Source organism: Streptomyces sp. NPDC000134, from assembly GCF_042899225.1.
GTDB lineage: Bacteria > Actinomycetota > Actinomycetes > Streptomycetales > Streptomycetaceae > Streptomyces.
The window spans coordinates 226,799-269,951 of sequence record NZ_JBIAZN010000004.1 but is presented as its reverse complement, the minus strand read 5'-3'; the positions used below and the strand labels follow the sequence as shown (position 1 = coordinate 269,951).

Below are 43,153 nucleotides of genomic sequence, written 5' to 3'. Positions count from 1 at the left end.
TGCCCGGCCCCGGCGAAACCCCCCCCCGGCCCCTTTGGGCCCACTTTTTGGTGCGGCGGGGCCGGGGGGGGGGGGGGGTGGGGGGGGGGGGGGTTGGGGGGGGGGGGGGGCCCCGCCCCGGCCCCCCCCCCACAGCCGCGTACCCGGGCCGCAACGGCCCCCGGCACGCGGATCAGTTGTGGCCGAAGCGCTTGTGCCGCTTGCCGCGGGGTGCGTCGCCGGTCGCCGCCAGCGGCGGGGCGAGCTGCTCCTCGCGGTCCAGTACGGACGCCTGCGCGCCCTGCCCGGCGCGCTGGGCCCGGGGCTGCTTGCGGTCACGGTTGTTCTTGTTCTTGGCCATGGTGCCGCCTCCGGTGGGAATGTAGGGGTCAGGACCGCGTTCAGATTCACATAGGCCGATAAAGAACGCATGTTGGACAATTACCGTCCGTGACACGGGCTGTCGGGTACGTTCCCTCCGCAAACGCCACGCCGAAGATCGAGTTCCGACCGTTAACCCCCGTGCGGTCGGGCAGACTCGAAGCAAGCCCGAAGCAAACCTCCCGGAAAGAGGGTGGATCGCGTGGACCGCTGCATCGTCCTGGTGGACGCCGGGTATCTGCTGGGGGCCGCCGCCAGTCTCCTCGCCGGGGAGCCCTCCCGGTCCCGGATCACCGTGGACCACACCGCCCTCATCCACGGCCTGCGCGAACGCGCGGAGGCCGACACCCAGCAGCCGCTGCTGCGGATCTACTGGTTCGACGGCGCCCCCGACCGCGTCCCGCAGCCCGAGCACCGCAGGCTGCGCGTGATGCCCCGGGTCACCGTCCGGCTCGGCGCGCTGACCCGCAGCGACGGCCGCTGGGCGCAGAAGGGCGTGGACGCGGCCATGCACGCCGAGCTGACCGAGCTGGCCCGCAACCGCGCCTGCTCCGACATCGTCCTGGTCACCGGCGACGGCGACCTGCTGCCGGGCATGATGGCCGCCAAGGAGCACGGCGTCGCCGTCCACCTGTGGGCCGTGCAGGCCGCCGACAACAACTACAACCAGTCCGAGGACCTGGTCGCGGAGGCCGACGAGCGCCGCGTCCTGGACCGGGCCTGGATCACCCAGGCCGTCCGCGCCAAGGAGCTGACCGGGGTGTGCGCCCAGCCGCCCGCGCCCCGGCCCGAGATCGCCGCGATCCTCTCCGCCCCGCTGCCCGAGTCGGCGCTGGCCGCCGCCGAGCGGTCCGCCGAGGAGCAGTCCCACTCCCACCCCGCCCCCGGTCCCGGGCGCAACGGCAGCGAGGAGCGGGGCGCCGCCGGCAAGGGCGTCCCCACCCCCAAGGACCTCGCCGCGCTGCGCGCCCCCGGCCCCCAGCCCGCCCAGCACCCCGCCTCCGCGACCCTGCGCTGGTCCTCCGACAAGGGCTGGGTCGACCGGCCGGCCGCCGAGCCCCCCGAGGCCGCCTCGATGCCGACCCTCGCCCAGTTGACCACCGCCGAGCAGCGCTGGGCGGACCGGGAGGAGGACATCACCACCGTCGGCGGCGACCCCTACGAGGTCGGACAGGTGTTCGCCCGCCGGTGGGTGGAGCGGCTCGGCGACCAGAGCCATCTGCAGAAGCTGTCCACGATGTACCCCCGCGTCCCGCACCGCGTCGACGGCGAGCTGCTGCGCTACGCGGCCCGCTTCGGGCTGCTGGCCCACAAGGACGACCAGATCGACGAGCACGACCGGTACGCGATCCGGGCCGGGTTCTGGCGCGAGATCGGGGTGCGCACCGCGACCGAACCCACCGCCGCGGGCGGGTGAGCCCCGGCACCGCGGCGACACGCGAATCGGCCCTTATGGGCCGACCCGGGCGCGGTGCGCGAGGACCGACCCCGTACCCTCGTCCCTTGTGAGTACGCACGCGGCACAGGCACTTCGACCCGGTGGCGATGCCGTGTGCGTGGTGCGGGGGCTGACCAAGACCTATCCAGCCGTACGCGGCCGCCGCGGCGCCCCCGCGGCCCCCGAGGTCCGCGCCACCGACGACGTGACGCTGCACATCCGGCGCGGTGAGATCTTCGGCCTGCTCGGACCCAACGGCGCCGGCAAGTCCACCCTGGTCCGGCAGATGACCGGGCTGATGCGGCCCGACTCCGGCACCGTGGAGATCCTCGGCCACGACATCGTCCGCCACCCCGAGCGGGCCGCCCGCATCCTCGCCTACCTCGGGCAGGAGTCCACCGCCCTGGACGAACTGACCGTCTCGCTCGCCGCCGAGACCACCGGACGGCTGCGCGGCCTGGACACCCGCCGGGCCCGCGCCGAACGGGACGCCGTCCTCGACGAACTGGGCCTGGCCCCGCTCGCCGCCCGCCCGCTGAAGAAGCTCTCCGGCGGCCAGCGCCGCCTGGCCTGCTTCGCCGCCGCGCTGGTGGGGGAGCGCCCGCTGCTGGTCCTGGACGAGCCGACCACCGGCATGGACCCGGTGGCGCGGCGCGCGGTCTGGGCCGCCGTCGACCGGCGCCGGGCCGAGCACGGCGCCACCGTCCTGCTGGTCACCCACAACGTCATCGAGGCCGAGACCGTCCTGGACCGGGTCGCCGTCCTGGACCGGGGCCGCGTCATCGCCTGCGACAGCCCCTCCGGGCTGAAGGAGAAGGTCGCCGGCGAGGTCCGGGTCGACCTGGTGTGGCGCGAGGCCGCGCCGCTGCACGTCCCCGAGGTCGCCGCGCTGCGCGACCGGACCGTGGAGGCGGGCCGCCGCTGGACGCTGCGGCTCGCGCCCGAGGAGGCCCGCGCGGTCGTCGCCACCGTCACCGGCGGTGCCGCCTTCGCCGCCCTGGACGACTTCACCCTGGCCACGCCCAGCCTGGAGGACGTGTACCTGGCGCTGGGCGGCGCCGCGCGGCAGGGGCTGGTGAAGGCGTGAACGCCAGGGCCCTGAGCACACCGGCCCCCGCATCCGTACGTACCCCGCAGGACGACCGCCGGAGCGAAGAGGAGCACCGCGACGTGAGTGTCGTACCCGCCGATGTCCTGCCGGACGGCGTCCTGGCCGACGGGGACTCAGCTTCCGGCGCGGCCGAGCTGGGTCCGCGGGCGCGGCTCTGGCCCGCGCTGGGGGCCGTCTACCGGGCGCAGTTGTCCCGGGCCCGGGTCGCGCGGATACCGCTGCTGTTCGTCGCCACCTTCCAGTCCGTCGGCATCATGATCCTGATGCGCGGGGTGGTGGACGACGGCGGCGAGGCGCGGGCCGTGGTCGCCGGGTCGGCGGTGCTCGTGGTGGCGTTCGTCGCGCTCAACCTGCTCGCCCAGTACTTCGGCCAGTTGCGGGGCAGCGGCGGCCTCGACCACTACGCCACCCTGCCGGTGCCGCCGGCCGCGGTGGTGCTGGGCGCGGCCGGGGCGTACGCCTCCTTCACCGTGCCGGGGACGGTGGTGACGGCCGTGTCCGGCTGTCTGCTGTTCGGGCTGCCTCTCGCCCACCTGTGGGTCCTCGTCGCGGTGATCCCGCTGGCCGGTGCCGCGCTGGCCGGACTCGGCGCCGCCCTGGGCCTGCTCGCGCCCCGGCCCGAACTGGCCACGCTGCTCGGGCAGCTCGGCATGTCGGCGGCGCTGCTGCTCGGCGTGCTGCCCGCCGACCGGATGCCCCGGGTGGTGCAACTGGCCCGGGACCTGCTGCCCTCGACGTACGGCGTGGAAGCCTTCGCCCGGACCTTCGGCGACCACCCCGACTGGGCGTTCGTCCTGGGCGACCTCGCGGTCTGCGCGGCGGTCGGCGTGGTCTCGCTCGCCGTCGCGACCTGGGCCTACCGGCGGGCCGCCGTCCGGTGACGCGGCACACAGGCGGGCCTGGCACGATGGCAGGGTGACCGCACCGCTGACGCCGCCTCCGCCACCGAACGAACACTCGTCCGCGCACACGTCGTACCAGGGCCCGCCGGTGCCGCCGCCCGTCGGCGCGCACGCCCTGGGCGGCGGACCGGGCGACGGGCCGGACGGCCCCGGGCTGAGGACCGAACTGCGCGAGGCCGTCGTGACCACCGTGGCGGTCACGGTCCTCGGTGTGCTGCTCGGGGTGCTGTGGTGGCGACTGGCGCCCAGCGTGCCGCTCGTCGGCGACGTGGTCGACAAGAGCTGGGTGGTCTACCTCAAGGACTCCGAGGGCGAACAGGCGATCGGCGTCGACAGCACGTTCACGCTGCTCGCCCTGGCCCTCGGGCTGCTCAGCGGCCTGGCCGTCTTCCTGCTGCGGCGGCGCGGCGGCGTCCCGAGCGTCGTGGCGCTCGGCGTCGGCGGACTGCTCGGCTCCCTGCTGGCCTGGCGGCTCGGGGTCTGGCTCGGCCCCGCCGAGGACGTCATCGCCCACGCCCGGGAGGTGGGCCGGGGCACGACCTTCCCCGCGCCCCTGAAGCTCGGCGCGAAGGGCGCGCTGCTGGCCTGGCCGATCGCGGCGCTGCTCGTCCACCTCGGGCTGACGTCCCTGTTCGGCCCGCGCGACCCGGAGCCGTACCCCCACTCCTACGAGCCGCCGGAGCGGTTCTGACGGGCAGTTCTCAGGCGGGCCGGCGGCCGTGGTTGGCGCGGCCCTTGCGGACGCGCCACCTGCGTTTGCGGGTTCTCTTCGACATGCCCCTTCTGCTTAACCGAGGACGGGGCGTCCGTCGAGGGGTCAGGCACGTCCGATCGGGGCGAGCACCGCGTCCGTGAGCCGGGCCAGGTCGGCGGGGGACAGCTCGACCTCCAGGCCCCGGCGGCCCGCCGAGACACAGATCGTGGCGTGCTCCGAGGCGGAGGCGTCCAGCACGGTGGGCAGCCTCTTGCGCTGGCCCAGCGGGGAGATGCCGCCCCGGACGTAGCCCGTGGTGCGCTCGGCGAGCGCCGGGTCGGCCATCGCCGCCCGCTTGCCGCCGACCGCCGCCGCCAGCGCCTTCAGGTCCAGTTGGCCCGCGACCGGCACCACCGCGACCGTCAGCGCCCCGTCGACGTCGGCGACCAGCGTCTTGAAGACCCGCTCCGGAGCGACGCCCATCGCCTCGGCCGCCTCCTCGCCGTAGGACGGATGGGCGGGGTCGTGGTCGTAGGAGTGGACCGTGTACGCCACCTCGGCCGCGGTCAGGGCCACCGTCGCGGGGGTGCCCCCCGCCTGCTGCTTCTTCGCCTTCTTCGCCATCGTGGGCCGCTTCTTCCGGGTACGTCAGTTCAGGCTGGTCGGGCCGCGCGTCAGATCGGACGCGGGCAGCGACGGCAGGGTACGGATGACGGCCGTCTCGGTGCGCAGCAGGGTCAGCTCGTCGCGCAGCCGGGAGGCGGTGTCCGGGGCCTGGAGCAGCCGCTGCTTGGTCGGGGTGTCCAGCATCATCGCGGCGGCCACCAGGTACGAGACCACGCCGGGCTCGTCCGGCAGCTCGGCGCCGGGGGCCAGCGACCGCTCCCGCGCCCCCGCCAGCCGCTTCTGGTACTGGCGGAACGCCCGCAGCACGCCCTCGGCCAGCGGGCCCGCCTCGTCGCCGGGTTCCTCGGGCAGATGCTCCAGCTCGGCCGTCAGGAACGGCCCGGAGGCGTCGACCGACAGCAGCCTGACGCGGGTGGTGCCGGTCGCCAGCACCTCGAAGGTGCCGTCGGCCCGCTCCCGGATCGTCGCCGCGTCCGCCACACAGCCCACCTTGTGGAACGCCTTGGCCGGGTCGGGCCCGAACCCGGCACCGGCCCCGCGCTCGGGCACCGCCGTGGGGTCGGGCAGCCCGGGGGCGCTGGGCGCCACCTCGTGGCCGTCCCGGATCGCCACGACGGCGAACCGGCGCGGCTCGTCCTCGGGCGTCTTCAACAACTCGCGCATCATGGCGCGATAGCGCTCCTCGAACACGTTGAGCGGGAGCACCAGCCCCGGGAACAGAACGGAGTTCAGGGGGAAGAGCGGGAGCCGGACGATGGTCACGACGCAGAAGCCTAATGGTCGCGCGGACCGGCGTGAGCGCCGCGCCCGCTTCCCGGGGGGTCCGCCACCGCCGACCGGATCTCGTCGCGCACCTGGAGGAACCGGCCGAGCGGGTCCTCCGCCTCCCGCTCCCAGGGGAAGGAGGTGGCGTACGGGCCGGTCAGCCGGAGCTGTTCCGCCGCGTCCGCCGGGCGGCCGAGCCGCACGAGCACGTACAGGAGCAGGTTGCGCAGCGGGGCCGGCCAGGGGTCGGCGGGCGGCAGCCCGGCGGACAGCGCTATCGCCAGGTCGGCCGCCGCGTGCAGCCGGTCCCGCCCCACCGCGTCCGCGCCGGCCTCGGTCAGACAGCGGAAGGCCGCCCGCAGCGGCAGCGACCGCACCAGCGCCCCCTCGGGCGCGTCCTGCGCGGCCGTCTCGGCGAAGTCCAGGCACTCGCGGTGCGCGCCGGGCGAGGCGGCGGCCAGGTACTGCAGGGCCGCGAGATGGCAGCCGTAGTGGTGCGGGGCGCGGCGGACCGCCTCGGCCCACAGGTGCTCGAACTCGGCGTGCCCGGCCCGCCGGCCCCGCGCGCAGTCCAGCGCGACCCGCCAGGGCACCGGGTCGGGCCCGCCGTCCCGGGCGGCGGCCAGGACGGCCGGTTCGGCCTGGCGCAGCAGTTCGGCGCGGGCCGGGGACGCCCAGTGCCGGTCCACCGCGAGCCGGGCGCCGACCAGGGCCGCGTCCGGGTCGCCGGGATCGGCGGCGCGCCAGGCGTCCAGCCAGTCGGGGCGCGAGCGGGCGAACGCCGCGAGCCGGGTCGCGTACCGGTCCCGGCGGTCCCACTCGGCGTCCCGGCGGGTGCCGGCGAGCAGCCCGGCCGCGGACCGGTGGGTGCCCTGCGCGGCCCCGACCAGCGCGGGGGCCAGCCGGTCGTCGGGCGCGTCGAGGAATGCCTCGTCGTCGCCCGGGAGCCCGGCGGCCGGGCGCGACGAGCCGCCCCGCAGCCGGACCGTGCGGAAGAACGCGGGAAGCCGAGCCATGGTGTCGACCATTGAAAGTCCGCAGGTCGGGGCCGCGCCAGAGGCTCAACGGAACCTTCGGAAAGTTGTATGCCCGGCGGTAAAGGCGCGGTAAAACGTGAACGGGTCTCATCTGATCGGCGGTCTCAGCTCCGCCGCAGCAGCCGGGTCGCGCCCGCCGCGACCGTCGTGGCCAGCACCCAGCCGATCAGCACCATCGCCGCCGCCAGCCACTGCCACCAGCCCCGCAACTGCCAGGACCCGATCTGCCCCAGGTCGATGACGGGCAGCAGCAGGTCCAGGGCGAACAGGGCCGGGTCCCAGGCAAGCTGCCGCCCGCCGCCGCCGAGCGGCGGGTGGCCGGCCCGCGCGAAGGCGACCGAGCCGCCCGCCCACAGCAGCGCCATCCACACCGCCGCGCGCCCCGGCCGGTACCCGTAGGCCACCGTCCAGTCCTGGACGTACCCCCAGAGCCGGGCGGCGGGCGGCAGTCCCGTGCGGCGCCGGCGCTGCTTGGCGAGCAGCACCTCCCGGGCCTCCTCGTCCTCGCCGCCCGCCCGCAGCACCGCCGCGAGCAGCTCGTACGGCTCCGGCCGGTACTCGGCGGACGCGGCGGCCACCCAGGCCAGTCGCAGGCTCAGCGGGAACGGGCCCCGGGGCACCAGGTTCTCGTAGGTGAAGCCGCCCATGTGCAGACGGCCCGGACCCGGCCAACTGTCCGCCCGGTCCATCAGATTGACCACCCGCGCCCCCGACAGCACCACCCGCCCGGCGGCCGGCCGCTCGCCGAGGAAGCGCAGCTCGGGCGTCTGCACCCGGCGCAGCGACAGCTCCTGCTCCTCGGTGAGGACGAACCGCGCCTGCTCCAGGTCGACCGCGTCGCCGAACCGCCCGTCGTCCAGCCGTATCCCGCCCTGGCAGGCGAACCGCTGGACGCGGGTGCCCTCGGCGGGGGTCAGGCCGCCGAGCAGCGGGCTGTTGACGCCCGCCGGGGTCAGGTACAGCGTGCGCTCGACCGTCAACTGCGGGGCGTTCAGCGCGAGCCGAGCGCGGGGGTTGCGCAGGTGCGCGCCGCGCAGGCTCAGCGAGACGCCGATCTGGACGCCGCGCAGGCTCAGCTCGCCGTACGACTCCAGCAGCTCCGCCTGGAGGTCCTGGCCGACGGTCATGCCGTCGGCCGCTATGGAACGCCCGCCGCGGTTGTGGTGCACCACCGCCTGGTTGAGCAGCAGGTCGGTGCCTATCTGCGCGTCGGTCAGCCTTATCCCGCCGGGGAAGCGGCAGCGCGGCAGATGGAGATCGCCCTCGGTGTGCAGCCGGGCCGCCTCCAGCCGGGGCACCGCGCAGTCCACCAGCCGCAGGGTGGTGAAGCGGGTCTCCGGCAGCAGCACCTCCCGGTCGAAGCGGCAGGCCCGCAGCTCCACGTACGGCACCACCGTGCCGCCCGCGAGGTCCATCGTGTCGGTGATCCGCACGCCCACCAGCTTCAGCGACGAGACCCGGCCGGCCAGCGCGGGCGGACCGTCCAGCAGCAGCCAGCACACGATCCGGGCCCGCACGGTCCGCTCCGGGCCCCACATGTGCGGGCCGTGCGGATCGTCGACGGCCGGGTCGCCGCTGCTCAGGTCGTACACGCTGCCGTTGCGGAAGGCCTCCCACATGCCGGCCTCGACGGCCGTCAGGCCGTCCGGCGCGCTCCCCGCTCGGAGGCGGAGCAGCCCCTCGGTCACGGCTGTTCACTCCTTCCTCCGCTCGTCACCCGTCATTACCCTCGTACATCTGTTCATGCCCGCTGAGTGACAACTTGAACACTCTGCGTAAGGGAATTCTGCGGGAGTGCCGGACCGGTCTGTATCAGCCATTGATACGCGCGGACGGTGCCCGACGAGGGTCTGAGAGAATTGGTCGTGTGATCTCCCGAATCGATCTGCGCGGCGACGCCCTCCCCGAGGGCCCCGCCCTGCGCGACCTGCTGCCCCGAGCCGACTTCGACGTCGCGGCCGCCCTGGACAAGGTGCGCCCGATCTGCGAGGACGTGCATCATCGGGGCGACGCGGCGCTGATCGACTTCGCCGAGAGGTTCGACGGCGTCCGGCTGGACCGGGTCCGGGTGCCCGCCCAGGCCCTGGAGCAGGCCCTCGACGCGCTGGACCCGGCGGTCCGGGCGGCCCTGGAGGAGTCCGTCCGGCGCGCCCGCATCGTCCACCGCGAGCAGCGCCGCACCACCCGCACCACCCAGGTCGTGCCCGGCGGCACGGTCACCGAGAAGTGGGTCCCGGTCGACCGCGTGGGGCTGTACGCGCCCGGCGGCCGCTCGGTCTACCCGTCCTCCGTGATCATGAACGTGGTGCCCGCGCAGGAGGCCGGCGTCCCCTCGATCGCCCTCGCCTCACCCGCCCAGGCCGAGTTCGGCGGACTGCCGCACCCGACCGTCCTCGCCGCCTGCGCCCTGCTCGGCGTGGACGAGGTGTACGCCGCGGGCGGCGCCACCGCCGTCGCGATGTTCGCCTACGGCACCGAGTCCTGCCCCCCGGCGAACATGGTCACCGGCCCCGGCAACATCTGGGTCGCCGCCGCCAAGCGCTACTTCACCGGGAAGATCGGCATCGACGCCGAGGCCGGCCCCACCGAGATCGCCGTCCTCGCCGACGCCACCGCCGACCCGGCGCACGTCGCCGCCGACCTGATCAGCCAGGCCGAGCACGACCCGCTGGCCGCCGCCGTCCTGGTCACCGACTCCGCGGAACTGGCCGACGCGGTCGAGCGGGAACTGGAGCCGCAGGTCGCCGCCACCAAGCACGTCGAGGACCGGATCGTCCCCGCGCTCAAGGGCGAGCAGTCCGCGATCGTCCTGGTCGACGACATCGACGCCGGACTCAGGGTGGTCGACGCGTACGGCGCCGAGCACCTGGAGATCCAGACCGCCGACGCCGCCGCCGTCGCCGACCGGGTGCGCAACGCGGGCGCGATCTTCATCGGCCCCTGGGCGCCGGTCTCCCTCGGCGACTACGCCGCCGGGTCCAACCACGTGCTGCCCACCGGCGGCTGCGCCTGCCACTCCTCCGGCCTGTCCGTCCAGTCCTTCCTGCGCGGCATCCACGTCGTGGACTACACGCGCGACGCGCTCGCCGAGGTCGCCCACCACGTGGTGACGCTGGCGGAGGCGGAGGACCTGCCCGCGCACGGGGCGGCCGTCAAGGCGAGGTTCGACTGGAAGGTTCCCGAGGGCAAGTGAGCGACATCCGCATCGAAGACCTCCCCGTCCGGGACGAACTGCGCGGCAAGTCCCCCTACGGCGCACCCCAGATGGACGTCCCCGTACGGCTGAACACCAACGAGAACCCCTACCCGCTCCCCGAGGAGCTGGTCGACCGCATCACCGAGCGGGTCCGCGAGGCCGCCCGGAACCTCAACCGCTACCCCGACCGGGACGCGGTCGAGCTGCGCACCCGGCTCGCCGAGTACCTCACCGACACCACCGGCCACCGCGTCGGTCTGGCGAACGTCTGGGCGGCCAACGGCTCCAACGAGGTCATCCAGCAACTCCTCCAGACCTTCGGCGGTCCCGGCCGCACCGCCATCGGCTTCGAGCCGTCGTACTCCATGCACGGCCTGATCTCCCGGGGCACCGGCACCGGATGGATCTCCGGCCCGCGCAACGACGACTTCACCATCGACCTCGCGGCGGCCGAGCGGGCCATCGCCGAGCACCGGCCCGACGTCGTCTTCATCACCACCCCCAACAACCCCACCGGCACCGCCGTCCCGCCCGGGACCGTCCGCGCGCTCTACGACGCGGCCCAGGCGGCGAAGGACTCGATGGTGGTCCTGGACGAGGCGTACATCGAGTTCAGCCACCGCGAGTCGCTGCTGGGGCTGCTCGACGGCCGCCCCCGGCTGGTGGTCTCCCGCACCATGTCCAAGGCGTTCGGCGCGGCCGGCCTGCGCCTGGGCTACCTCGCCGCCCACCCGGCGGTCGTGGACGCCGTCCAGTTGGTGCGGCTGCCGTACCACCTCTCCGCCGTCACCCAGGCGACCGCGCTGGCCGCCCTGGAGCACACCGGCACCCTGCTCGGTTACGTCGAGCAGCTCAAGGCCGAACGCGACCGGCTCGTCACCGAGCTGCTCGGACTCGGCTACGAGGTGACCGAGTCGGACGCCAACTTCGTCCAGTTCGGACGGTTCGAGGACTCCCACGAGGTCTGGCGGAAGATCCTCGACCGGGGCGTCCTGGTCCGGGACAACGGCGTGCCGGGCTGGCTGCGGGTCACCGCCGGCACCCCCCAGGAGAACGACGCGTTCCTCGACGCGGTACGTGAACTCAAGAAGGAGCAGACGGCATGAGCCGCGCAGGACGCGTGGAGCGCGTCACCAAGGAGACCTCGGTCCTCGTCGAGATCGACCTCGACGGCACCGGCAAGACCGACATCGCCACCGGCGTCGGCTTCTACGACCACATGCTCGACCAGTTGGGCCGGCACGGCCTGTTCGACCTCACCGTGAAGACCGAGGGCGACCTGCACATCGACTCCCACCACACCATCGAGGACACCGCCCTCGCGCTGGGCGCCGCCTTCAAGCAGGCGCTCGGCGACAAGGTGGGCATCTACCGCTTCGGCAACTGCACGGTCCCGCTGGACGAGTCCCTCGCCCAGGTCACCGTCGACCTCTCCGGCCGCCCCTACCTCGTGCACACCGAGCCCGAGACCATGGCGCCGATGATCGGCGAGTACGACGTGACGATGACCCGGCACATCCTGGAGTCCTTCGTCGCCCAGGCCCAGATCGCCCTGCACGTCCACGTGCCCTACGGGCGCAACGCCCACCACATCGTGGAGTGCCAGTTCAAGGCGCTGGCCCGCGCCCTGCGCTACGCCAGTGAGCGCGACCCGCGCGCCGCCGGCATCCTCCCCTCCACGAAGGGCGCGCTGTGACCGGCACCTCGACCGTCCTGATCATCGTCGGCCTGTTCCTGGTCGGCGGGATCATCTCCTTCGCCAAGCAGCAGATGCCCAGGAGCCTCATCGTGCTGCTCTCCGTCGGCGCCGCGATGTGCCTGGTCGCGGGCATCCTGAGGCTGGAGGTGTGGAATTGAGCACGTCCGCGAAGAAGGTCGTCGTCTTCGACTACGGCTTCGGCAACGTCCGCTCCGCCGAGCGCGCCCTCGCCCGCGCGGGAGCCGACGTCGAGATCACCCGTGACTTCGACACCGCGATGAACGCCGACGGCCTGCTCGTCCCCGGCGTCGGCGCCTTCGCCGCCTGCATGAAGGGCCTCAAGGAGGCGCGCGGCGACTGGATCGTCGACCGCCGGCTCTCCGGCGGCCGCCCGGTGATGGGCATCTGCGTCGGCATGCAGATCCTCTTCGCCCGCGGCATCGAGCACGGCGTCCCGGCCGAGGGCCTGGACGAGTGGCCCGGCACGGTCGAGCCGCTCCAGGCCGACGTCGTCCCCCACATGGGCTGGAACACCGTCGAGGCACCGCGGGGCTCCGAGCTGTTCGCCGGCCTGGACACCGACGCCCGCTTCTACTTCGTCCACTCCTACGCCGTCCACGACTGGACCCTGGAGTCCCACAACCCGGCGCTGGCCGCACCCAAGGTGACCTGGTCCACGCACGGCAGGCCCTTCGTGGCCGCCGTGGAGAACGGCGCCCTGTCGGCCACCCAGTTCCACCCCGAGAAGTCCGGCGACGCCGGAGCCCAGCTCCTCACCAACTGGATCGGAACCCTGTAGCGACATGGCCACCCTCGAACTCCTCCCCGCCGTCGACGTCCGCGACGGCCAGGCCGTCCGCCTCGTGCACGGCGAGTCCGGCACCGAGACGTCCTACGGCTCCCCCCTGGAAGCCGCCCTCGCCTGGCAGCGGGCGGGCGCCGAGTGGCTGCACCTGGTCGACCTGGACGCGGCCTTCGGCACCGGCGACAACCGGGAGCTGATCGCCGAGGTCGCGGGCGCCATGGACATCAAGGTGGAGCTGTCCGGCGGCATCCGCGACGACGCCACCCTCGCCGCCGCCCTCGCCACCGGCTGCACCCGCGTCAACCTCGGCACGGCCGCGCTGGAGACCCCCGAGTGGGTCGCCGGGGTCATCGCCGAGCACGGCGACCGGATCGCCGTCGGCCTCGACGTCCGCGGCACCACGCTGCGCGGCCGCGGCTGGACCCGCGACGGCGGCGACCTCTACGAGACGCTGGACCGCCTGGACAAGGAGGGCTGCGCCCGGTACGTGGTCACCGACATCGCCAAGGACGGCACCCTCCAGGGCCCCAACCTGGAGCTGCTGAGGAACGTCTGCGCGGCCACCGACCGCCCGGTCGTCGCCTCCGGCGGCGTCTCCTCCCTGGACGACCTGCGCGCCATCGCCGACCTGGTCCCGGTCGGTGTCGAGGGCGCCATCGTCGGGAAGGCGCTGTACGCGAAGGCGTTCACCCTGGAAGAGGCCTTGGAGGCTGTGTCGTCATGACGTCTGAAGCCGTACGGCGCGTGCAGAGCGGAAGTTCCTGGGAGGAGTCCTTCGGTTTCTCCCGTGCCGTCGCGGCGGGCGACCGCGTGCTGGTCGCGGGGACCACCGCCTTCAAGGGCGACGTGGTCTACGGCGAGGGCGACCCCTACGAACAGGCCAAGGTCGCCTTCACCAGCGCCCTGGAGGCGATCGCCGCCTACGGACTGGGCGTCGACTCCGTCATCCGCACCCGCGTGTACCTCGCGCACGCGCGGGACGTCGACGCGGTGGGCCGCGCCCACAAGGAACTCTTCGACGCGGTACGCCCGGTCACGACCCTCCTGGTCGTGCAGGGCTTCATCGACTCCCGGGTCCTGGTGTCGGTGGAAGTGGAAGCATTCAGAGGCACACCGGAGGAACTGCGGTCATGACCCTGGCGGTCCGAGTCATCCCCTGCCTGGACGTGGACAACGGCCGGGTCGTCAAGGGCGTCAACTTCCAGAACCTGCGCGACGCGGGCGACCCCGTCGAGATGGCCAAGGTCTACGACGCCGAGGGCGCCGACGAACTGACCTTCCTGGACATCACCGCCTCGTCCGGCGACCGCGAGACGACGTACGACGTGGTCCGCCGTACCGCCGAACAGGTGTTCATCCCGCTCACCGTCGGCGGCGGCGTCCGCACCGCCGGGGACGTCGACAAGCTGCTGCGCGCCGGCGCGGACAAGGTCGGCGTCAACACGGCGGCGATCGCCCGCCCCGACCTGATCCGGGAGATCGCCGAGCGCTTCGGCCGCCAGGTCCTGGTGCTGTCGGTCGACGCCCGCCGCACCGAGTCCGGCTCCTTCGAGGTCACCACGCACGGCGGGCGGCGCGGCACCGGCATCGACGCGGTGGAGTGGGCGCACCGCGCGGCCGAACTGGGCGCCGGCGAGATCCTGCTCAACTCCATGGACGCCGACGGCACCAAGGACGGCTACGACCTCGACATGATCGCGGCCGTCCGCAAGCACGTCACGGTCCCGGTGATCGCCTCCGGCGGCGCCGGGCGGCTCGCCGACTTCCCGCCGGCCGTCACCGCCGGGGCCGACGCGGTGCTGGCCGCGTCCGTCTTCCACTTCGGCGACCTGCGCATCGGTCAGGTCAAGGAGGCGTTGCGGGAGGCGGGACACCCCGTGCGGTGACGTCGCCGGGTGCGCGACCGGCCACCCGCCACCCGCGCCTTCCTCAGAGACCGAGCTGCTTCGTCTCGTGCAGGCGCGCGATCGCGTCCTTCTCGCCCGCCAGGTCCACCGTCGCCGCGCTCTGCCGGCCGAAGGCGAACAGCAGCAGCTCCGACGGCTCGCCCGTCGCCGTCACCACCGGCGTGCCGCGGTGGGCGACCGCCGTCCGGCCGTCCGGGCGGCGCAGCACCAGACCGGTCGGGATGCCGCGGCCCAGCAGCCGGGCGGTGCGCTCCAGGCGCGACCACAGCGCGTCCTGGAAGACGCCGTCCAGCTCACGCGGCGCCCAGTCGTGCTGGGCGCGCCGCACGTCCTCGGCGTGCACATAGAACTCGACCGTGTTCGCCGCCTCGTCGACCTGCTTGAGCGAGAACGGCGAGAACCTCGGCGGCCCGGTCCGGATGAGCCGGATCAGCTCCTCGTACGGCTTGGCGGCGTACTCCTCCAGCACCCGGTCCAGCCGGGACGCCAGCGGCTTGATCACCGTGCCCCCGGCGGCGTCCGGCCGGCGCTCGCGCACCACCACGTGGGCGGCGAGCTGCCGGGTGAGCCAGCCCTCGCACAGTGTCGGGGCGTCCGGACCGGCCGTCTCCAACAGGTCGGCGAGCAGAAGTCGTTCACGCTTGGCGAAAGTCGACATGACAGCCAGCCTACGGCCGCGCCCCGGGTCCGCACAGTGGACGGCGCCGGACCGTGCTCTTCGCACCCGGCACAATGGTCGTCATGACCAGCACGTCCAGCCCCCTCGACGCGGATCTCGCCGCGCGCCTCAAGCGCAGCCCCGACGGCCTCCTGCCCGCCATCGCCCAGCAGTACGACACCGGCGAGGTGCTGATGCTCGGCTGGATGGACGACGAGGCGCTGCACCGCACGCTGACCACCGGCCGCTGCACCTACTGGTCGCGCAGCCGCCAGGAGTACTGGGTCAAGGGCGAGACCTCCGGCCACGTCCAGCGCGTCAGGTCCGTCGCGCTGGACTGCGACGCCGACACCGTGCTGGTCAAGGTCGACCAGGTCGGCGCCGCCTGCCACACCGGCGCCCGGACCTGCTTCGACGCCGACGTGCTGATCGAGGGCGGCTCGGGCTCTGGCGCGTCCGCCGTGGATCAGTAAGGTCTGCGGCCATGGACCTCGACACGTTCCGCAAGCTGGCCACCGACACCCGGGTCATCCCCGTCACCCGCAAGCTCCTCGCGGACGGCGACACCCCGGTCGCGCTCTACCGCAAGCTCGCCGCCGAGCGCCCCGGCACCTTCCTGCTGGAGTCCGCGGAGAACGGACGGTCCTGGTCCCGCTACTCCTTCGTCGGCGTCCGCAGCGCCGGCACCCTCACCGAGCGCGACGGCCGCGCCCACTGGCTGGGCACCCCGCCCGTCGGCGTCCCCGTCGACGGCGACCCGCTCGCCGCGCTGCGCGCCACCGTCGAGACGCTGCACACCCCCCGCCAGGACGGCCTGCCGCCGTTCACCGGCGGCATGGTCGGCTACCTCGGCTACGACATCGTCCGCCGCCTGGAGAAGGTCGGCCCCGGCGAGCGCGACGACCTGAGGCTGCCCGAGCTGACCATGCTGCTCACCAGCGACCTCGCCGTGATGGACCACTGGGAGGGCACGGTCGTGCTGATCGCCAACGCGATCAACCACAACGACCGGGAGACCGGCGTCGACGAGGCGTACGCCGACGCCGTCGCCCGCCTCGACGCCATGGAGGCCGACCTCTCCCGCGCGGTGGCCCAGCCCCCGGCCGCGCTGCCGCCCTCCGAGCTGCCCGAGTACACCGCCCGCTGGGGCGGCCCCGACTTCCGGGAGGCCGTCGAGGACATCAAGGAGCGCATCCGCGCGGGCGAGGCGTTCCAGGTCGTGCCCTCCCAGCGGTTCGAGACGCCGTGCGCCGCGAGCGCCCTCGACGTGTACCGGGTGCTGCGGGCCACCAACCCCTCCCCGTACATGTACCTGCTCCGTTTCGAGGGCTTCGACGTGGTCGGCTCGTCCCCCGAGGCCCTGGTCAAGGTCGAGGACGGCCGGGCCATGCTGCACCCCATCGCCGGCACCCGGCCCCGCGGCGCCACCCCGCGCGAGGACCAGGCCCTCGCCGAGGAACTGCTCGCCGACCCCAAGGAGCGCGCCGAGCACCTGATGCTCGTCGACCTCGGCCGCAACGACCTCGGGCGGGTCTGCGAACCCGGCTCCGTCGAGGTCGTCGACTTCATGTCCGTCGAGCGCTACTCCCACGTCATGCACATCGTCTCCACGGTCACCGGACGCGTCGCGCCCGAGCGCACCGCCTTCGACGTCCTCACCGCCTGCTTCCCGGCGGGCACCCTCTCCGGCGCCCCCAAGCCGCGCGCCCTGCAGATCATCGACGAACTCGAACCCTCCCGCCGCGGCCTGTACGGCGGCTGCGTCGGCTACCTCGACTTCGCGGGCGACTCCGACACCGCCATCGCCATCCGCACCGCCCTGCTGCGCGACGGCACCGCGTACGTGCAGGCGGGCGCCGGGATCGTCGCCGACTCCGACCCGGTCGCCGAGGACACCGAGTGCCGCAACAAGGCCGCGGCGGTGCTCCGCGCGGTGCACACCGCGAACCGGCTCGCCCGGTAGGGCGCTTCTCACGTGAACCCCGGGTGACGCTTCACCCGGGGTTCAGGCGATAGTGGAGTACGTGACAGCCGTACCGCACCCCCGTTCCGAAGCCGCGCGCCCCTCCCGGGCCGGCCGCCGCAGTCTCGCCGTCGCGCTGCTCAGCGGAGCCCTGGGCGCGGCCGTCGCCCTGCTGGCCACCCGCCAGCGGTGGTCCGAGGGCACCGCGACGGTGGCCGGCGGCGACTTCCCGCTGACCGCCCAGGGCAGTGACGTCACCGGCGTCCCCGCGGCGCTCGCCATAGTGGGCCTCGCCGCGCTCGTCGCCGTGTTCGCCGTCCGCCGGGCCGGCCGGTTCGCCGTCGCCGCCCTGCTCGCCCTGTGCGGCGTCGGCATCGTCGTCGCCGCCCTGCTCGGCGCCTCCGACGGCTCCGCGCTGGACGAGAAGGCCGCCCGCGCGGCCGGCGACACCTCGGCCACCGTGCACGCCCTCTCCCACACCGCCTGGCCGTACGTCGCCGCCGCGGGCGGCGCCCTGATCCTGCTGGCCGGCCTCCTCGCCCTGCGCTACGGCAGGCTCTGGCCCGCGATGTCCGGCCGCTACGAGCGCTCCGGCGCCCCCCGCCCCCGCCGCGCCGCCCGCCCCGCCGACCCCGACCGCCCCGAGGACCTCTGGAAGGCCCTCGACCGCGGCGAGGACCCCACCGGCGCCTGACGGCCCGCGCGCACGTGGTTCGATCACGCGTGCGTGGGCACCCGGGTCGGCGTGTCGCCCGCCCGCGCGGGACCCCGGGCCGGGGCCGCGTTGCGCACCCCGAACTCACGGCACGCACGCGTGTGCGGGAGAATAAGCGCGAGCGTCCTGCTCAGACACGTACACAGCAACGAGGAGCATGCAATGGCGGACAGCAGCCACGGCCACACCCCGGCCGCCTGGACCGGTGTCATCATCGCCTTCATCGGTTTCTGCATCGCGGGCGTCTTCATGGTGGCGGCCCAGCCGGTGGGCTTCTGGGTCGGCATCGCGATCACCCTCCTCGGCGCGGTCGTCGGCGGCATCATGCGCATGATGGGCATGGGCCAGCCGAAGGACGCCCACCCCGTGCACAAGACCACCGACCCGGGCCAGCGCCGGCCCGCCGGCATCAAGGCCTGACCGGCGGCGCGCGCAGCCCCGGACGACCCGGACGAGGGGCGGCCGGCACCAGGAGTGCCGGGACCGCCCCTCGCGTGCGTCCGGGGGCACAATGCTGGGCATGGACGCCGACCTCCGGGACCCGACGCACCCGCCCTCGCGCGCACCCGCCCTCGCGGCCCGGCTGGCCGTCCCGGCCGGGGTGCTCGCCGCCGTCGCCGGAGCCTTCGCGTACGTCGGCGCGGTCGACCCGAACCAGCCCGGCCACTACCCCGTCTGCCCGCTGCTGCGCCTGACCGGCGTCTACTGCCCCGGCTGCGGCGGCCTGCGCAGCGCCCACGCCTTCGTCCACGGCGACCTGCCGGCCGCGCTCCAGGCCAACGCCCTGGCCGTCGCCGGCTACCTGGGCTTCGCCCTGCTGTGGACCGGCTGGGCGGTCCGCGCCGCCCGGGGCCGGCCGTCCCGGTTCAGCCCCGGACCGGTGCACCTGTGGACGCTCGGCACGCTGCTGCTGGTCTTCACCGTTGTCCGGAACCTGCCGTTCGGTGGCTGGCTACACCCTTGATCATCTGATGAATGTCCAGGTAGTGGGCTCGGCGTCAACCGGATGCGAGGCCCCCGCCCTCCTGCGGATACCATCGGATGAGGCCTGAAGAAGCAAACCGTCTGAAAGGGGGCCGCTCGCGTGAGTGTGCTCGACGAGATCATCGACGGAGTCCGTGCCGACCTCGCGGAGCGGCAGGCGCGCGTCAGCCTCGACGAGCTCAAGGAGCGCGCGGCCAAGGCACCCGCCGTCCGGGACGGGCTCGCCGCGCTCAAGGGCGACGGCGTCAAGGTCATCTGCGAGGTCAAGCGCTCCAGCCCGTCCAAGGGCGCGCTGGCCGCCATCGCCGACCCGGCCGCGCTCGCCGCGGACTACGAGGCGGGCGGTGCCGCCGTCATCTCGGTCCTCACCGAGCAGCGCCGCTTCGGCGGCTCGCTGGCCGACCTGGAGGCCGTCCGCGCCCGCGTGGACATCCCCGTGCTGCGCAAGGACTTCATCGTCACCTCGTACCAGCTCTGGGAGGCCCGCGCGTACGGCGCCGACCTGGCGCTGCTGATCGTCGCCGCCCTGGAGCAGTCGGCCCTGGAGTCGCTCATCGAGCGCGCCGAGTCCATCGGCCTGACCCCGCTGGTCGAGGTGCACGACGAGGACGAGGTGGACCGCGCGGTCGAGGCCGGCGCCAAGGTCATCGGGGTCAACGCGCGCAACCTCAGGACGCTGGAGGTCGACCGCGGCACCTTCGAGCGGGTCGCCCCGGAGATCCCCGAGGGCCTGGTGAAGGTCGCCGAGTCCGGCGTCCGCGGCCCCCACGACCTCATCGCCTACGCCAACGAGGGCGCCGACGCCGTCCTGGTCGGCGAGTCCCTGGTGACCGGCAAGGACCCCAAGACCGCCGTCGCCGACCTGGTCGCGGCCGGCACCCACCCCGCACTGCGGCACGGCCGGAGCTGACCTCCCGCTAGGCTTGGCCCGATGCCCCTCCCGATGACCTCGACGACGCCCCGGGACCCGTACGCCCGCCTCGCGCGGGGCTGCCGCCCCCGGGGCTGCCGCGCGCCCGCGCGCCGGGTCCACGGCCGCCGGGTCCGCTACGTCATCGGCGACGAGCCAGGGCAAGTGAACGGGATGCGATGGCCTCGGCGCCCCCTTGGGGGCGCGGGGCTGTGATGAATATGCGACTCCGTCGCGTGGGCGCGACAAGCCACAACGGACCCGCAGTCGCCTGACCACCCTGCCCCCACGGCGATCCGTGTCTCTCTCCGCACTCACCGTGAGGTACACCCATGCCCAGCCAGTTCTTCATCCCCGACCCGGAGGGCCGGAACCCCAGCCCCGAAGGCTACTTCGGGGCGTACGGCGGCAAGTTCATCCCGGAGGCCCTCGTCGCCGCCGTGGACGAGGTCGCCGTCGAGTACGACAAGGCCAAGTCGGACCCGGAGTTCGCCCGCGAACTCGACGACCTGCTGGTCCACTACACCGGCCGCCCGTCCGCGCTCACCGAGGTCCCCCGGTTCGCCGGACACGCCGGCGGCGCCCGCGTCTTCCTCAAGCGCGAGGACCTCAACCACACCGGCTCCCACAAGATCAACAACGTGCTGGGCCAGGCCCTGCTCACCAAGCGCATGGGCAAGACCCGCGTGATCGCCGAGACCGGCGCCGGCCAGCACGGCGTGGCCACGGCCACCGCCTGCGCCCTGTTCGGCCTGGACTGCACGATCTACATGGGCGAGGTCGACACCGAGCGGCAGGCCCTCAACGTGGCCCGGATGCGGATGCTCGGCGCCGAGGTCATCGCCGTGAAGTCCGGCAGCCGCACCCTCAAGGACGCCATCAACGAGGCGTTCCGCGACTGGGTCGCCAACGTCGACCACACCCACTACCTGTTCGGTACCGTCGCGGGCCCGCACCCCTTCCCCGCGATGGTCCGCGACTTCCACCGGGTCATCGGCGTCGAGGCCCGCCGCCAGTTGCTGGAGCAGGCCGGACGGCTCCCCGACGCGGCGATCGCCTGCGTCGGCGGCGGCTCCAACGCCATCGGCCTCTTCCACGCCTTCATCCCCGACGAGTCCGTCCGCCTCATCGGCTGCGAGCCCGCCGGGCACGGCATCGAGACCGGCGAGCACGCGGCCACCCTGTCCGCGGGCGAGCCCGGCATCCTGCACGGCTCCCGCTCCTACGTCCTCCAGGACGACGAGGGCCAGATCACCGAGCCGTACTCCATCTCGGCCGGCCTGGACTACCCGGGCATCGGCCCCGAGCACTCCTACCTCAAGGACTCCGGCCGCGGCGAGTACCGAGCGGTCACCGACGCCGCCGCGATGGAGGCGCTGCGCCTGCTGTCGCGCACCGAGGGCATCATCCCGGCCATCGAGTCCGCGCACGCCCTCGCGGGCGCCCTGGAGGTCGGCCGGGAGCTGGGCCCGGACGGGCTGATCGTCGTCAACCTGTCCGGCCGCGGCGACAAGGACATGGACACCGCCGCCCGCTGGTTCGGGCTGTACGACACCGACGCCGAGGTCGCCGAGAACGCCTCCGGCAGCGCCGAGATCGAGGGGGACGCCAAGTGAGCGGCACCGTACGACTGCTGGACGACACCCTCGCCGCCGCGAAGGCCGAGGGCCGCGCCGCCCTCATCGCCTACCTCCCGGCCGGTTTCCCGACCGTCGACGGCGGCATCGAGGCCGTCAAGGCCGCCCTGGACGGCGGCGCCGACATCGTCGAGGTCGGCCTGCCGCACAGCGACCCCGTCCTGGACGGCCCGGTCATCCAGACCGCCGACGACATCGCCCTGCGCGGCGGCGTGAAGATCGCCGACGTGATGCGCACGGTCCGCGAGGCGCACGCGGCCACCGGCAAGCCGGTGCTGGTGATGACGTACTGGAACCCCATCGACCGCTACGGCGTCGAGCGGTTCACCGCCGAGCTGGCCGAGGCGGGCGGCGCGGGCTGCATCCTGCCCGACCTGCCCGTCCAGGAGTCGGCGCTGTGGCGCGAGCACGCCGAGAAGCACGGGCTGGCGACCGTCTTCGTGGTCGCGCCCAGCAGCAAGGACGGGCGGCTGGCCGAGATCACCGCGGCCGGCAGCGGCTTCGTCTACGCCGCCTCCCTGATGGGCGTCACCGGCACCCGCGAGACGGTCAGCTCGCAGGCCGAGGACCTGGTCCGGCGCACCCGCGCCAGTACCGACCTGCCGGTCTGCGTCGGGCTCGGCGTCTCCAACCCCCGGCAGGCCGCCGAGGTCGCCGCCTTCGCCGACGGTGTGATCGTCGGCTCGGCGTTCGTCAAGCGGATGCTGGACGCCCCCGACCACGCCGCCGCCATCGAGGGCGTCCGCGCGCTCGCCGGGGAGCTGGCGAAGGGCGTGCGCGGGCACGCGTAACCCGAACGGGTGGACCTGGGACCGGGGAGGCGCGGTGCGCCTCCCCGGTTCGTTCTGCGGGGTGTGAGCGAGAAGAACCGTGAGGAAAAGCGCACCGCCCGCGAGAAGCTGGCGGTCGAGCGTGAGAAGCACAAGCGCGCGGAGAAGCGGCGGCGCGCACTGATCGTCGGCTCCGCCGTCGTCGGCGTCCTGGCACTCGCCGCGGTGGTCGGCGTGATCGCTGCGAGCGCGGGCAAGGACGACGGGAGCGAGGCATCGGGCCCGGCCGTCGCGCCCTCGGGCGCCCAGGGCAAGGACGCGCTGGCGATCCCGGTCGGCAAGGAGGGCGCCAAGTCCACGCTCACCGTCTGGGAGGACTTCCGCTGCCCGGCCTGCAAGGGCTTCGAGCAGGCGTACCGCTCGACCATTCACGAGCTGACCGGGGCCGGACAGCTCAAGGTCGAGTACCACCTGGCCACGATCATCGACGGCAACATGGGCGGCAGCGGCTCCCGCACCGCCGCCAACGCGGCGGCCTGCGCCCAGGACGCCGGGAAGTTCACCGCCTACCACGACGTGCTCTACGACAACCAGCCCGCCGAGACCGACGACGCCTTCGCCGAGAACGACAAGCTGATCGAGCTGGCCGGCAAGGTCGAGGGCCTCGACACCCCGGAGTTCCGCCGCTGTGTCACCGAGGGCACCCACGACTCCTGGGTGGACAAGTCCGACTCCGCCTTCCAGAAGGGCGACTTCCAGGGCACCCCGACCGTCCTCCTGGACGGCAAGAGCATCTACGGGGACCGCACGATGACCCCCGAGAAGCTGAAGCAGATGGTGCGGGAGGCCAACGCGTAGCGCCCCGGGGCCCGCCTGTTATGGACCCGTAGCCGGGCTGCCCGGCGCGGGCCCGGCCGGGCACGGTAGCGTCGACCCTGCCATGGAACTTGCCTACATCCCCAGCCCGTCGCGCGGAGTGCTGCACCTCGGCCCCATTCCGCTGCGCGGCTACGCCCTCTGCATCATCATCGGCGTCTTTGTCGCCGTCTGGTACGGCAACAAGCGCTGGATCGCACGCGGCGGCCGGACCGGCACGGTGGCCGACATCGCGGTCTGGGCCGTCCCCTTCGGCCTGATCGGCGGCCGGCTCTACCACGTGGTCACCGACTACGAGCTGTACTTCGGGGACGGCCGGGACTGGGTGGACGCCTTCAAGATCTGGGAGGGCGGCCTCGGCATCTGGGGCGCGATCGCGCTCGGCGCGCTGGGCGCCTGGATCGGCGCCCGGCGCCGGGGCATCCCGATGCCCGCGTACGCCGACGCCGTCGCCCCCGGCATCGCCTTCGCCCAGGCCATCGGCCGCTGGGGCAACTGGTTCAACCAGGAGCTGTACGGCCGGGCCACCGACCTGCCCTGGGCGCTGAAGATCACCTCGTCGGACGGCGGCCGGGTCCCGGGCACGTACCACCCGACGTTCCTGTACGAGTCCCTGTGGTGCGTCGGCGTCGCGCTGCTGGTGATCTGGGCCGACCGGCGCTTCAGGCTCGGGCACGGCAGGGCGTTCGCGCTGTACGTCGCCGCGTACTGCGCGGGCCGCTTCTGGATCGAGTACATGCGGGTGGACGACGCCCACCACATTTTCGGCCTGCGGCTGAACAACTGGACCGCGCTGGTGGTGTTCCTGCTGGCGGTGACGTACATCGTGCTGTCGGCGAGGAAGCGGCCGGGCCGTGAGGCCGTGGTCGAGCCGGGCACTGCGGACGCGGGCTCCGCGACCGGGGAGCCCACGGCCGGGGAGCCCGCCGGGGACGGGTCCGCCGCGGGTGAGAACGCCGAGAGCGAGTCCGCCGCGAGCGGGGCCACGGAGCCCGAGGACGGCGCCGCCACCGAGGGGGACGCCAAGGACGCCGCCGAGGGGGACGTCAAGGACTCCGAGGGGGACGTCAAGGACGGGGCCGGGTCGGCGAAGAAGGGCTGACCGGCACCGCGTACAGGTGTCGGCGAGGGCGTCCGGAGCGGTGTTCCGGGCGCCCTCGCCGTGTGATTCAGGGCCGCCGGGACAGGGACAGGGTGTGCGCGGCCATGCGCGCAGGAGGCGGCGAGGCCCTCCAGGGCGCGGCGGTGTCGGTCATGGGCGGGTGGCCTCCCGGTGGGTGAGGTGGGCGAGGGTGTCGAAGCCGGTGCCGTCGAGGCCGGCGACGGAGGTGGCGAGGCGGTTCTTGAGCGGGGCCGTCCAGTGCTCGGGCAGCGCGGCGGGGTCGCCGGTGAGCAGGGCGGCGACGCTGCCGGCCGTCGCCCCGGCGGAGTCGGTGTCCCAGCCGCCGCAGACCGCGCGGCTGATGGAGCCGGTGAAGTCGCCGTCGGCGTGGGTGAGGGCGGCGGCGATCAGGGCGGTGTTGGGGATGGCGTGCACCCAGTGGTGGGTGGCGGAGTACGTGGCGTGCAGGGTGTCCACGACGGTGTCGAAGTCGTCGTGGGCGGCGGCCAGCGCGACGGCGTCCCGGACGGCGCGGGCGAGCCGGGAGCCGGGCGGGACGACGGCGAGCCCGGTGCGCAGACAGGCGTGGACGTCGTGGGTGCCGGTGGCGGCGGTGGCGATGACGGCGGCGGTGAACATCGCCGCGTAGACGCCGTTGGCGGTGTGGGTGAGGGCCGCGTCCCGGTGGGCCTGCGCCGCGGCGGCGCCCGGGTCGCCGGGGTTGGTCCAGCCGTGGACGTCGGCGCGGATCAGGGCGCCGATCCACTCGCGGAAGGGGTTGCGGTGCCGGGCGGTGTCCGGGGGGTCGAGGCCGGACAGGAGGTTGCGGTAGGCGACGCGTTCGGCGGTGAAGGTGCGGCCCGCCGGAAGCTCCTCCAGCCAGAGGCGGGCCACGTCCGCGGTGCTGAAGGCGCGGCCGTGCCGCTGCAGGAGCAGCAGGTTGAGCAGGGGGTAGTTCAGGTCGTCGTCCTCGGGCATCCCGTCGATGTTCTCGGCGAGGGAGGTGCCCGCCGAGCGACGGTTCCAGGGGTGGGCCGCCGCCAGCTCCGGGGGCAGGCCGCGGGCGGTGAAGTACGTGGCCGGGGGCCAGTTCCCGGTGGCGCGGGCGAGGCCGCGGATGCCGTCCAGGGTGAGTTTCTCCACGGGTTTGCCGAGCAGGCAGCCGACGGCCCGGCCGAGCCAGGCGGCCTCCAGGCGGCGCGGGGTGAGCGGCTCGCCGGGCGGCAGCGGGGCGGGCCAGTCCGGGCAGCGGGCCCGGATGTCCGCGAGGCCGGTGGGCTCGGCCGCCGCCGACGGGCCGGGCAGCTCGGCGAGTTCGTCGAGCAGCTCCTCCGCGAGCAGCCGCAGGTGACGGGAGGCCGGCTCGGGGGAGGCGCCCGCGCGGGCGGGTGCCGGACAGCCGCCGGCGGCCCGCCAGCGCCGGGCGACCGCCGCCGCGTCCCGCCCGTCCTGCGCGGCCTGCCGCAACTCGTGCCCGACGAGATCCTCGGGCTGCACCCAGGTCAGGCGGAGCACGAGCGCCCTCCTCCGGTTCGGGTGAAGGGGCGTCGGTGCGCGGGGCGGGCCCGGGGCGGGTGGAACACGGGGTGCCCTCCGCTTCCGGTGCGCGGGTGGTCGTGTGCGGGGCGGGGCCGGGTCAGGTGGGGCATCGGTCGTCTCCCAGTTCGGCGAACGCCCGCTCGTGGGCCCGGTGCCGTCGTACGTCCCGGGTGAAGATCTCCCGGGTCACCTCGGTGAGCGTGGCCGCGGGCTGCCACAGGTCCAGGCGGCTGGCCTCCGCGACCGTCTTCGCCCACTCCTCGGGGACCGGCGAGCCCAGCGCCCCCGCCAGCGCGCCCGCCATGGTGGCGATGGAGTCGCAGTCGCGGCCGTAGTTCACCGCGCCGAGGACGGCATGGCGGTGGTCGCCGCGGGCGACGACCAGCATGCCGAGCGCGATGGGCAGTTCCTCGATCGCGTGCAGCCGCGACGGGCGGCGGGCGCCCAGCGAAGGGGCCCGGTAGTCCGGGCCCACCGTGTCGTAGGGGGCGACCGCCGCGCGCAGCGGCGCGAGCGCCGACTCGAAGTCCAAGTGGCGCGCGGCGACTTCGCAGACCCGCTCGATGGCCTCACGGGTGCCGTCCTTGGCCAGCGCCAGACAGGCCGTGACCACCGACTCCGCCGTCGCGCCGGGCGCGCAGGCCGCCGCGACCGCCGCCGCGAAGACCCCGGCCGCCTCCCGGCCGTACGACCACTGGTGCGCGCCCGCGACGTCCAGGGCCTCGGCGTACGCGCCCGCCGGGTGGGCCGCGTTGACCAGGCCGACCGGGGCCAGGTACATCGCCGCGCCGCAGTTGACGATGTTGCCGACGCCGGCCTCGCGCGGGTCGGCGTGGCCGTAGTGCAGCCTGGTCACGAGCCACTTCTCGGCGAGGAAGATCCGCTGGAGGGGGAGCGCCTCGGCCTCCAGCTCCGGAATCCAGCGCGGGTTCGTCATCAGGTCCGGCACCAGGTGCTCCGCGACCGCGTACGCGTCGAGGTGGTCGCGGACGGTGGCGTACACCCTGATCAGCGCGTGCGTCATGAGGGTGTCGTCGGTGACGTGGCCGTCGCCCTTGTGGTACGGGGCGAGCGGGCGGGCGGTGCGCCAGGCGTCGCCGTGCCAGGGGCCGACGACGCCGTGCACCCGGCCGCCGTGCCGTTCCAGGATCTGTTCGGGGGAGTAGCCCTCGACCGGGCCGCCGAGGGCGTCGCCGACCGCGGCGCCGACCAGGGCGCCGGTGATCCGTTCCGCCAGGGTGGCCGCTGGTGCTGGGGTCATGGTCCGCTGGGTCCTTCCGGTCGGGACGGCTGCGTGGCGGCGAGCAGCGCGGCGAGTTCCACCAGGTCGGTGCCGGTGAGGCGGGGCAGTACGCAGCCGGAGAGGGTGCGGCAGGCGTCCCGCCAGGGCGCGGGGACGGCGGCGGCGCCGCCGAGCGCGCCGGTCAGCGCGCCCGCCAGGGCCGGGGCGGAGTCCGCGACCCGGGACAGACAGGCCGCCGCCGGGACCGCCTCCGCGATCCGGCCGCCCGCGGCGGCGGCGACCTCGGCGGCGACGGCGTTCCACGTCAGGTCGATGGCCGCGCGCATCCGGCGCTCCCGGCCCAGGTCGCCGAGCGCCTCGTCGTCCCCGGCCCGCAGCACCGCCTCCGCGGCGAACACCGCCCACTCCGCGTCGTCGGAGGGTCCCAGGCGCAGCGGCTCCGGCGGCTGGTTGAGGGCGATGGGCACGGGCAGCGTGGTCGTCGCGTTCTGCTCCGCGAAGGTGTCCAGCTCCCGGGTCAGCCGCCGCGTCCACTCCGGCATCCGGGCGGCCCGGTGCCGCGCGGCCGGCCACCCGGCGGCATCACCGGCGGCGAGCCCGAGGAGGAGGCCCTCGATGCGGTGGGGGGCGGGACGGGGGGCGGCGGTGGCTCCGGCCCCGCGCGTCGGTACGGGCGGCGACGCCGTCATCGTCGTCGGCATGTCGAGGTACGCCGTCGTCGTCGCGAAGGCGGGGGCGGTGTCCGGTGGCGGCCCCGGCGGGAGCGGTGCGGCGGGGGCGCCGGCGTAGGCGGTGGGAGTCGGCCGGGGACGGGTCATCGGTGGGTCTCCGCCGGGTCGGGCGCGGGTGGGGCGAGGAGGTCGGCGACGTCCAGGACGTGGTGGCCGGCCATGGCCGGCAGGCAGGAGCCGCGGGCCGGGCCGATGGCCGCCGCCCAGTCGGGCGGGATCGCGGCGGCGCCCCGCGTCGCCCCGGCGAGGGCGCCCGCGACCGCCGCCGTCGTGTCGGCGTCGCGGCCCATGTTGACGGCCCCGAGCACCGCGTCCGCGAAGTCGCCGTCGGCCGCCGCGTACGCCCCGAAGGCGAGGGCGACCGCCTCGGGCGCGAGGTCGGTCCAGGGGTAGCCGCCGACCACCACCGCGGAACGGACCGCGCGTTCGCCGCGGTGGGCGGCCGTCACCGCGCGGCGCAGCGACCGGGCCGTCCAGGAGTCGTCCGGTACGACGGCCAGCGCGGCGGCCACCACCGCGACGACCGGTGCCCCGGCCATCGCCGCCGCGACCCCCGCCGCCACCGCCTGGCCGCCGTAGATGCCCTCGCCGTCGTGGCTGACCGAGCCGTCGACGGCGACCAGCCGGGCCGCCTCGGCCGGGCGGCCCGCCGCGAACACCCCGTAGGGCGCCGCGCGCATGGCGAGCCCGTCGCTCCAGGCGTGCCGGTGCTGGGCGGAGATCGGCGCGGCCAGGCCCCGGCGGAGGTTCTCCAGGGTGCCGCGTTCGCTGAAGCCCGCGCCCCGGAACGGGCCCTCGTCGCGGTCGGCGATCCACTCGTGCCAGGCCGCCTCCACATGGGCCGGGGTGAGCGCGGCGCCGTGCCGGGCGAGCAGCAGCCCGGAGAAGATGGCGTACTCCGTGTCGTCGGTCCCGGCGGGCCGCTCGGCGACGTACCCGGTGATACGGCCCCAGCGGGCGCGGATCTCGGAGGGCTTGAGGTTCTCGGCCGGTGCCCCGAGGGCGTCCCCGACGGCGAGGCCGAGCAGCGCGCCGCGCGCCCGTTCGCGCGGTGCGGCCGCACCCCTGGGCGCGGTCGGCGCGGTCGCTGCCATGGGGTCTCTCCTCTCCCTCTGCGGAACTGTCCCCGGTGCGCGGCCCGCCGCAGCCTGACGGGCCGCAGCGTCACCCGGTCGACATATGTGCGGGCATGATCACGGATGAGCAAAGAGGCGCAAAGTCGCAGGTTAGCCCAGCCTTTCCTTGCTGGCGCGAAGGGAATGGGAGACGTACATTCAATGTTGTCAAGAAGTGGAATCTGTCTAAAGAAGCTGCTGGGGGAGCCTCCATGGCCATCATCGAGACCGAAGCGACGCTGCACGAGGCGCACCGCGACAACCACACCCACCGGGACGTCAACGGCGGCTGGCTGCGCCCCGCGGTCTTCGGCGCGATGGACGGCCTGGTCTCCAACCTCGCCCTGATGACCGGTGTCGCGGGCGGCGCCGTCAGCCAGCAGACCGTGGTACTGACCGGACTCGCGGGCCTGGCCGCCGGCGCCTTCTCCATGGCCGCCGGCGAGTACACCTCCGTCGCCTCCCAGCGCGAGCTGGTCGAGGCCGAGCTGGACGTCGAGCGCCGCGAGCTGCGCAAGCACCCCGCCGACGAGGAGGCCGAGCTGGCCGCGCTCTACGCGGCCCGCGGCGTCGAGCCCGGCCTGGCGCGCGAGGTGGCCCGCCAGTTGTCCCGCGACCCGGAGCGGGCGCTGGAGATACACGCCCGCGAGGAACTCGGCGTCGACCCCTCCGACCTGCCCTCGCCCCTGGTCGCGGCCGTGTCCTCGTTCGGTTCCTTCGCGCTGGGCGCCATCCTCCCCGTGCTGCCCTATCTGCTCGGCGCGACCGCGCTGTGGCCCGCGGTGCTGGTGGCGCTGGCGGGGCTGTTCCTGTCCGGCGCGGTGGTGGCGAAGGTGACGGCGCGCACCTGGTGGTACAGCGGACTGCGGCAGTTGGTGCTGGGCGGCGCGGCGGCCGGTGTGACGTACGTCCTGGGCAGTCTGTTCGGAACGGCCGTAGGATAGCCCGGCCCGAACTTATGCGAGGGACCGCATAAGTACCCGTTACCCGTTGGTTTCGAGTGTGTGAGCACCGGGCATGAGCCGTAAGCGCTGCGGGCAATGGGGCCTGTGGCGTACCCGCGGGGCGGGCGAAGACGCCCCTTCCGCCTTCCGGACCGACGGGCATCGATCTGTGCGTCGTGGTCCCCAGAGCCTTTCACCGCCGGGCGCGAAACCCCCGCCGCCACCCCCGCGGTGTCCGCATGTTGGAACGAAGTATCCGGTTCCCGAGAACCGCTCCATCATGTAACCTGCACGAAATTTTGTAGCCACGCAGAGGGCCAGCGTCGTCCCTCGGCACATGCACATATGCCAGATGACGACGACGGGAGAGCCGATGCGTACGCCGCGCCAGCCGTCCCAGCATTCCGCGAATGGCCAGAACTGGTCGTTCATGGATGCTCGCCCTGCTGCGCAGGGTATGTACGACCCCCGCAACGAGCACGACGCCTGCGGCGTCGGCTTCGTCGCCACTCTCACCGGCGAGGCGTCCCACACGCTGGTCGACCAGGCCCTCACCGTGCTGCGCAACCTGGAGCACCGGGGTGCCACCGGCTCCGAGCCCGACTCGGGCGACGGCGCGGGCATCCTCTCCCAGGTGCCGGACGCCTTCTTCCGCGAGGTGGCCGGATTCGACCTGCCCGCCGCCGGCGGTTACGCGGTCGGCATCGCCTTCCTCCCGGTGGACGGCACCGAGGACGCCGTCTCGCGCATCGAGACGATCGCGTCCGAGGAGGGCCTGACCGTCCTCGGCTGGCGCGAGGTCCCGGTCGCCCCCGGGCTGCTCGGCGTCACCGCCCGCTCGACCATGCCGGTGTTCCGCCAGATCTTCGTGACTGGGGGCACCTCCCAGACGGAGTCCGGGGGAGGCGCCGCCGAGGGCATCGCCCTGGACCGCCGGGCCTTCGTGCTGCGCAAGCGCGCCGAGCGCGAGGCCGGGGTGTACTTCCCGTCGCTGTCCGCGCGGACCATCGTCTACAAGGGCATGCTCACCACCGGCCAGTTGGAGCCCTTCTTCCCGGACCTGTCCGACCGCCGCTTCGCCTCCGCGATCGCGCTCGTGCACTCCCGGTTCTCCACCAACACCTTCCCGTCCTGGCCGCTCGCCCACCCGTACCGCTTCGTCGCCCACAACGGCGAGATCAACACGGTCAAGGGCAACCGCAACTGGATGGCGGCCCGCGAGTCCCAGCTCGTCTCCGACCTCTTCGGCGACCAGGAGAAGATCGACCGGATCTTCCCCATCTGCACGCCCGACGCCTCCGACTCCGCCTCCTTCGACGAGGTCCTGGAGCTGCTGCACCTGGGCGGGCGGTCGCTGCCGCACTCCGTGCTGATGATGATCCCGGAGGCGTGGGAGAACCACGACTCCATGGACCCGGCCCGCCGCGCCTTCTACCAGTTCCACTCCACGATGATGGAGCCCTGGGACGGCCCGGCCTGCGTCACCTTCACCGACGGCACCCAGGTCGGCGCGGTCCTCGACCGCAACGGCCTGCGCCCCGGCCGCTACTGGGTCACCGACGACGGCCTGGTCGTCCTCGGCTCCGAGGTCGGCGTCCTCGACATCGACCCCGCCAAGGTCGTCCGCAAGGGCCGCCTCCAGCCCGGCCGCATGTTCCTGGTGGACACCGCCGAGCACCGCATCATCGAGGACGACGAGATCAAGGCCGGGCTCGCCGCCGAGCAGCCGTACGCCGACTGGCTCCAGGCCGGCGAGATCGAGCTGTCCGTCCTGCCCGAGCGCGAGCACATCGTGCACACCCACGCCTCGGTCACCCGCCGCCAGCAGACCTTCGGGTACACCGAGGAGGAGCTGCGCGTCCTGCTGGCGCCGATGGCCAAGGCCGGCGCCGAGCCGATCGGCTCCATGGGCACCGACTCCCCGATCGCCGCGCTGTCCGAGCGGCCCCGGCTGCTGTTCGACTACTTCACCCAGTTGTTCGCCCAGGTCACCAACCCGCCGCTGGACGCGATCCGCGAGGAACTGGTCACCTCCCTGCGCTCCCCGCTGGGCCCCCAGGGCAACCTGCTGGAGCCGACCGCCGCGTCCTGCCGGACCGTCGTCCTGCCCTTCCCGGTGATCGACAACGACGAGCTGGCCAAGCTCATCCACATCAACGCCGACGGCGACATGCCCGGCTTCAAGGCCGCGACCCTCTCCGGTCTGTACCGGGTGCACGGCGGCGGCGAGGCCCTCGCCGCCCGCATCGAGGAGATCTGCGCCGAGGCCGACGCCGCCATCGACAACGGCGCCCGGCTGATCGTGCTCTCCGACCGGCACTCCGACGCCGAGCACGCCCCGATCCCGTCGCTGCTGCTCACCGCGGCCGTCCACCACCACCTCATCCGCACCAAGCAGCGCACCCAGGTGGGCCTGCTGGTCGAGGCCGGCGACGTCCGCGAGGTCCACCACGTCGCCCTGCTGATCGGCTACGGCGCCGCCGCCGTCAACCCGTACCTGGCGATGGAGTCCGTCGAGGACCTGGTCCGGGCCGGCACCTTCCTGCCCGGCATCGAGCCCGAGAAGGCCATCAAGAACCTGATCTACGCCCTCGGCAAGGGCGTGCTGAAGGTCATGTCCAAGATGGGCATCTCCACCGTCGCCTCCTACCGCGGCGCCCAGGTCTTCGAGGCCGTCGGCCTGGACGAGGGCTTCGTCGCGAAGTACTTCAACGGCACCGCCACCAAGATCGGCGGCGTCGGCATCGACGTCGTCGCCCGGGAGGTCGCCGCCCGGCACGCCAAGGCGTACCCGGCCAGCGGCATCGCGCCCGCGCACCGGACGCTGGAGATCGGCGGCGAGTACCAGTGGCGCCGCGAGGGCGAGCCGCACCTGTTCGACCCGGAGACGGTCTTCCGCCTCCAGCACTCCACGCGCTCCGGCAAGTACGACATCTTCAAGAAGTACACCGAGCGGGTGAACGAGCAGTCCGAGCGCCTGATGACGCTGCGCGGCCTGTTCGGCTTCAAGTCCGGCCGGCAGCCGATCCCCCTCGACGAGGTCGAGCCGGTCTCCGAGATCGTCAAGCGGTTCTCCACCGGCGCCATGTCGTACGGCTCCATCTCCCAGGAGGCGCACGAGACCCTCGCCATCGCCATGAACCAGTTGGGCGGCAAGTCCAACACCGGTGAGGGCGGCGAGGACCCCGAGCGCCTCTACGACCCGGCCCGCCGCTCCTCGATCAAGCAGGTCGCCTCCGGCCGCTTCGGCGTCACCTCCGAGTACCTGGTCAACGCGGACGACATCCAGATCAAGATGGCCCAGGGCGCCAAGCCCGGCGAGGGCGGCCAGTTGCCCGGCCACAAGGTCTACCCGTGGGTCGCCAGGACCCGGCACTCCACGCCGGGCGTCGGCCTGATCTCCCCGCCGCCGCACCACGACATCTACTCCATCGAGGACCTCGCCCAGCTCATCCACGACCTGAAGAACGCCAACCCCCAGGCGCGCATCCACGTCAAGCTGGTCTCCGAGGTCGGGGTCGGCACGGTCGCCGCAGGCGTCTCCAAGGCGCACGCCGACGTCGTCCTGATCTCCGGTCACGACGGCGGCACCGGCGCCTCCCCGCTCACCTCGCTCAAGCACGCGGGCGGCCCCTGGGAGCTCGGCCTGGCCGAGACCCAGCAGACCCTGCTGCTCAACGGCCTGCGCGACCGGATCGTCGTGCAGACCGACGGCCAGCTCAAGACCGGCCGCGACGTCGTCATCGCCGCGCTGCTCGGCGCCGAGGAGTTCGGTTTCGCCACCGCGCCGCTCGTCGTCTCCGGCTGCGTCATGATGCGCGTCTGCCACCTCGACACCTGCCCGGTCGGCATCGCCACCCAGAACCCGGTGCTGCGCGAGAGGTTCGCCGGCAAGGCCGAGTACATCGTGAACTTCTTCAAGTTCATCGCCGAGGAGGTCCGCGAGATCCTCGCCGAGCTGGGCTTCCGCTCCGTCGAGGAGGCCGTCGGCCACGCCGAGGCCCTCGACGTCACCCGCGCGGTCGACCACTGGAAGGCCCAGGGCCTGGACCTGGCCCCGCTGTTCCACGTGCCCGAGCTGCCCGAGGGCGCGGTCCGCCACCAGGTCACCGTCCAGGACCACGGCCTGGAGAAGGCGCTCGACAACGAGCTGATCAAGCTCGCCGCCGACGCGCTCGCCGCCTCCGGCGCCACCGAGGCCCAGCCGGTGCGCGCCCAGGTCCCGATCCGCAACATCAACCGCACGGTCGGCACCATGCTCGGCCACGAGGTGACCAAGAAGTTCGGCGGCGCGGGCCTGCCCGACGACACCATCGACATCACCTTCACCGGCTCCGCCGGCCAGTCCTTCGGCGCCTTCGTCCCCCGCGGCGTCACGCTGCGCCTGGAGGGCGACGCCAACGACTACGTCGGCAAGGGCCTGTCCGGCGGCCGGATCATCGTCCGCCCGGACCGCGGCGCCGACCACCTCGCCGAGTACTCGACCATCGCCGGCAACACCATCGGCTACGGCGCGACCGGCGGCGAGATGTTCCTGCGCGGCAAGGTCGGCGAGCGGTTCTGCGTGCGCAACTCCGGCGCGACCGTCGTCGCCGAGGGTGTGGGCGACCACGGCTGCGAGTACATGACCGGCGGCCACGCCGTCGTCCTCGGCGAGACCGGACGGAACTTCGCGGCCGGCATGTCCGGCGGCGCCGCCTACGTCATCGACCTCGACCGGGACAACGTCAACGCCGGCAACCTGGACGCCGTACGCGCCCTGGACGACGCCGACAAGCAGTGGCTGCACGACGTGGTGCGCCGCCACGCCGAGGAGACCGGGTCCACCGTCGCCGGGAAGCTGCTCGCCGACTGGCCCGCGTCCGCCGAACGCTTCACGAAGATCATCCCCAGCACCTATCAGGCCGTGCTCGCCGCCAAGGACGCCGCCGAGCGAGCCGGGCTCTCCGAGTCCGAGACCCACGAGAAGATGATGGAGGCGGCGATCAATGGCTGATCCGAAGGGCTTTCTGAACCACGGCCGCGAGGTCGCCACGTCCCGCCCCGTCGAGGAGCGCGTCAGGGACTGGAACGAGGTCTACGTCCCCGGCTCCCTGCTGCCGATCATCAGCAAGCAGGCCAGCCGCTGCATGGACTGCGGCATCCCGTTCTGCCACAACGGCTGTCCGCTGGGGAACCTGATCCCCGAGTGGAACGACTACGCCTACCGGGAGGACTGGTCCGCCGCCTCCGAGCGGCTGCACGCCACCAACAACTTCCCGGAGTTCACCGGCCGGCTGTGCCCGGCGCCGTGCGAGTCGGCGTGCGTGCTCGGCATCAACCAGCCGCCGGTGACCATCAAGAACGTCGAGGTCTCCATCATCGACAAGGCGTGGGAGACCGGGGACGTCGCCCCGCGGATTCCCGAGCGCCTGTCCGGCAAGACCGTCGCGGTGATCGGCTCGGGCCCGGCGGGACTCGCCGCCGCCCAGCAGCTCACCCGGGCCGGCCACACCGTCGCCGTGTACGAGCGCGCCGATCGCATCGGCGGGCTGCTGCGGTACGGCATCCCCGAGTTCAAGATGGAGAAGCGGCACATCAACCGCCGTATCGAGCAGATGCGCGCGGAGGGCACCCGGTTCCGCACCGGCGTCGAGATCGGCCGCGACCTGCTGGCCACCGACCTCAAGAAGCGCTACGACGCCGTCGTCATCGCCGTCGGCTCGACCACCGCCCGCGACCTGCCGGTCCCCGGCCGCGAACTCAAGGGCGTCCACCAGGCGATGGAGTACCTGCCGCTGGCCAACAAGGTCCAGGAGGGCGACTACGTCACCACCCCGATCTCGGCCGAGGGCAAGCACGTCGTCGTCATCGGCGGCGGCGACACCGGCGCCGACTGCGTGGGCACCGCCCACCGCCAGGGCGCCGCCTCGGTGACGCAACTGGAGATCATGCCCCGTCCGGGCGACGAGCGGAACCCGCTCACCCAGCCCTGGCCGACCTTCCCCATGCTCTACAAGGTCACCTCGGCCCACGAGGAGGGCGGCGAGCGGGTCTACTCCGTCTCCACCACCCACTTCGAGGGCGACGAGGACGGCAACGTCCAGTGGCTGCACATGACCGAGGTCGAGTTCGTCGACGGCAAGCTCACCCAGAAGCCGGGCACCGAGCGGAAGATCCCGGCCCAGTTGGTCACCCTCGCCATGGGCTTCACCGGCCCCGACAAGGAGAACGGCCTGGTCGAGCAGTTCGGCCTGGAACTCGACGCCCGCGGCAACATCGCCCGCGACGCCGACTTCCAGACCAACGTGCCCGGCGTGTTCGTCGCCGGTGACGCCGGCCGCGGCCAGTCGCTCATCGTGTGGGCGATCGCCGAGGGCCGCTCCGCCGCCAAGGGCGTCGACCGCTTCCTGACCGGCGCCAGCGAACTGCCCGCCCCGATCCGCCCGACCGACCGCGCCCTGGCGGTCTGACGGACCCACCGGACTGTCCCGTACAACGGCGTACGGAACACTGACGGCGCCCGCCCCCTGTCCCCGACCGGACGACGGGGCGGGCGCCGTCGCCCGTTCGGGGCGATGTCCTCGACGCGGCCGTAGGAATCGCGCCATTCCGGGGCGGAGTTCCCGGCGCCGGCAGCAGCGCCCCGCGCCCGGCGACCAAAGAGCCGACACCCCTGACGGAACCGGGAGCCGGGTCCGCGAAGGCCCGGCCCCGGTGGTGTTCAGGTGTCGCACTCCAGCACCGTCCGGCACAGCCCGCACCGCGCCCGCACCCGCCCCCGCACCGGCACCCGGATGCGCTGATGGCAGGTCGGGCACGGGAACGACACCCGCAGCGGCCCCCGCCCGTCCGGCGTGAACGCGTACGGCACGTCCGGGCCCGGCCCGGCCCCGCGGTGGTCCTGGGCGTGCCGCCGGTCGCGTGCGTAGCGCCGCCGGCCCGTCCAGCCCGCCGCCGTCAGCGGCGGCTGCCGCCCGTCCAGCAGCGCCCGCTCACGGCCCCGCGCGTACGCCGTGTACGCCTGCGCGCTGGTGAACCACACCGACGGGTCCTCGCCGAACGCCAGCGCCCGCTTGGCCAGCACGTACCCGAACTCCTCCGGCGTCAGATACCCCAGCTTCTGCGAGGACGCCGCGTCCTGGCGGAACGCGTCCAGCAGCAGCCAGCCCGCGCCCAGGTACGTCGTCACCGTGTCCGTCAGGATCTCGTTGTCCCGCACCCCCGGGAAGGACAGCCCCAGCCGGTGCAGGTACACATGCGTCACCTCGTGCGCCAGGGCCGCGCCGATGTCCCGGCGATGGGTACGGAACCGGTCGTTCAGCTCCACGAAGTACTCGGGCCCCGCCGTCAGTTCCACGTTCGCCGCGTGGGACATCTGCCGGAAGGAGACGACCAGCCGGGCGTCCGGGAGCCGGTAGTGCCGCACCAGCTCGCGCGCCACCCGCTGCGCCCCCAGATACAGGTCGTCGGTGTCGCAGAACGCCACGTCCGCCGGGGCCACGCTCACCGGGAACGTCCGCACGCTGTCGTACGACAGCCGCCGGTACAGCGCGGTGATCGCGGCCCGCACCGTCTCCAGATGCGGATAGCCGTGCTGGACCGGTCCGTCGTTCGCCACGCCGCCACCCCCGGGACGTCTGCACCCGAGTCCACTGTACGGCCGTCCCGCGCCGCGGTCGCGGCCCCGGCGGCGCGGGAGACGGCGGGGCGGAAACCGGCCGCCGGTCCGTGAGACGGCCCTGCCCGCCCCCGGGCCCGACCCGTAGGCTGACCCGTCATGACCACCAGCAACACCGGTACCGAAGCCGTCGACCCCGCGGTCCGCGAGGAACTCGCCCGGCTCCGCGAGAGCATCGACAACATCGACGCGGCCGTCGTCCACATGCTCGCCGAGCGCTTCAAGTGCACCCAGCAGGTCGGCCACCTCAAGGCCCGCCACCAGTTGCCGCCCGCCGACCCCGGCCGCGAGGCCCGCCAGATCGCCCGGCTGCGCGCCCTGGCCGAGAGCGCCAAGCTGGACCCGGCGTTCGCCGAGAAGTTCCTGAACTTCATCATCGCCGAGGTCATCCGGCACCACGAGCGCATCGCCGAGGACACCGGCGGCGCGGCCCCCGCACCGCACTGATCCGGCCGCCGGAACCCGCCGGAACGGCACGGGGGAGTGACACCGGCCCGTGCGCCGGGCATGCTGCGCTGTGCACCCCCCCCATGCCGGCCGGCGGACAGCCGTCGCCGGTTCCTCGCCACCCGTAACGGGTCGTGCACGAGGGAGGCACATCGGGCCATGCCGCCGGATGCCGGGATACTCATCGTCGACGACCACGAGGACACCCTCTACGCCCTGGAGAGCGCCCTGACCCCGCTGGGCTACCGCCTGGCGCGGGCCACCAGCGGCGACCAGGCGCTCAAACAGGTACTGCGCGGCCATGTCGGACTGCTCCTGCTCGACGTGCGGATGCCCGGCGTCGGCGGCCTCGACGTGGTCCGCTACATGCGCCGCGTCGCCCAGACCCAGCACATCCCGGTGATCCTGATCACCGGCTTCGGCATCGACCACGACCTGAGCGCCACCGCCTTCCGGCTGGGCGTCGCCGACGTCGTGACCAAACCCGTGGACCCCTGGACCCTGCGCACCAAGGTCCGCTACCTCTACGACACCCACCAGCACCACCTCGCCCTCCAGCGGGAGCTGCGCGAACTGCGCGCCCGCACCCGGGAACACGCCCAGGACCCGCCCCGCCCCGGCCTGCCCCACCCCGACCCGCCCGCCCCGCCGGACCAGCACACGCCGCAGCACACGCCGCAGCACGCGGCGCAGCACGGGGCGCAGCACGGGGCGCAGAAAGGGGCGCACGCCGGAGAGCGCGCCGGTACACGCGCGGGGGAGCGCGAGGAACTGCACCGGGACCGGACATAACCGCCGTACCGGACCCCGGCCCTGTGCCGCGCCCACGGCATCGGGCAGCATGGCCCGCATGTCCGTACTGACGCGCGACGAAGCGCAGACCCGTGCCCAGCTCCTCGACGTCCAGCACTACGCGATCGCCCTCGATCTCACCGGTGACGACGAGACCTTCGACTCCCGTACCACCATCCGGTTCACGGCACGGGCCGACGCGGACACCTTCGTCGAGCTGAAGCCCGCCGCACTGCACTCCGTCACCCTCGACGGAGCCCCCCTGGACCCCGGCACCCTCGACGACGGCCGGCTGCCGCTGAAGGGCCTGACCGCCGGCGAGCACGAGCTGAGCGTCCACGCCACCATGCGGTACTCCCGCACCGGCGAGGGCATGCACCGCTTCACCGACCCCGCCGACGGCGAGACATACCTCTACACCCAGATGTTCATGGACGACGTCCAGCGGGTCTTCGCCGCCTTCGACCAGCCCGACCTCAAGGCCGTCTTCGACCTCACCGTCAAGGCCCCCGAAGGCTGGACCGTCCTCGCCAACGGCGTCACCGAGCACACCGGCGACGGCCACTGGAGCGCCGCCCCCACCCCGCGGATCTCCACCTACCTCGTCGCCGTCGCCGCCGGCCCCTGGCACTCCGTGCGCACCGAGCACCGCGGCCTGCCCTTCGGCCTGCACTGCCGCCGCTCCCTCGCCGCCCACCTGGACACGGACGCCGAGGAGATCCTCGACATCACCCGCGCCTGCTTCGACCGCTACCACGAGAAGTTCGACGAGCCCTACCCCTTCGACTCCTACGACCAGGCGTTCGTCCCCGAGTTCAACGCCGGCGCCATGGAGAACCCGGGCCTGGTCACCTTCCGCGACGAGTTCGTCTACCGCTCCGCCGTCACCGACACCGAACGCCAGACCCGCGCCATGGTCATCGCCCACGAGATGGCCCACATGTGGTTCGGCGACCTCGTCACCCTCACCTGGTGGGACGACATCTGGCTCAACGAGTCCTTCGCCGAGTACATGGGCTACCAGACCACCGCCGAGGCCACCCGCTTCACCGGCCCCTGGACCGAGTTCGGCGTCACCCGCAAGTCCTGGGGCTACGACGCCGACCAGCGCCCCTCCACCCACCCCGTCGCCCCCGAGGCCGTCCCCGACACCGCCTCCGCCCTCCTCAACTTCGACGGCATCTCCTACGCCAAGGGCGCCTCCGCGCTCCGCCAACTGGTGGCCTGGCTCGGCGAGAAGGACTTCCTCGCCGGCATCAACATCCACTTCGCCCGGCACCGGTTCGGCAACGCCGCCCTCGCCGACTTCATCGACTCCCTCGCCGCCGCCACCGACCGCGACGTGCACGCCTGGGCCGACGCCTGGCTGCGCACCACCGGCGTCGACACCCTCACCGCGGCCGTCGACGCCCGCCCCGGCACCTGGACCCTCGCCCTGCACCGCGACGGCGACCGCCCGCACCGCGCCACCGTCGGCGTCTACGACCGCGACCTCAACGACGGCCGCACCCTCGTCCTGCGCGAACGCTACGAGACGGACGTCCCCCAGCCCGCCCCCGAGACCCGCCCCGGCACCCGCCCCGCCCTCGTCCTGCCCAACGACCTCGACCACACCTACGCCAAGGTCCGCCTGGACGAGCACTCCCTGGAGACCGCCCTGCGCGGCCTCTCCCAGCTCCCCGACCCCCTCACCCGCACCGTGGTGTGGAACACCCTGCGCGACATGGTCCGCGACGGCGAACTCGCCCCCGGCGACCACCTGGCCACCGCCGCCGCGCACCTCCCCGAGGAGACCGACCTCGCCCTCGTCCAGGGCGTCCTCGCCTTCGCCGGCACCCACATCGCCGACCGCTACCTCACCCCCGGACAGCGGCCCGCCGCCCTCGCCACCCTCACCGGCCTGTGCCGCGACCTCATCCGCCGCACCGAGGACGGCGACCACCCCGGGCTGCGGCTGACCGCCGTACGCCACCGCATCGCCACCGCCGCCCAGCCCGACACCATCGCCGCCTGGCTCGCCGACGGCACCGTCCCCGGCGGCCCCGAACTCGACCCCGAACTGCGCTGGCGCATCCTCACCCGGCTCGCCGTGCTCGGCGCCACCGACGAGGCCGCCATCGCCGCCGAACTCGACCGCGACCCCAGCGCCACCGGCCGGGAAGGCGCCGCCCGCTGCCGCGCCGCGCTGCCCGACCCCGAGGCCAAGGCCCGCGCCTGGGCGGCCATGTTCGACACCGACGACCTGTCCAACTACCTGTTCACCGCCACCGCCCAGGGCTTCTGGCAGCCCGAACAGGCCGACCTGGTCCGGGAGTACGTCCCCCGGTACTTCACCGACGCGGTCGCCGTCGCCGCCCGCCGCGGCCCCGCCATCGCCGCCGCCGTCGGCCGCTGGGCCTTCCCCGCCCACGCCGTCGACCCCGACACCCTCGCCCTGGGCCGCGCCCGCCTCCAGGACGCGGCCCCCGTCCCGTCCCTGCACCGCGGACTCACCGACCAGCTCGACGACCTGGCCCGCGCGCTGCGCATCCGCGAGACCTACGGCGACTGACCTCCCCGACCGTCCGCCGCGCGACCGGTCCCACCGCGCCCCGCGCGGCCGGTCCCGCCGCGTCCCGCGCGGCCGGTCCCGCCGGCCTCCGTGCGGCCTGGTCCCGCCGGTCCCGTGTGGCTTGGTTCCGGCCTGCGTGCGGCTTGGTTCCGGCCTGCGTGTGGCCGGTCCCGGCCTCCGTGTGGCTTGGCCGGCCTGCGTGCGGCCGGTGCCGACCCCCGTGCGGCCGGTCCCGGCCCCCGCGGTCCGGGGACCGGCCGTGCGGGGTTCCGCGGCCCGGCCGCGACACCTCCGGCCGCAATACCCCCTTTCCGACATATTTTCCCCGTACGGCAGTACCTCCGTTCGGGTTCCGCTCGTTGAGCCGGTCGGGGGTGCCCACGCGACCGCGTGGCAGCAGGCACCCCCTCCCGCGCCACGGAGGAACCGCCCATGAGTGCCCTGCCGCCCCTCGCCTCGGGCCCCGAAGGCCCCGACGCCCTGCGGCCGTTGCTCGACACCGTCCTCGACGCCCTGCGCACCGGCACGGCCACGCGCGGCGGCCCGATCCCGGCCGGCGGCCCGGACACCGTCGCCGCGCAGATGCGCGACGCCCTCGGCGACGTCCTCCCCGACCACGGCGACCCCGACGCCCTGCGCACCCTCGTCACCGCCCTCGCCGCCGGCGCCGCCGACCCCGCGCACCCCCTGTGCGCCGCCCACCTGCACGGACCGCCGCTCGCCGTCGCCACCGCCGCCGACCTCGCCGCCAGCGCCCTCAACCCCTCCCTCGACTCCTGGGACCAGGCCCCCGCCGCCTCCGCCCTGGAAGCCCTCGTCACCCGCGCCCTCGCCCACGAGACCGGCGCCGCCGACGCCCTCGTCACCACCGGCGGCACCGAGTCCAACCACCTCGCCGTCCTCCTCGCCCGCGAGGACCGCGGACCCGCACTGCGCCTCCTGCACGGCGCCAACGCCCACCACTCCCTGCCCCGCGCCGCCTGGCTGTACGGCCTGCCCGACCCCCTCACCGTCCCCGCCCCGGCCGGCCTCCTCGACCCCGACGCCCTCGACCGGGCCCTGCGCCGCACCCCCGGCCCCCACCTCGTCACCGCCACCGCCGGCACCACCGACGCCGGCCTCATCGACCCGCTGCCCGAGATCGCCGCCCGCTGCGCCGCCCACGGCGCCCGCCTGCACATCGACGCTGCCTACGGCGGCGGCCTGCTGTTCAGCGCCCGGCACCGCGCCCGCCTCACCGGCCTCGACACCGCCGACACCGTCGCCCTGGACCTGCACAAGACCGGCTGGCAGCCCATCGCCGCCGGCCTGCTCACCGTCCGAGACCCCGCCGGCCTCACCGCCCTGCGCCAGCGCGCCGACTACCTCAGCGCCGCCGACGACACCGACGCCGGCCTGCCCGACCTCCTCGGCCGCTCCCCGCGCACCAGCCGCCGCCCCGACATCCTCAAGATCGCCGTCACCCTGAAGTCCCTCGGCCGCACCGGCCTCGGCGCCCTCGTCGACACGATCTGCGACCTCGCCCAGGACCTCGCCGCCCGCGTCACCGACCGCCCCGGCCTCGACCTGCACGCCCCGCCCACCCTCAGCACGGTCCTGTTCCGGCCCGCCGGCGCCCCCGACCCGGCCGTCGCCGCCGTACGCCGGACCCTGCTCACCGAGGGCCACGCCGTCCTCGGCCGCGCCCGCCTCGACGGCCGGCTCTGGCTCAAGGCCACCCTGCTCAACCCGCACACCCGGCCCGGCGACCTGGCCGCCCTCCTGGACCTCGTGGAAGGACACACCCCCCGATGAACAGCGACACCCCCCGCGACCTGGTCGGCATCGGCATCGGCCCGTTCAACCTCTCCCTGGCCGCCCTCGCCCACCCCCTCCACGGCCTCGACGCCGTCTTCTACGACCAGCGCCCCGCCTTCCACTGGCACCCCGGCCTGCTCATCGACGGCGCCCGCCTCCAGGTCCCCTTCCTCGCCGA

The 43,153-nt window shown here is 73.9% G+C and carries 42 protein-coding genes (1 of these 42 only partly in view); 31 read left to right on the top strand and 11 right to left on the bottom strand.

The features are described 5' to 3' along the window. Positions 1 to 172 precede the first annotated feature (172 nt). Positions 173 to 340, bottom strand: a complete 168-nt coding sequence (locus ACFY32_RS08175; protein ID WP_359192956.1) for a hypothetical protein — start codon at positions 338 to 340, stop codon at positions 173 to 175. A gap of 222 nt (positions 341 to 562) precedes the next feature. Between ACFY32_RS08175 and ACFY32_RS08170 the strand changes: the two genes are divergently transcribed. From ACFY32_RS08170 to ACFY32_RS08155, 4 genes are all read left to right on the top strand, one after another. Further along, positions 563 to 1,777 (top strand): NYN domain-containing protein, encoded by a 1,215-nt coding sequence (locus ACFY32_RS08170; RefSeq protein WP_359192954.1) that lies wholly within the window; start codon positions 563 to 565, stop codon positions 1,775 to 1,777. Positions 1,778 to 1,910: 133 nt separating this feature from the next. Beyond that, positions 1,911 to 2,885 (top strand): ABC transporter ATP-binding protein, encoded by a 975-nt coding sequence (locus tag ACFY32_RS08165; protein ID WP_359193315.1) that lies wholly within the window; start codon positions 1,911 to 1,913, stop codon positions 2,883 to 2,885. Between the two features lie 83 nt (positions 2,886 to 2,968). Then, a complete protein-coding gene (locus ACFY32_RS08160; RefSeq protein WP_390673721.1) occupies positions 2,969 to 3,790 on the top strand; it encodes an ABC transporter permease in 822 nt (273 codons plus the stop codon). A 34-nt stretch (positions 3,791 to 3,824) separates the two neighbouring features. Continuing rightward, positions 3,825 to 4,502 carry an AAA family ATPase gene (locus ACFY32_RS08155; protein ID WP_390673720.1) on the top strand — a complete coding sequence of 226 codons (678 nt, stop codon included), beginning with the start codon at positions 3,825 to 3,827 and terminating at the stop codon, positions 4,500 to 4,502. A 126-nt stretch (positions 4,503 to 4,628) separates the two neighbouring features. Here ACFY32_RS08155 and ybaK read toward each other — a convergent pair whose 3' ends face one another. From ybaK to ACFY32_RS08135, 4 genes are all read right to left on the bottom strand, one after another. After that, on the bottom strand, positions 4,629 to 5,129 hold the full coding sequence (gene ybaK, locus ACFY32_RS08150; protein ID WP_359192946.1) for a Cys-tRNA(Pro) deacylase: 501 nt from the start codon (positions 5,127 to 5,129) through the stop codon (positions 4,629 to 4,631). 24 nt (positions 5,130 to 5,153) lie between these two features. Then, positions 5,154 to 5,894 (bottom strand): LON peptidase substrate-binding domain-containing protein, encoded by a 741-nt coding sequence (locus ACFY32_RS08145; protein WP_359192943.1) that lies wholly within the window; start codon positions 5,892 to 5,894, stop codon positions 5,154 to 5,156. An 11-nt stretch (positions 5,895 to 5,905) separates the two neighbouring features. Continuing rightward, a complete protein-coding gene (locus tag ACFY32_RS08140) occupies positions 5,906 to 6,913 on the bottom strand; it encodes a hypothetical protein (protein ID WP_359192940.1) in 1,008 nt (335 codons plus the stop codon). 125 nt (positions 6,914 to 7,038) lie between these two features. Then, positions 7,039 to 8,622 (bottom strand): oxidoreductase, encoded by a 1,584-nt coding sequence (locus ACFY32_RS08135; RefSeq protein ID WP_390673719.1) that lies wholly within the window; start codon positions 8,620 to 8,622, stop codon positions 7,039 to 7,041. A 179-nt stretch (positions 8,623 to 8,801) separates the two neighbouring features. On the opposite strand from ACFY32_RS08135, the gene hisD reads away from it, so the two are divergent. Genes hisD through hisF form a run of 8 tightly spaced genes read left to right on the top strand, consistent with a single transcriptional unit; the run spans position 8,802 to position 14,520 of the window. Next, entirely contained in the window at positions 8,802 to 10,127 is a 1,326-nt protein-coding gene (gene hisD / locus ACFY32_RS08130; RefSeq protein ID WP_390673718.1) for a histidinol dehydrogenase, read from the top strand. After that, a complete protein-coding gene (locus ACFY32_RS08125) occupies positions 10,124 to 11,236 on the top strand; it encodes a histidinol-phosphate transaminase (RefSeq protein WP_359192931.1) in 1,113 nt (370 codons plus the stop codon). The genes hisD and ACFY32_RS08125 overlap by 4 nt, the downstream gene beginning before the upstream one ends. Next, a complete protein-coding gene (hisB, locus tag ACFY32_RS08120; RefSeq protein ID WP_359192929.1) occupies positions 11,233 to 11,826 on the top strand; it encodes an imidazoleglycerol-phosphate dehydratase HisB in 594 nt (197 codons plus the stop codon). Before ACFY32_RS08125 ends, hisB begins: the two co-directional genes overlap by 4 nt. After that, positions 11,823 to 11,987 carry a hypothetical protein gene (locus ACFY32_RS08115; protein WP_359192926.1) on the top strand — a complete coding sequence of 55 codons (165 nt, stop codon included), beginning with the start codon at positions 11,823 to 11,825 and terminating at the stop codon, positions 11,985 to 11,987. The genes hisB and ACFY32_RS08115 overlap by 4 nt, the downstream gene beginning before the upstream one ends. Continuing rightward, on the top strand, positions 11,978 to 12,628 hold the full coding sequence (gene hisH / locus ACFY32_RS08110) for an imidazole glycerol phosphate synthase subunit HisH (protein ID WP_390673717.1): 651 nt from the start codon (positions 11,978 to 11,980) through the stop codon (positions 12,626 to 12,628). Before ACFY32_RS08115 ends, hisH begins: the two co-directional genes overlap by 10 nt. A gap of 4 nt (positions 12,629 to 12,632) precedes the next feature. Further along, positions 12,633 to 13,358 carry a bifunctional 1-(5-phosphoribosyl)-5-((5-phosphoribosylamino)methylideneamino)imidazole-4-carboxamide isomerase/phosphoribosylanthranilate isomerase PriA gene (priA, locus tag ACFY32_RS08105; RefSeq protein ID WP_359192921.1) on the top strand — a complete coding sequence of 242 codons (726 nt, stop codon included), beginning with the start codon at positions 12,633 to 12,635 and terminating at the stop codon, positions 13,356 to 13,358. Continuing rightward, positions 13,355 to 13,768: a RidA family protein gene (locus tag ACFY32_RS08100; RefSeq protein ID WP_359192918.1), complete on the top strand. Its 414-nt coding sequence runs from the start codon at positions 13,355 to 13,357 to the stop codon at positions 13,766 to 13,768. Before priA ends, ACFY32_RS08100 begins: the two co-directional genes overlap by 4 nt. Further along, entirely contained in the window at positions 13,765 to 14,520 is a 756-nt protein-coding gene (gene hisF, locus ACFY32_RS08095) for an imidazole glycerol phosphate synthase subunit HisF (protein WP_359192915.1), read from the top strand. Before ACFY32_RS08100 ends, hisF begins: the two co-directional genes overlap by 4 nt. Positions 14,521 to 14,563: 43 nt before the next feature. Here hisF and ACFY32_RS08090 read toward each other — a convergent pair whose 3' ends face one another. Then, complete coding sequence (locus ACFY32_RS08090; RefSeq protein WP_359192912.1) at positions 14,564 to 15,199, bottom strand: TIGR03085 family metal-binding protein; 636 nt, start codon at positions 15,197 to 15,199, stop codon at positions 14,564 to 14,566. A gap of 83 nt (positions 15,200 to 15,282) precedes the next feature. Between ACFY32_RS08090 and hisI the strand changes: the two genes are divergently transcribed. The 11 genes from hisI to lgt all read left to right on the top strand — a co-directional run bounded on the left by hisI (position 15,283) and on the right by lgt (position 24,156). Beyond that, positions 15,283 to 15,672: a phosphoribosyl-AMP cyclohydrolase gene (hisI, locus tag ACFY32_RS08085; protein ID WP_390673716.1), complete on the top strand. Its 390-nt coding sequence runs from the start codon at positions 15,283 to 15,285 to the stop codon at positions 15,670 to 15,672. A gap of 11 nt (positions 15,673 to 15,683) precedes the next feature. Further along, positions 15,684 to 17,162, top strand: coding sequence for an anthranilate synthase component I (locus ACFY32_RS08080; RefSeq protein ID WP_390673715.1), 1,479 nt, complete (start codon positions 15,684 to 15,686; stop codon positions 17,160 to 17,162). Between the two features lie 52 nt (positions 17,163 to 17,214). After that, a complete protein-coding gene (locus ACFY32_RS08075) occupies positions 17,215 to 17,856 on the top strand; it encodes a TIGR02234 family membrane protein (RefSeq protein ID WP_359192904.1) in 642 nt (213 codons plus the stop codon). A gap of 183 nt (positions 17,857 to 18,039) precedes the next feature. Beyond that, positions 18,040 to 18,297, top strand: coding sequence for an HGxxPAAW family protein (locus ACFY32_RS08070; RefSeq protein WP_359192901.1), 258 nt, complete (start codon positions 18,040 to 18,042; stop codon positions 18,295 to 18,297). 100 nt (positions 18,298 to 18,397) lie between these two features. Further along, positions 18,398 to 18,841, top strand: coding sequence for a DUF2752 domain-containing protein (locus ACFY32_RS08065; RefSeq protein ID WP_359192899.1), 444 nt, complete (start codon positions 18,398 to 18,400; stop codon positions 18,839 to 18,841). A 120-nt stretch (positions 18,842 to 18,961) separates the two neighbouring features. Beyond that, the gene (gene trpC / locus ACFY32_RS08060; RefSeq protein ID WP_359192896.1) at positions 18,962 to 19,771 is read left to right on the top strand and encodes an indole-3-glycerol phosphate synthase TrpC; all 810 of its coding nucleotides are present in this window, start codon (positions 18,962 to 18,964) and stop codon (positions 19,769 to 19,771) included. Between the two features lie 33 nt (positions 19,772 to 19,804). Next, positions 19,805 to 19,987 carry a tryptophan biosynthesis modulator TrpM gene (gene trpM / locus ACFY32_RS08055; RefSeq protein ID WP_390673774.1) on the top strand — a complete coding sequence of 61 codons (183 nt, stop codon included), beginning with the start codon at positions 19,805 to 19,807 and terminating at the stop codon, positions 19,985 to 19,987. A 116-nt stretch (positions 19,988 to 20,103) separates the two neighbouring features. Beyond that, complete coding sequence (gene trpB / locus ACFY32_RS08050; protein WP_359192893.1) at positions 20,104 to 21,387, top strand: tryptophan synthase subunit beta; 1,284 nt, start codon at positions 20,104 to 20,106, stop codon at positions 21,385 to 21,387. Next, positions 21,384 to 22,199 (top strand): tryptophan synthase subunit alpha, encoded by an 816-nt coding sequence (gene trpA / locus ACFY32_RS08045; RefSeq protein ID WP_359192890.1) that lies wholly within the window; start codon positions 21,384 to 21,386, stop codon positions 22,197 to 22,199. The genes trpB and trpA overlap by 4 nt, the downstream gene beginning before the upstream one ends. Before the next feature lie 63 nt (positions 22,200 to 22,262). After that, on the top strand, positions 22,263 to 23,036 hold the full coding sequence (locus ACFY32_RS08040; RefSeq protein WP_390673714.1) for a DsbA family protein: 774 nt from the start codon (positions 22,263 to 22,265) through the stop codon (positions 23,034 to 23,036). 82 nt (positions 23,037 to 23,118) lie between these two features. Further along, a complete protein-coding gene (lgt, locus tag ACFY32_RS08035) occupies positions 23,119 to 24,156 on the top strand; it encodes a prolipoprotein diacylglyceryl transferase (RefSeq protein ID WP_390673713.1) in 1,038 nt (345 codons plus the stop codon). A gap of 150 nt (positions 24,157 to 24,306) precedes the next feature. Here the strand turns inward: lgt and ACFY32_RS08030 are convergent, their stop codons facing one another. The 4 genes from ACFY32_RS08030 to ACFY32_RS08015 all read right to left on the bottom strand — a co-directional run bounded on the left by ACFY32_RS08030 (position 24,307) and on the right by ACFY32_RS08015 (position 28,763). Continuing rightward, on the bottom strand, positions 24,307 to 25,671 hold the full coding sequence (locus ACFY32_RS08030; RefSeq protein ID WP_359192882.1) for an ADP-ribosylglycohydrolase family protein: 1,365 nt from the start codon (positions 25,669 to 25,671) through the stop codon (positions 24,307 to 24,309). Between the two features lie 121 nt (positions 25,672 to 25,792). After that, positions 25,793 to 26,956, bottom strand: a complete 1,164-nt coding sequence (locus tag ACFY32_RS08025) for an ADP-ribosylglycohydrolase family protein (RefSeq protein WP_390673712.1) — start codon at positions 26,954 to 26,956, stop codon at positions 25,793 to 25,795. Then, a complete protein-coding gene (locus ACFY32_RS08020; protein ID WP_390673711.1) occupies positions 26,953 to 27,756 on the bottom strand; it encodes a hypothetical protein in 804 nt (267 codons plus the stop codon). Before ACFY32_RS08020 ends, ACFY32_RS08025 begins: the two co-directional genes overlap by 4 nt. Further along, the gene (locus ACFY32_RS08015; protein WP_390673710.1) at positions 27,753 to 28,763 is read right to left on the bottom strand and encodes an ADP-ribosylglycohydrolase family protein; all 1,011 of its coding nucleotides are present in this window, start codon (positions 28,761 to 28,763) and stop codon (positions 27,753 to 27,755) included. Before ACFY32_RS08015 ends, ACFY32_RS08020 begins: the two co-directional genes overlap by 4 nt. Before the next feature lie 233 nt (positions 28,764 to 28,996). Here ACFY32_RS08015 and ACFY32_RS08010 point away from each other — a divergent pair, with 233 nt between their 5' ends. The 3 genes from ACFY32_RS08010 to ACFY32_RS08000 all read left to right on the top strand — a co-directional run bounded on the left by ACFY32_RS08010 (position 28,997) and on the right by ACFY32_RS08000 (position 36,180). Further along, positions 28,997 to 29,728, top strand: coding sequence for a VIT1/CCC1 transporter family protein (locus tag ACFY32_RS08010; RefSeq protein WP_359192871.1), 732 nt, complete (start codon positions 28,997 to 28,999; stop codon positions 29,726 to 29,728). A gap of 457 nt (positions 29,729 to 30,185) precedes the next feature. Next, positions 30,186 to 34,724 carry a glutamate synthase large subunit gene (gltB, locus tag ACFY32_RS08005; RefSeq protein WP_390673709.1) on the top strand — a complete coding sequence of 1,513 codons (4,539 nt, stop codon included), beginning with the start codon at positions 30,186 to 30,188 and terminating at the stop codon, positions 34,722 to 34,724. Next, positions 34,717 to 36,180, top strand: a complete 1,464-nt coding sequence (locus ACFY32_RS08000; RefSeq protein ID WP_359192865.1) for a glutamate synthase subunit beta — start codon at positions 34,717 to 34,719, stop codon at positions 36,178 to 36,180. The genes gltB and ACFY32_RS08000 overlap by 8 nt, the downstream gene beginning before the upstream one ends. 251 nt (positions 36,181 to 36,431) lie before the next feature. On the opposite strand, the gene ACFY32_RS07995 is transcribed toward ACFY32_RS08000, so the two are convergent. Next, complete coding sequence (locus ACFY32_RS07995) at positions 36,432 to 37,328, bottom strand: hypothetical protein (RefSeq protein WP_359192863.1); 897 nt, start codon at positions 37,326 to 37,328, stop codon at positions 36,432 to 36,434. A gap of 159 nt (positions 37,329 to 37,487) precedes the next feature. On the opposite strand from ACFY32_RS07995, the gene ACFY32_RS07990 reads away from it, so the two are divergent. The 5 genes from ACFY32_RS07990 to ACFY32_RS07970 all read left to right on the top strand — a co-directional run. Then, positions 37,488 to 37,835, top strand: a complete 348-nt coding sequence (locus tag ACFY32_RS07990) for a chorismate mutase (protein WP_359192860.1) — start codon at positions 37,488 to 37,490, stop codon at positions 37,833 to 37,835. 159 nt (positions 37,836 to 37,994) lie between these two features. Next, entirely contained in the window at positions 37,995 to 38,627 is a 633-nt protein-coding gene (locus tag ACFY32_RS07985) for a two-component system response regulator (RefSeq protein ID WP_390673708.1), read from the top strand. Positions 38,628 to 38,676: 49 nt separating this feature from the next. Further along, positions 38,677 to 41,178, top strand: coding sequence for an aminopeptidase N (gene pepN, locus ACFY32_RS07980; protein WP_359192854.1), 2,502 nt, complete (start codon positions 38,677 to 38,679; stop codon positions 41,176 to 41,178). Between the two features lie 432 nt (positions 41,179 to 41,610). Beyond that, a complete protein-coding gene (locus ACFY32_RS07975; protein WP_390673707.1) occupies positions 41,611 to 42,972 on the top strand; it encodes a pyridoxal phosphate-dependent decarboxylase family protein in 1,362 nt (453 codons plus the stop codon). Continuing rightward, positions 42,969 to 43,153, top strand: the 5' end (the start) of a protein-coding gene (locus ACFY32_RS07970) for a lysine N(6)-hydroxylase/L-ornithine N(5)-oxygenase family protein (RefSeq protein ID WP_390673706.1). The gene runs 1,249 nt beyond the window's last position; the window shows 185 of its 1,434 coding nt (coding positions 1–185); its start codon is at positions 42,969 to 42,971; its stop codon lies off the right edge, out of view. Before ACFY32_RS07975 ends, ACFY32_RS07970 begins: the two co-directional genes overlap by 4 nt.

Coding starts and splice junctions, on each gene's coding strand:
- ACFY32_RS08175 (WP_359192956.1), bottom strand. CDS start 340: ATGGCCAAGAACAAGAACAACCGTGACCGCAAGCAGCCCCGGGCCCAG.
- ybaK (WP_359192946.1), bottom strand. CDS start 5,129: ATGGCGAAGAAGGCGAAGAAGCAGCAGGCGGGGGGCACCCCCGCGACG.
- ACFY32_RS08140 (WP_359192940.1), bottom strand. CDS start 6,913: ATGGCTCGGCTTCCCGCGTTCTTCCGCACGGTCCGGCTGCGGGGCGGC.
- hisB (WP_359192929.1), top strand. CDS start 11,233: ATGAGCCGCGCAGGACGCGTGGAGCGCGTCACCAAGGAGACCTCGGTC.
- priA (WP_359192921.1), top strand. CDS start 12,633: ATGGCCACCCTCGAACTCCTCCCCGCCGTCGACGTCCGCGACGGCCAG.
- ACFY32_RS08100 (WP_359192918.1), top strand. CDS start 13,355: ATGACGTCTGAAGCCGTACGGCGCGTGCAGAGCGGAAGTTCCTGGGAG.
- hisF (WP_359192915.1), top strand. CDS start 13,765: ATGACCCTGGCGGTCCGAGTCATCCCCTGCCTGGACGTGGACAACGGC.
- ACFY32_RS08090 (WP_359192912.1), bottom strand. CDS start 15,199: ATGTCGACTTTCGCCAAGCGTGAACGACTTCTGCTCGCCGACCTGTTG.
- hisI (WP_390673716.1), top strand. CDS start 15,283: ATGACCAGCACGTCCAGCCCCCTCGACGCGGATCTCGCCGCGCGCCTC.
- ACFY32_RS08080 (WP_390673715.1), top strand. CDS start 15,684: ATGGACCTCGACACGTTCCGCAAGCTGGCCACCGACACCCGGGTCATC.
- ACFY32_RS08070 (WP_359192901.1), top strand. CDS start 18,040: ATGGCGGACAGCAGCCACGGCCACACCCCGGCCGCCTGGACCGGTGTC.
- ACFY32_RS08065 (WP_359192899.1), top strand. CDS start 18,398: ATGGACGCCGACCTCCGGGACCCGACGCACCCGCCCTCGCGCGCACCC.
- trpM (WP_390673774.1), top strand. CDS start 19,805: ATGACCTCGACGACGCCCCGGGACCCGTACGCCCGCCTCGCGCGGGGC.
- trpB (WP_359192893.1), top strand. CDS start 20,104: ATGCCCAGCCAGTTCTTCATCCCCGACCCGGAGGGCCGGAACCCCAGC.
- lgt (WP_390673713.1), top strand. CDS start 23,119: ATGGAACTTGCCTACATCCCCAGCCCGTCGCGCGGAGTGCTGCACCTC.
- ACFY32_RS08025 (WP_390673712.1), bottom strand. CDS start 26,956: ATGACCCCAGCACCAGCGGCCACCCTGGCGGAACGGATCACCGGCGCC.
- ACFY32_RS08020 (WP_390673711.1), bottom strand. CDS start 27,756: ATGACCCGTCCCCGGCCGACTCCCACCGCCTACGCCGGCGCCCCCGCC.
- ACFY32_RS08015 (WP_390673710.1), bottom strand. CDS start 28,763: ATGGCAGCGACCGCGCCGACCGCGCCCAGGGGTGCGGCCGCACCGCGC.
- ACFY32_RS08010 (WP_359192871.1), top strand. CDS start 28,997: ATGGCCATCATCGAGACCGAAGCGACGCTGCACGAGGCGCACCGCGAC.
- gltB (WP_390673709.1), top strand. CDS start 30,186: ATGTACGACCCCCGCAACGAGCACGACGCCTGCGGCGTCGGCTTCGTC.
- ACFY32_RS08000 (WP_359192865.1), top strand. CDS start 34,717: ATGGCTGATCCGAAGGGCTTTCTGAACCACGGCCGCGAGGTCGCCACG.
- ACFY32_RS07990 (WP_359192860.1), top strand. CDS start 37,488: ATGACCACCAGCAACACCGGTACCGAAGCCGTCGACCCCGCGGTCCGC.
- ACFY32_RS07985 (WP_390673708.1), top strand. CDS start 37,995: ATGCCGCCGGATGCCGGGATACTCATCGTCGACGACCACGAGGACACC.
- pepN (WP_359192854.1), top strand. CDS start 38,677: ATGGCCCGCATGTCCGTACTGACGCGCGACGAAGCGCAGACCCGTGCC.
- ACFY32_RS07975 (WP_390673707.1), top strand. CDS start 41,611: ATGAGTGCCCTGCCGCCCCTCGCCTCGGGCCCCGAAGGCCCCGACGCC.